This window comes from Streptomyces sp. JJ36, assembly GCF_021696945.1.
In the GTDB taxonomy this organism is placed as follows: Bacteria; Actinomycetota; Actinomycetes; order Streptomycetales; family Streptomycetaceae; genus Streptomyces.
Genome location: NZ_JACYHE010000030.1, coordinates 1 through 52,868, shown reverse-complemented (window position 1 = coordinate 52,868; position 52,868 = coordinate 1). Strand labels below are relative to the sequence as shown.

General features: G+C 74.3%; 57 protein-coding genes and 1 pseudogene (1 of these 58 running past the window's edge). 20 read left to right on the top strand and 38 right to left on the bottom strand.

The annotated features are described in order from the left end of the window. The 4 genes from HOY81_RS14175 to HOY81_RS14160 form a co-directional block, all read right to left on the bottom strand. Nucleotides 1-250, bottom strand: the 5' portion of a protein-coding gene (locus HOY81_RS14175; RefSeq protein WP_237320705.1) for a DUF397 domain-containing protein. Its footprint begins 56 nt before the window's first position; the window shows 250 of its 306 coding nt (coding positions 1-250); it begins with the start codon at nucleotides 248-250; the stop codon falls past the left edge of the window. Nucleotides 251-327: 77 nt separating this feature from the next. After that, nucleotides 328-1,197, bottom strand: a complete 870-nt coding sequence (locus tag HOY81_RS14170) for a maleylpyruvate isomerase family mycothiol-dependent enzyme (protein WP_237320704.1) — start codon at nucleotides 1,195-1,197, stop codon at nucleotides 328-330. A 123-nt stretch (nucleotides 1,198-1,320) separates the two neighbouring features. After that, nucleotides 1,321-1,971, bottom strand: coding sequence for an O-methyltransferase (locus tag HOY81_RS14165; protein ID WP_237320703.1), 651 nt, complete (start codon nucleotides 1,969-1,971; stop codon nucleotides 1,321-1,323). Nucleotides 1,972-2,378: 407 nt separating this feature from the next. Then, on the bottom strand, nucleotides 2,379-2,687 hold the full coding sequence (locus tag HOY81_RS14160) for a hypothetical protein (protein WP_237320716.1): 309 nt from the start codon (nucleotides 2,685-2,687) through the stop codon (nucleotides 2,379-2,381). A 133-nt stretch (nucleotides 2,688-2,820) separates the two neighbouring features. Here HOY81_RS14160 and HOY81_RS14155 point away from each other — a divergent pair, with 133 nt between their 5' ends. Both HOY81_RS14155 and HOY81_RS14150 read left to right on the top strand, forming a co-directional pair. After that, a complete protein-coding gene (locus tag HOY81_RS14155) occupies nucleotides 2,821-3,792 on the top strand; it encodes a bifunctional lytic transglycosylase/C40 family peptidase (RefSeq protein WP_308341028.1) in 972 nt (323 codons plus the stop codon). 264 nt (nucleotides 3,793-4,056) lie between these two features. Then, nucleotides 4,057-4,884 (top strand): phosphatase PAP2 family protein, encoded by an 828-nt coding sequence (locus HOY81_RS14150; RefSeq protein WP_237320701.1) that lies wholly within the window; start codon nucleotides 4,057-4,059, stop codon nucleotides 4,882-4,884. Between the two features lies 1 nt (nucleotide 4,885). On the opposite strand, the gene HOY81_RS14145 is transcribed toward HOY81_RS14150, so the two are convergent. Then, entirely contained in the window at nucleotides 4,886-5,080 is a 195-nt protein-coding gene (locus HOY81_RS14145; RefSeq protein WP_237320700.1) for a hypothetical protein, read from the bottom strand. A gap of 208 nt (nucleotides 5,081-5,288) precedes the next feature. On the opposite strand from HOY81_RS14145, the gene HOY81_RS14140 reads away from it, so the two are divergent. Then, nucleotides 5,289-6,191 (top strand): hypothetical protein, encoded by a 903-nt coding sequence (locus HOY81_RS14140; protein WP_237320699.1) that lies wholly within the window; start codon nucleotides 5,289-5,291, stop codon nucleotides 6,189-6,191. A 100-nt stretch (nucleotides 6,192-6,291) separates the two neighbouring features. Next, complete coding sequence (locus tag HOY81_RS14135) at nucleotides 6,292-6,561, top strand: hypothetical protein (protein WP_237320698.1); 270 nt, start codon at nucleotides 6,292-6,294, stop codon at nucleotides 6,559-6,561. Between the two features lie 198 nt (nucleotides 6,562-6,759). On the opposite strand, the gene HOY81_RS14130 is transcribed toward HOY81_RS14135, so the two are convergent. After that, entirely contained in the window at nucleotides 6,760-7,128 is a 369-nt protein-coding gene (locus tag HOY81_RS14130; RefSeq protein ID WP_237320697.1) for a metal-sensitive transcriptional regulator, read from the bottom strand. 205 nt (nucleotides 7,129-7,333) lie between these two features. Between HOY81_RS14130 and HOY81_RS14125 the strand changes: the two genes are divergently transcribed. Beyond that, nucleotides 7,334-7,954: a DUF47 domain-containing protein gene (locus HOY81_RS14125; protein WP_237320696.1), complete on the top strand. Its 621-nt coding sequence runs from the start codon at nucleotides 7,334-7,336 to the stop codon at nucleotides 7,952-7,954. Between the two features lie 6 nt (nucleotides 7,955-7,960). Next, nucleotides 7,961-8,953 (top strand): inorganic phosphate transporter, encoded by a 993-nt coding sequence (locus HOY81_RS14120; protein ID WP_237320695.1) that lies wholly within the window; start codon nucleotides 7,961-7,963, stop codon nucleotides 8,951-8,953. A 277-nt stretch (nucleotides 8,954-9,230) separates the two neighbouring features. On the opposite strand, the gene pstB is transcribed toward HOY81_RS14120, so the two are convergent. The 4 genes from pstB to pstS all read right to left on the bottom strand — a co-directional run bounded on the left by pstB (nucleotide 9,231) and on the right by pstS (nucleotide 13,489). Then, the gene (pstB, locus tag HOY81_RS14115; protein ID WP_237320694.1) at nucleotides 9,231-10,007 is read right to left on the bottom strand and encodes a phosphate ABC transporter ATP-binding protein PstB; all 777 of its coding nucleotides are present in this window, start codon (nucleotides 10,005-10,007) and stop codon (nucleotides 9,231-9,233) included. Nucleotides 10,008-10,072: 65 nt separating this feature from the next. Then, nucleotides 10,073-11,137 carry a phosphate ABC transporter permease PstA gene (pstA, locus tag HOY81_RS14110; RefSeq protein ID WP_237320715.1) on the bottom strand — a complete coding sequence of 355 codons (1,065 nt, stop codon included), beginning with the start codon at nucleotides 11,135-11,137 and terminating at the stop codon, nucleotides 10,073-10,075. An 11-nt stretch (nucleotides 11,138-11,148) separates the two neighbouring features. Next, on the bottom strand, nucleotides 11,149-12,207 hold the full coding sequence (gene pstC / locus HOY81_RS14105; RefSeq protein WP_237320693.1) for a phosphate ABC transporter permease subunit PstC: 1,059 nt from the start codon (nucleotides 12,205-12,207) through the stop codon (nucleotides 11,149-11,151). A gap of 157 nt (nucleotides 12,208-12,364) precedes the next feature. Beyond that, a complete protein-coding gene (gene pstS, locus HOY81_RS14100) occupies nucleotides 12,365-13,489 on the bottom strand; it encodes a phosphate ABC transporter substrate-binding protein PstS (RefSeq protein WP_237320692.1) in 1,125 nt (374 codons plus the stop codon). Between the two features lie 405 nt (nucleotides 13,490-13,894). Here pstS and HOY81_RS14095 point away from each other — a divergent pair, with 405 nt between their 5' ends. Both HOY81_RS14095 and HOY81_RS14090 read left to right on the top strand, forming a co-directional pair. Continuing rightward, nucleotides 13,895-15,250, top strand: coding sequence for a C40 family peptidase (locus HOY81_RS14095; protein WP_237320691.1), 1,356 nt, complete (start codon nucleotides 13,895-13,897; stop codon nucleotides 15,248-15,250). A gap of 142 nt (nucleotides 15,251-15,392) precedes the next feature. Then, on the top strand, nucleotides 15,393-16,733 hold the full coding sequence (locus tag HOY81_RS14090) for a PP2C family protein-serine/threonine phosphatase (protein ID WP_237320690.1): 1,341 nt from the start codon (nucleotides 15,393-15,395) through the stop codon (nucleotides 16,731-16,733). Nucleotides 16,734-16,804: 71 nt separating this feature from the next. On the opposite strand, the gene HOY81_RS14085 is transcribed toward HOY81_RS14090, so the two are convergent. The 3 genes from HOY81_RS14085 to HOY81_RS14075 all read right to left on the bottom strand — a co-directional run bounded on the left by HOY81_RS14085 (nucleotide 16,805) and on the right by HOY81_RS14075 (nucleotide 18,504). Beyond that, nucleotides 16,805-17,137 (bottom strand): DUF2516 family protein, encoded by a 333-nt coding sequence (locus HOY81_RS14085; protein WP_237320689.1) that lies wholly within the window; start codon nucleotides 17,135-17,137, stop codon nucleotides 16,805-16,807. A gap of 109 nt (nucleotides 17,138-17,246) precedes the next feature. Next, on the bottom strand, nucleotides 17,247-18,071 hold the full coding sequence (locus tag HOY81_RS14080) for a hypothetical protein (protein ID WP_306423476.1): 825 nt from the start codon (nucleotides 18,069-18,071) through the stop codon (nucleotides 17,247-17,249). Nucleotides 18,072-18,105: 34 nt separating this feature from the next. After that, entirely contained in the window at nucleotides 18,106-18,504 is a 399-nt protein-coding gene (locus tag HOY81_RS14075) for a helix-turn-helix domain-containing protein (protein ID WP_237320688.1), read from the bottom strand. A 206-nt stretch (nucleotides 18,505-18,710) separates the two neighbouring features. On the opposite strand from HOY81_RS14075, the gene HOY81_RS14070 reads away from it, so the two are divergent. Both HOY81_RS14070 and HOY81_RS14065 read left to right on the top strand, forming a co-directional pair. Beyond that, nucleotides 18,711-19,643, top strand: a complete 933-nt coding sequence (locus tag HOY81_RS14070; RefSeq protein WP_237320687.1) for an NAD(P)-dependent oxidoreductase — start codon at nucleotides 18,711-18,713, stop codon at nucleotides 19,641-19,643. A 20-nt stretch (nucleotides 19,644-19,663) separates the two neighbouring features. Then, entirely contained in the window at nucleotides 19,664-20,587 is a 924-nt protein-coding gene (locus HOY81_RS14065) for an RNA polymerase sigma-70 factor (RefSeq protein ID WP_237320714.1), read from the top strand. 53 nt (nucleotides 20,588-20,640) lie between these two features. On the opposite strand, the gene HOY81_RS14060 is transcribed toward HOY81_RS14065, so the two are convergent. After that, nucleotides 20,641-21,132: an FBP domain-containing protein gene (locus HOY81_RS14060; RefSeq protein WP_237320686.1), complete on the bottom strand. Its 492-nt coding sequence runs from the start codon at nucleotides 21,130-21,132 to the stop codon at nucleotides 20,641-20,643. Nucleotides 21,133-21,204: 72 nt separating this feature from the next. On the opposite strand from HOY81_RS14060, the gene HOY81_RS14055 reads away from it, so the two are divergent. Next, nucleotides 21,205-21,774, top strand: coding sequence for a TetR/AcrR family transcriptional regulator (locus HOY81_RS14055; RefSeq protein WP_237320685.1), 570 nt, complete (start codon nucleotides 21,205-21,207; stop codon nucleotides 21,772-21,774). Between the two features lie 143 nt (nucleotides 21,775-21,917). On the opposite strand, the gene HOY81_RS14050 is transcribed toward HOY81_RS14055, so the two are convergent. Then, nucleotides 21,918-22,343: a VOC family protein gene (locus HOY81_RS14050; protein WP_237320684.1), complete on the bottom strand. Its 426-nt coding sequence runs from the start codon at nucleotides 22,341-22,343 to the stop codon at nucleotides 21,918-21,920. Nucleotides 22,344-22,577: 234 nt separating this feature from the next. On the opposite strand from HOY81_RS14050, the gene HOY81_RS14045 reads away from it, so the two are divergent. Beyond that, nucleotides 22,578-23,276 (top strand): HAD-IA family hydrolase, encoded by a 699-nt coding sequence (locus HOY81_RS14045; RefSeq protein WP_237320683.1) that lies wholly within the window; start codon nucleotides 22,578-22,580, stop codon nucleotides 23,274-23,276. A 107-nt stretch (nucleotides 23,277-23,383) separates the two neighbouring features. Here HOY81_RS14045 and HOY81_RS14040 read toward each other — a convergent pair whose 3' ends face one another. From HOY81_RS14040 to HOY81_RS14030, 3 genes are all read right to left on the bottom strand, one after another. Next, nucleotides 23,384-23,767 carry an SH3 domain-containing protein gene (locus HOY81_RS14040; RefSeq protein WP_237320682.1) on the bottom strand — a complete coding sequence of 128 codons (384 nt, stop codon included), beginning with the start codon at nucleotides 23,765-23,767 and terminating at the stop codon, nucleotides 23,384-23,386. Nucleotides 23,768-23,978: 211 nt separating this feature from the next. Then, nucleotides 23,979-24,851 (bottom strand): GNAT family N-acetyltransferase, encoded by an 873-nt coding sequence (locus HOY81_RS14035; protein WP_237320713.1) that lies wholly within the window; start codon nucleotides 24,849-24,851, stop codon nucleotides 23,979-23,981. Nucleotides 24,852-25,232: 381 nt separating this feature from the next. After that, a complete protein-coding gene (locus HOY81_RS14030; protein ID WP_237320681.1) occupies nucleotides 25,233-25,649 on the bottom strand; it encodes an ankyrin repeat domain-containing protein in 417 nt (138 codons plus the stop codon). Nucleotides 25,650-25,808: 159 nt separating this feature from the next. Between HOY81_RS14030 and HOY81_RS14025 the strand changes: the two genes are divergently transcribed. The 3 genes from HOY81_RS14025 (at nucleotide 25,809) to HOY81_RS14015 (ending at nucleotide 30,381) form a co-directional block, all read left to right on the top strand. Next, the gene (locus tag HOY81_RS14025; RefSeq protein ID WP_237320680.1) at nucleotides 25,809-27,059 is read left to right on the top strand and encodes a sensor histidine kinase; all 1,251 of its coding nucleotides are present in this window, start codon (nucleotides 25,809-25,811) and stop codon (nucleotides 27,057-27,059) included. Continuing rightward, on the top strand, nucleotides 27,056-27,727 hold the full coding sequence (locus HOY81_RS14020; protein ID WP_237320679.1) for a response regulator transcription factor: 672 nt from the start codon (nucleotides 27,056-27,058) through the stop codon (nucleotides 27,725-27,727). Before HOY81_RS14025 ends, HOY81_RS14020 begins: the two co-directional genes overlap by 4 nt. 335 nt (nucleotides 27,728-28,062) lie before the next feature. After that, nucleotides 28,063-30,381 carry an MMPL family transporter gene (locus HOY81_RS14015; protein ID WP_237320678.1) on the top strand — a complete coding sequence of 773 codons (2,319 nt, stop codon included), beginning with the start codon at nucleotides 28,063-28,065 and terminating at the stop codon, nucleotides 30,379-30,381. Here HOY81_RS14015 and HOY81_RS14010 read toward each other — a convergent pair. From HOY81_RS14010 to HOY81_RS14000, 3 genes are all read right to left on the bottom strand, one after another. Continuing rightward, nucleotides 30,281-31,492, bottom strand: a complete 1,212-nt coding sequence (locus HOY81_RS14010) for an aminoglycoside phosphotransferase family protein (protein ID WP_237320677.1) — start codon at nucleotides 31,490-31,492, stop codon at nucleotides 30,281-30,283. The genes HOY81_RS14015 and HOY81_RS14010 overlap by 101 nt on opposite strands. A gap of 187 nt (nucleotides 31,493-31,679) precedes the next feature. Continuing rightward, the gene (locus HOY81_RS14005) at nucleotides 31,680-32,366 is read right to left on the bottom strand and encodes an HAD family hydrolase (protein WP_237320676.1); all 687 of its coding nucleotides are present in this window, start codon (nucleotides 32,364-32,366) and stop codon (nucleotides 31,680-31,682) included. Then, on the bottom strand, nucleotides 32,367-33,269 hold the full coding sequence (locus tag HOY81_RS14000; protein ID WP_237320675.1) for a winged helix-turn-helix domain-containing protein: 903 nt from the start codon (nucleotides 33,267-33,269) through the stop codon (nucleotides 32,367-32,369). Nucleotides 33,270-33,501: 232 nt separating this feature from the next. Here HOY81_RS14000 and HOY81_RS13995 point away from each other — a divergent pair, with 232 nt between their 5' ends. Beyond that, nucleotides 33,502-33,681 carry a hypothetical protein gene (locus HOY81_RS13995; protein WP_237320674.1) on the top strand — a complete coding sequence of 60 codons (180 nt, stop codon included), beginning with the start codon at nucleotides 33,502-33,504 and terminating at the stop codon, nucleotides 33,679-33,681. 75 nt (nucleotides 33,682-33,756) lie between these two features. On the opposite strand, the gene HOY81_RS13990 is transcribed toward HOY81_RS13995, so the two are convergent. The 3 genes from HOY81_RS13990 to HOY81_RS13980 all read right to left on the bottom strand — a co-directional run bounded on the left by HOY81_RS13990 (nucleotide 33,757) and on the right by HOY81_RS13980 (nucleotide 37,474). Beyond that, nucleotides 33,757-35,025, bottom strand: coding sequence for a GNAT family N-acetyltransferase (locus HOY81_RS13990; RefSeq protein WP_237320673.1), 1,269 nt, complete (start codon nucleotides 35,023-35,025; stop codon nucleotides 33,757-33,759). Nucleotides 35,026-35,108: 83 nt separating this feature from the next. Beyond that, a complete protein-coding gene (locus tag HOY81_RS13985; RefSeq protein ID WP_237320672.1) occupies nucleotides 35,109-36,137 on the bottom strand; it encodes an asparaginase in 1,029 nt (342 codons plus the stop codon). Nucleotides 36,138-36,865: 728 nt separating this feature from the next. Beyond that, on the bottom strand, nucleotides 36,866-37,474 hold the full coding sequence (locus tag HOY81_RS13980) for an ABC transporter substrate-binding protein (RefSeq protein ID WP_237320671.1): 609 nt from the start codon (nucleotides 37,472-37,474) through the stop codon (nucleotides 36,866-36,868). A gap of 229 nt (nucleotides 37,475-37,703) precedes the next feature. Between HOY81_RS13980 and dtd the strand changes: the two genes are divergently transcribed. Next, complete coding sequence (gene dtd / locus HOY81_RS13975; protein WP_237320670.1) at nucleotides 37,704-38,129, top strand: D-aminoacyl-tRNA deacylase; 426 nt, start codon at nucleotides 37,704-37,706, stop codon at nucleotides 38,127-38,129. A gap of 58 nt (nucleotides 38,130-38,187) precedes the next feature. Here the strand turns inward: dtd and HOY81_RS13970 are convergent, their stop codons facing one another. The 6 genes from HOY81_RS13970 to HOY81_RS13945 all read right to left on the bottom strand — a co-directional run bounded on the left by HOY81_RS13970 (nucleotide 38,188) and on the right by HOY81_RS13945 (nucleotide 43,252). After that, nucleotides 38,188-39,165, bottom strand: a complete 978-nt coding sequence (locus HOY81_RS13970) for a folate-binding protein YgfZ (RefSeq protein WP_237320669.1) — start codon at nucleotides 39,163-39,165, stop codon at nucleotides 38,188-38,190. Between the two features lie 33 nt (nucleotides 39,166-39,198). Next, entirely contained in the window at nucleotides 39,199-39,645 is a 447-nt protein-coding gene (locus tag HOY81_RS13965; RefSeq protein WP_237320668.1) for a Fur family transcriptional regulator, read from the bottom strand. Nucleotides 39,646-39,676: 31 nt separating this feature from the next. After that, the gene (locus tag HOY81_RS13960) at nucleotides 39,677-40,240 is read right to left on the bottom strand and encodes an FABP family protein (RefSeq protein WP_237320667.1); all 564 of its coding nucleotides are present in this window, start codon (nucleotides 40,238-40,240) and stop codon (nucleotides 39,677-39,679) included. 326 nt (nucleotides 40,241-40,566) lie between these two features. Next, on the bottom strand, nucleotides 40,567-41,511 hold the full coding sequence (locus HOY81_RS13955; RefSeq protein ID WP_237320666.1) for a hypothetical protein: 945 nt from the start codon (nucleotides 41,509-41,511) through the stop codon (nucleotides 40,567-40,569). Further along, a complete protein-coding gene (locus tag HOY81_RS13950) occupies nucleotides 41,508-42,236 on the bottom strand; it encodes a hypothetical protein (RefSeq protein WP_237320665.1) in 729 nt (242 codons plus the stop codon). Before HOY81_RS13950 ends, HOY81_RS13955 begins: the two co-directional genes overlap by 4 nt. Before the next feature lie 17 nt (nucleotides 42,237-42,253). Next, complete coding sequence (locus HOY81_RS13945; RefSeq protein WP_237320664.1) at nucleotides 42,254-43,252, bottom strand: hypothetical protein; 999 nt, start codon at nucleotides 43,250-43,252, stop codon at nucleotides 42,254-42,256. A gap of 130 nt (nucleotides 43,253-43,382) precedes the next feature. Here HOY81_RS13945 and HOY81_RS13940 point away from each other — a divergent pair, with 130 nt between their 5' ends. Continuing rightward, nucleotides 43,383-43,745, top strand: a complete 363-nt coding sequence (locus HOY81_RS13940) for a DsrE family protein (protein WP_237320663.1) — start codon at nucleotides 43,383-43,385, stop codon at nucleotides 43,743-43,745. Between the two features lie 254 nt (nucleotides 43,746-43,999). Here HOY81_RS13940 and HOY81_RS13935 read toward each other — a convergent pair whose 3' ends face one another. From HOY81_RS13935 to HOY81_RS13905, 7 genes and pseudogenes are all read right to left on the bottom strand, one after another. Next, nucleotides 44,000-44,287: a DUF1416 domain-containing protein gene (locus HOY81_RS13935; RefSeq protein WP_237320662.1), complete on the bottom strand. Its 288-nt coding sequence runs from the start codon at nucleotides 44,285-44,287 to the stop codon at nucleotides 44,000-44,002. 35 nt (nucleotides 44,288-44,322) lie between these two features. Beyond that, complete coding sequence (locus HOY81_RS13930; protein WP_237320661.1) at nucleotides 44,323-45,162, bottom strand: sulfurtransferase; 840 nt, start codon at nucleotides 45,160-45,162, stop codon at nucleotides 44,323-44,325. 144 nt (nucleotides 45,163-45,306) lie between these two features. Beyond that, nucleotides 45,307-45,390: a putative leader peptide gene (locus HOY81_RS27730; RefSeq protein ID WP_368857738.1), complete on the bottom strand. Its 84-nt coding sequence runs from the start codon at nucleotides 45,388-45,390 to the stop codon at nucleotides 45,307-45,309. Nucleotides 45,391-45,603: 213 nt separating this feature from the next. Continuing rightward, on the bottom strand, nucleotides 45,604-46,320 hold the full coding sequence (locus HOY81_RS13925; protein WP_237320660.1) for a DUF2993 domain-containing protein: 717 nt from the start codon (nucleotides 46,318-46,320) through the stop codon (nucleotides 45,604-45,606). Between the two features lie 673 nt (nucleotides 46,321-46,993). Beyond that, nucleotides 46,994-47,725, bottom strand: a pseudogene (locus HOY81_RS13915) (hypothetical protein); the annotation flags it as partial. 185 nt (nucleotides 47,726-47,910) lie between these two features. Further along, nucleotides 47,911-48,177, bottom strand: a complete 267-nt coding sequence (locus HOY81_RS13910) for a MoaD/ThiS family protein (RefSeq protein ID WP_237320659.1) — start codon at nucleotides 48,175-48,177, stop codon at nucleotides 47,911-47,913. 439 nt (nucleotides 48,178-48,616) lie between these two features. Continuing rightward, nucleotides 48,617-49,861 carry an alpha/beta fold hydrolase gene (locus HOY81_RS13905; protein ID WP_237320658.1) on the bottom strand — a complete coding sequence of 415 codons (1,245 nt, stop codon included), beginning with the start codon at nucleotides 49,859-49,861 and terminating at the stop codon, nucleotides 48,617-48,619. A gap of 229 nt (nucleotides 49,862-50,090) precedes the next feature. On the opposite strand from HOY81_RS13905, the gene HOY81_RS13900 reads away from it, so the two are divergent. Next, on the top strand, nucleotides 50,091-50,891 hold the full coding sequence (locus tag HOY81_RS13900) for a response regulator transcription factor (RefSeq protein ID WP_237320657.1): 801 nt from the start codon (nucleotides 50,091-50,093) through the stop codon (nucleotides 50,889-50,891). Between the two features lie 24 nt (nucleotides 50,892-50,915). Then, nucleotides 50,916-51,950, top strand: a complete 1,035-nt coding sequence (locus tag HOY81_RS13895; protein WP_237320656.1) for a LacI family DNA-binding transcriptional regulator — start codon at nucleotides 50,916-50,918, stop codon at nucleotides 51,948-51,950. Nucleotides 51,951-52,100: 150 nt separating this feature from the next. Here the strand turns inward: HOY81_RS13895 and HOY81_RS13890 are convergent, their stop codons facing one another. After that, on the bottom strand, nucleotides 52,101-52,529 hold the full coding sequence (locus tag HOY81_RS13890; RefSeq protein WP_237320655.1) for a pyridoxamine 5'-phosphate oxidase family protein: 429 nt from the start codon (nucleotides 52,527-52,529) through the stop codon (nucleotides 52,101-52,103). Nucleotides 52,530-52,868: the final 339 nt, after the last annotated feature.

Genomic DNA, 52,868 nt, shown 5'->3' with positions numbered 1-52,868 from the left:
GGCCCGGAACCTCTCCCGGGACGGCACCGGGGGCCGGGACGTCCTCCACGAAGTGGTCGAACTCGTTGTTCCGCACCCCCAGCACGAACGCGTCCCACTTGGCCCGGGTGGTGGTGACGACGTTCGCCGGGTCGGTGTTCTGCCGGAGATGGACGAGGTCGCCCTCGCCCTCGGCGATCTCGATGCACTCGGCCTCGGGGTCGGGGTCGTCGGTGGCCCGGACCCAGTCGAGGGCGTCCCAGTCGGTCATGGGCCCAGCCTAGGGCCGTCTCCGGGCGCGGGACCCTTCTCTCCGGGCCCCGGGCCCGTCTCCGGGCCCCGGCGTGGTCAGCCGCCGAAACTGGCCCGCCGCAGCCAGAAGTCCAGGAGTCCCGCGTCCCCCAGCACCTCCACACTCTCGTGGTCCGGCGGCAGACGGCGGTAGAAGACGCGCAGCACCTCCGTGAGGGGGCCGCGCAGGGCCACGGTGGCCTTGGCATGGGCACGGCTCCAGCGGATCTCCCCGCCGGCGCCGAGCTCGATCAGCCACTCGGCCTCCGGCCCTCCTGCGCCTCCGGCGTCCGTGGCGTGCAGGTGGAGGGTCTCCCCGGCCCGCTCGCCGAGTTCCCGGAGCTCCGGGTCGTAGGCCCTCACCTCCGGGCTCGCGAGGATCTCCAGCCACTCCTCCACGCAGTCCGCGGCCACCTCGGGCGCGACGGTGTAGTCACGTCCCGACGCCGCGCAGACGTCGGCGCGGTGGATCACCGTCTCGTGCGCCATCCTGCGGGCCCAGAAGCCGGTGTGCTGCCGCGCCGCGGACCAGCTCCAGACCGGCTCACCGGGCCCGGTCAGGTGAAGCGCCTCCGTCAGCAGCCCGGCGCCCTCGGCGAGCCAGGCGTCCAGGGCCGCCGTACCGGGGAGCGTGCCGTCCGGGCCCGGGGCGGGTCCCGCGAAGCCCGGCACCGACTCCGCCGGCACCTCCTCCCGGGCCCGGGTACGGACGATCTCGTGCACCCAGCGGTGTGCCCCGCCCAGATGCACCGCGAGCTCCCGCAGCGTCCAGTCCGGGCACGTCGGCACCCGTACGTCCGGGTCGGTGCCGGCCAGGGCCTGCCGGAACAGCCGGGTCTGCTCGGTGATCTCGGCGCAGTAGCGCTCATGGGCGAGGCGGGGCGCCGGGCTCGCGGGGCCCTCGGAGGCGTGCTCGTGGGTCTGCATGGCGCGCACCCTAGGCGCCGGCCGTGCCCCGGGCATCCGCATTTCCACCGGACGCGCAGCCCGCGCCGCCGGCACCGTCCGTACGGCCGTCGCGCAGCCCGCACTGTCCGTACGGTGCCGTGCCTAACGCTTCCGGATCACCGTGACGCCGTCCCGCACGGGCAGCAGCACCGACTCCACCCGCGCGTCGGCGACGACGGCGTCGTTGACCCGGCGGATCGCCACCACGCTCGGGTCGTCGTCCGCGGGATCGACGACGCGCCCGGCCTGGAGGGTGTTGTCCAGGGCGAGCACCCCGCCCGGCCGCAGCCGGGTGACCAGCTCCTCGTAGTACTCCGGGTAGCCGGTCTTGTCGGCGTCGATGAAGGCGAAGTCCACGGTCTCCTCGGCCGGCAGGGCGCGCAGGGTCTCCAGCGCGGGCGCGATGCGCAGGTCGATCCGGTCCGAGACCCCGGCACGCTCCCAGTAGCGGCGGGCGATCGCCGTCCACTCCTCGCTCACGTCACAGGCGAGCAGCCGCCCGCCGGCGGGGAGTGCGCGGGCGATGCACAGTGCGGAGTAGCCGGTGAAGGTGCCGACCTCGACGGCCTGCCGGGCACCGGTGAGCCGGACCAGCAGGGACAGGAACACGCCTTCGTCCTGGGAGATCTGCATGGTGGTGCCGGGGGCGACCCGCTGGGTCTCCTCCGCGAGCTCGCGCAGCAGGGCGTCGGCGGGGGTGCAGTGGGAGCTGAGGTACGCGTCCAGGGCGGGGTTGACGATGTCGAGGCTCATGAGCGGGAGCGTACGCGGCCGGGGCGCCCGGCGGCCGGGCGGCGCCCCGGGGCCGGGCGGCGGCGCGGAGCGCGCCGCGCCGAGCCCGTCGTGTCCGAAGCCGCCGCCTGGCGGCGTGCGTGGCGCTGTGCCGCCCGGGCAGGTGGTCCGGCGGGCGCCGGCCCGGCGGCGTGCCTCGCTGCGCCGTCCGTGCGCCGGGCGGTCCGCCTGTCGCGGGCGGCGCGAAGGGTGTCGTCGCGGTCGCCGGTTCCCTCTGCGGCGGTGCGCGCCGCCCGGCCGCAGTCCGCTGCCGGTTCCGCGGCCGTTCGCCGGGCCGGGGTGCCGGACGGGCCGGGAGGCCGGACAGCCCGGAACCGTCACCCGGCGCCGCCCGGTGACGGCGTGTCCGGTGAGGGTTCGTCCGGTCGTCAGACGGCCATGCCGTAGACGATCGTGAAGAGGGTGCCCAGGGAACCGATGATGAAGACGCCCGTCAGACCTGCGACGATCAGCCCCTTGCCCTGCTCGGCGCTGAAGGTGTCGCGCAGGGCCGTGGCGCCGATGCGCTGTTTGGCGGCACCCCAGACGGCGATGCCCAGGCAGAGGAGGATGGCGACGGCCATCACCACCTCGATCATCACCCGGGCCTCGTGGCCGAGGCTGCCGAACGGGCCCCAGTCCGGGGCGATTCCACCGATGATGGTGGTGATGTCACCCTTTTCGGCTGCCAGGAACATGTCGTAACTCACCGCCCCGCTCGCGAGGTTGGTCGGTCCGGGTGGCGCCCGGGCCCGGCACGGAGGAGACCGTGCTCCTCATGACTCTACCGCCGACTTGTGGCATTCCGGTGCCGCCATGGATGGTTGGGGGGTGCGGAAAGCGTGGTGGGGTCTCGCAGCGGGTACCGGCGTGTTCGCCGGGTTCATGGCGTTACTCGTCGTCGGCACGTTCACTGCGGCCGCCGGACTGCGCGGCGGCGTGCACCAGGCGGCGGGCCTGGCGAAGGGCGCCGTTCCGGCGGCGTACCGTCAGCTCGTCGACACCTGGGGGCGGCTCTGCCCGGAGATCAGCCCCGCCCTGCTGGCCGCGCAGCTCTACCAGGAGAGCGGCTGGCGGGAGAACGCGCAGAGCAGCGCGCAGGCGCAGGGCATCGCGCAGTTCATCCCCGGTACGTGGGCGACGCACGGCATCGACGGCGACGGCGACGGCGACCGCGACGTGTGGGACCCGCAGGACGCCATCCCCTCCGCCGCCACCTACGACTGCAAGCTGGCCGACTATGTCGCCGACGTGCCCGGCGACCGTACGGACAACATGCTGGCGGCGTACAACGCGGGCGCGTACCGGGTGATCCAGTACGGTGGCATACCGCCCTACCGCGAGACGCAGAACTACGTCGCCACCATCCGCAAGCTGGAGCAGAGCTTCGCCGCCCCGCAGAACCGCGTGGACCCCTCGCGGCAGGCCGCGGGGGCGATCCACTACGCGCAGCAGAAGCTGGGCACGCCGTACCTCTGGGGCGGCGACGGCACCCCCGAGGACGGCGGGCGGTTCGACTGCTCCGGCCTGACCAAGGCCGCGTACGCCTCCGTGGGGATCGAGCTGCCCCGGGTCGCCAACGATCAGTGGACGGCCGGCCCGCATCCGGATCGTGACGAACTCCTCCCCGGAGACCTGGTGTTCTTCGCGTACGATCTCTCCGACCCGCGTTCCATCCACCACGTGGGGATCTACGTCGGCGGGGGCTACATGATCGACGCGCCGTACACCGGGGCGAAGATCCGCTTCGATCCGGTGGACACGCCGGACTACTTCGGCGCCACCCGCCCCACCGCCGGCTGAGCACCGCGCAACGGCGCGCGGAGGCGTCCCGGGATTCCCGTCCGACAGGGTGACGCTGCGTAAGGCATAGGCCCTGAGCTGCGTCTTCCGGTCACCCTTCGATAACGTCGTGGTGATCTTTCGGTGGAGGGAGGAACGCGAGAGGGAGCACCGCGCGTTGTGTGGTGCGGAACGGGCATTCCGCTATCAGGACCATGCGAGCACGGGGACACGGGGTTACGGGGCGGCACGCAGTTCGACCGACCGAGTGAAGGGGCCGTACCGATGGCCGGATGGGACAACCCCGACGTCGACCTGCTCTACGACATCAACGGCCTGGCCAGGGACGCCCCCGGCTGGGCGGATCGCGTCATGGAGTACGTCGGGGAGTACGGCATTCTCCTCGCGCTGGCGCTGCTCGGCTGCTGGGCCTGGTGGTCCGTGCGGCGCCGCAGCCGGACCCGGGAGGCTGCGGCGGCCGGCTTCGCCGGACTGCTCTGGGCCCCGCTGGCCGCGGGGGTCGCGGTGCTGGTCAACATCCCCGTTCGCGGGCTGGTGGAGAGACCCCGGCCCTTCGTGGACCACACGGGCCTCGAGGTGCTCGTCGACGGCAAGCGCGACTACTCCTTCGTCAGCGACCATGCGGCGCTCGCCATGGCGCTCGCGGTCGGCCTCTTCATCGTGAACCGCCGCTTCGGCCTGATCGGCATCGCCCTCGCCGCGCTCGAGGGCTTCTGCCGCGTGTACATGGGTGTGCACTACCCGACGGACGTGCTCGGCGGGATCGCCCTGGGCACGGCCGTCGCCCTGCTGCTGGCGCCGGTGGCGCTCTGGCTGCTGACCCCGCTCGCGCAGTCCGTCGCGAGCTCGCCGCGGGCCGGCGCGCTCGTCTGGGCGGGCCCGCCCGGAGGCGTCGCACCGCGCCGCGGGGCCGCCGCCGGCGGTACGGACGGGGGCGGCGCGCAGGACGCCGGGACGGACGCCGCCGGTACGCGGGCCCGGGCGGACCGGGCGCGGAAGGCCACGGAGCCGTCGTACGCCACCGGTCCCGAGCACGATCCGGACCCGGACCGCGGCCCCGGCCGGGGGCGGGCCCGCGACCTGGCCGCCTGAGCTACTCCGGGAGGTGTGCGGCGCCGTCGGCGCGGGCGCGGTCGCGCGCCCGGCGCGCGGGCCCGCGCCACCCGCAACTGCACGAGGCGTGCGCGAACGCGCCCCGCTCGACGGTGGACAGCAGATGCGCCTCCTCCTCGGTGGCGGGGGCGGCCGTCCCGCCGCTGACATTGCTGCCGTCGTCCTCGTCGCGCACGCGACCACGCTAGCGGCGTCCGCCCGCCGGGTGAGCCCCCGTCCACCTCGCGGCGGCCGGCTCACCCGGTGGCGGTACCCGGAGCGGCCTCGTGTCCCGGGCGGCACCCCCCGGGGGGCATCCCGCGCGCGCGGCGTGACGGTCGCCGAGACCCCTCGTTAGCGGAAGCAGAACTGTTCCCAGGACCGGCCAGCCGGGGGGTCTGCAGATGAAGGCGCGACGGCGCGGGCGAGGGAGGACGGCCCTGTGCGCCGCGGTCGCGGCGGTGCAGACCGCGCTGGCCGGGACGGTGTCCGGCTGTGCCGAACGCGGCGCCGTGGCCGACGGCGGGCCGTCCTCCGGCGCACTGACGACGGTGCGGGAGGCGGCGGACGTGCTGGCCCGGGCCGGCTCCTCACGCACCCGCACCGCGGTCCGTACGGCCAGCGGGGGCACGCGGGTCACCGTGCACGGCCGGGGCGCCTTCGACTACGCCCGGCAGCGCGGCACGCTCCGCGTCACACTGCCCCGGGAGGCCCCTGGCGCGCCCCCCGGTGACCCGATCACCGAGCTGATCACCCCGAACGCCCTCTACCTCAAGAACCGCGGCGCGGGCGTGCCCGCGGGCAAGTGGGTACGCATGGACACCGGCCGGCTGCCGGACGGCAACCTGGTCAGCAGCGGCGCCACCGATCCGCTGCGCGCCGCCGAGCTGCTGCGCGGCGCGCGTACGGTCTCCTACGAGGGACGGAAGCGGATCGAGGGCGTGCGCGTACGGCACTTCAGGGGGACCGCGGACCTGGCCGCCGCCGCGCGGGCCGCCTCGGAGGGCTCCCGCGACGAGCTGGCCGCGGCGGCGGAGGGCTTCTCCGTGGGGGACGTGGTCTTCGACGCCTACTTCGACGTGCAGGGACGGCTGCGGAAGGTGCGGTACCGGTTCGTGGCGGCGGAGGACACCTCGCCGGGCCCCGGCCCGGTGCGCCGGGGAGCCGCGGCGGTGACGTCGACGACCACGCTGTACGACTTCGGGGTGCCGGTCCGCGTCGAGCTGCCGGATCCGGAGGACATCTACACCGGGACCATCGCCTCCCCGCCGCAGCCGCCGGAGCCCTCGGGGCCGCCGGCGCGGTAGGACCGGGAAATGGTTCGGAAGGGCCATGCGCGCTGGGTGGGCTCCTCCCTACTCTGGGAATCCGGGTGTTCCGCTCTCGGAGCACGAGGAGGTGGTGTGTGTGCCAGTATCCGTCTCCGGGCCTGCGCCCGGCGGTTCCCGCGGGCCGCGGGGCTCACTGGTCCACGACCACGTGGCGCTGGCCGAGATAGAGCTGTGCGGCGAGTTGATGATCGCCGCCTCGGCGGCGGCCGAGGCCGGTGAGGAGCGGCTGAGCCCGGCCCGTATCGACGAGGTGCTCCGGGTGATGGAGCCGGAGCGGGAGGCGGAAGCGGAATCCGCACCGCCGTCACCGCGGCATCGGTACGACCCCGCCCGCGGCAGGTGCTGAGCGCCGCCGACTGGCCCTTCCGGCAGCCCCGTTACCCGGGCCGCGACCTCACCTGGGAGGAGTGGCTCGCGCTGCCGCGCACCTGAGGACACGTACGCGGCGCTGCCGGGCGGGACTGTGGCAGTCCGGCTCCCGCGCCGGGCGAGGACTGTGGCAGTCCGGCTCCCCGCGCGGAGCCCGGACGCGTGGGCGATGCCGCTACGTGCGCAGCAGCCGGGCGATGGCCGCGGTGGCCTCCGCCACCTTGGCGTCCATCTCGGCTCCGCCCTCCTGGGCCGCGTGCGCCACACAGTGGCGCAGATGCTCCTCCAGGAGTTGCAGCGCGAAGGACTGCAGGGCCTTGGTGGAGGCGGAGACCTGGGTGAGGATGTCGATGCAGTAGACGTCCTCGTCGACCATCCGCTGCAGCCCGCGGATCTGTCCCTCGATCCGGCGCAGCCGCTTCAGGTGGGCCTCCTTCTCCTTGGTGTAGCCGTGCTCGCCGGTGGCGGCGTGCGCGGAGCAGGTTTCGGCCGCGTCCGCTCCGGCCTCGGAGGTGCCGGCGGCGGTGCTCTCGGCCGTGGTCATGGGGTCCTCCCGGTGCGGGTCGGAGGGGACACTCTGTGCGATGTAGGCACAAGTATACCCCTAGTGGGTATGGGGTCGCGGAATTTCCGGAGGCATCTGCCGAGGCGCGAGTCCGATGGGTGACACTGGTGGACGCCGCTTCGCCGTGGCCGGATGATGCGCCTAGCATCGTTCAGTCCCCGACCTTTCACCCCGAGGATCCCTTGTGCGCTTTCGTCTGACCCCCAGGGAGACGAGCTTCTACGACATGTTCGCCGCCTCCGCGGACAACATCGTCACGGGCTCCAAGCTCCTCATGGAACTGCTCGGGGCGGATGCCTCCGCACGCACCGAGATCGCGGAACGGATGCGGGCGGCGGAGCACGCCGGGGACGACGCGACGCACGCGATCTTCCATCAGCTCAACTCCTCCTTCATCACGCCCTTCGACCGCGAGGACATCTACAAGCTGGCGTCCTCCCTCGACGACATCATGGACTTCATGGAGGAGGCCGTCGACCTGGTCGTCCTCTACCAGATCGAGGAGCTGCCGAAGGGCGTCGAGCAGCAGATCGAGGTGCTGGCGCGGGCCGCGGAGCTGACCGCCGAGGCCATGCCGCACCTGCGCACCATGGACAACCTCACCGAGTACTGGATCGAGGTCAACCGCCTGGAGAACCAGTCGGACCAGATCCACCGCAGGCTGCTGGCGCACCTCTTCAACGGCAAGTACGACGCCATCGAGGTGATGAAGCTCAAGCAGGTCGTGGACGTCCTGGAGGAGGCGGCCGACGCCTTCGAGCACGTCGCCAACACCGTCGAGACGATCGCGGTCAAGGAGTCCTGACCGCCCGTGGACACGTTCGCGCTGGTCGTGACCATCGGCGTCGCGCTCTTCTTCACCTACACCAACGGCTTCCACGACTCGGCGAACGCGATCGCCACCTCCGTCTCCACCCGCGCCCTGACCCCGCGGGCGGCGCTGGTCATGGCCGCGGTGATGAACCTCGCGGGCGCCTTCCTGGGCAGCGGTGTGGCCAAGACGGTGAGCGAGGGCGTGATCGAGACACCCGCCGGGGACGGCGGCATGGCGATCCTCTTCGCCGGACTGGTGGGCGCGATCGTCTGGAACCTCGTCACCTGGTACTTCGGGCTGCCGTCCTCCTCCAGCCACGCCCTCTTCGGCGGCCTGGTGGGCGCGGCGCTGGCCGGGGGCATCACCGTCTTCTGGTCCGGGGTGCTGGAGAAGATCGTCGTGCCGATGTTCCTGTCCCCGCTGGTCGGGATGGGCCTCGGCTATCTGGTGATGGCGGCGATCATGTGGCTCTTCCGACGGGCCAACCCCGGCCGCGCGAAGCGGGGCTTCCGGATAGCGCAGACGGTCTCCGCGGCCGGCATGGCGCTGGGTCACGGTCTCCAGGACGCGCAGAAGACCATGGGCGTCGTGGTGATGGCGTTGACCATCGCGGACGTGCAGGAGAGCAACGAGATCCCGCTCTGGGTCAAGATCGCCAGTGCCGGCATGCTGTCGCTGGGCACCTACGCCGGCGGCTGGCGGATCATGCGGACGCTGGGCCGGCGCATCATCGAGCTGGACCCGCCGCAGGGCTTCGCCGCCGAGACCACGGCGGCCTCCGTGATGTACACCGCCTCGTTCCTCTTCAACGCGCCGATCTCCACCACCCATGTGATCACCTCCGCGATCATGGGCGTGGGGGCGACGAAACGGGTCTCGGCGGTGCGCTGGGGCGTCGCGAAGAACATCGTGCTCGGGTGGTTCATCACCATGCCCGCCGCGGCGGCGGTCGCCGGGCTCTGCTACGGGCTGGTCGTGCTGCTCTCCTGAGCCGCGCCCCGAACGTGCTGTGCCCGTGAACGGGCGCGCCCGAGTGAGCCGTATCCCGAGAGAGCCGCACACCGGACACACCGCAGCCACTCCGGAGCCCGCTCGCCGGGCCACCGTCCCGTCCCGTACGGGCCATGCGGAGGGCCCGTCCCCGGGAGCCGGGGACGGGCCGGTCGCCCTGCGGTGGCACCGCCATGCAGCACCGCGAGGCGGCTCACCGGCGGCCCGGGCCCCATGAGCACGGGCCGCCGGGAGGTGGGGGCGGCGGAGTCCGCCGTCAGCCGAAGCGGCCCGAGATGTAGTCCTCGGTCGCCTGCACCGACGGGTTGGAGAAGATCCGCTCGGTGTCGTCGATCTCGACGAGCCTGCCCGGCTCGCCGACCGCCGCCAGGTTGAAGAACGCGGTGCGGTCCGAGACCCGGGCGGCCTGCTGCATGTTGTGCGTCACGATGACGATCGTGTAGGTCGACTTGAGGTCCGCGATGAGGTCCTCGATCGCCAGCGTGGAGATCGGGTCCAGCGCCGAGCAGGGCTCGTCCATGAGCAGCACCTGCGGCTCGACCGCGATGGCGCGGGCGATGCACAGCCGCTGCTGCTGACCGCCGGAGAGGCCGGAGCCGGGCTTGTTCAGCCGGTCCTTGACCTCGTTCCAGAGGTTGGCGCCCTGGAGGGACTTCTCCACCACGGTGTCCAGCTCGGACTTCTTGTACCGGCCGTTCAGCTTGAGCCCGGCCGCGACGTTGTCGTAGATCGACATCGTCGGGAAGGGGTTGGGCCGCTGGAAGACCATGCCGATGGTCCGCCGCACGGACACCGGGTCCACGCTGGGCCCGTACAGGTCCTCGTTGTCCAGCATCACCTTGCCCTCGACGCGGCCGCCGGGGGTGACCTCGTGCATCCGGTTCAGGGTGCGGAGGAAGGTGGACTTGCCGCAGCCGGAGGGGCCGATGAAGGCGGTCACGGAGCGGGGCTCGACGCTCATCGAGATGTCGTCGATGGCACGGTGCGAGCCGTAGTACGCGGTGAGGCCGCTGACGTCGATGCGCTTGGCCATGTTCCATCACTCTCTTCGGGGTCCGGGGGCATGCCCCGGGAGGTCTTCGGGTCCGGGCGGGGCCGTCAGTGGCCGGTCTTCGGCGCCTTCCAGCGGGCGACGGCGCGGGCCACCAGGTTGAGGGCCATCACGATCGCGATGAGCAGCAGCGCGGCCGCCCAGGCGCGGTCGTAGGAGGCCTCGTTCCCGAGGGCCCACTGCTCGTAGACGTAGTACGGCAGCGAGGACTGCGCCCCGTCGAAGGGGTTGTTGTTGATCGACGGGGAGCCGAAGACCAGCAGCAGGATCGGTGCCGTCTCACCGGCGATGCGGGCGACCGCGAGCATGATGCCCGTGGTGATGCCGCCGATCGCGGTGGGGATGACGACCTTGAGGATCGTCAGCCACTTCGGTACGCCCAGGGCGAGGGAGGCCTCGCGGAGCTCGTTCGGCACGAGCTTGAGCATCTCCTCGGTGGACCGGACCACGATCGGCACCATCAGGATGGCCAGCGCCAGCGCGCCGGCGAAGCCGGAGTAGCCGAAGTCGAGGATCAGGATCCAGAAGGACAGGATGAAGAGGCCGGCGACGATCGACGGGATGCCCGTCATGACGTCGACGAAGAAGGTGACGGCCTTGGCCAGCTTGCCCCGGCCGTACTCGACGAGGTAGATCGCGGTGAGCAGCCCGATCGGCGCGGCCATCACGGTCGCCAGGCCGATCTGCTCCAGGGTGCCGATCAGCGCGTGGTACGCGCCGCCGCCCGGCCGCAGGGTGATGACGCCCTGCATGGAGTGGGTGAGGAAGTAGCCGTCCAGCACCCCGATGCCGCGCGCCAGGGTCTCCCAGATCAGGGAGGCCAGCGGGACCACGGCGATCAGGAAGCAGACCCATACCACGCTGGTGGCCAGCCGGTCCTTGGCCTGCCGCTTGCCCTCCACGGCCGTGGTGAGCACGTAGGTGACCAGCACGTAGAGGAGCGCGGCGATCAGGCCCCACTGGATGCGGCTCGCCAGCCCGGCGAGCAGCCCGATGCCGCAGCCGAGCCCGGCGGAGAGCAGGGCCAGCGCGAAGGGCGCCCAGCGGGGCAGCCGGGGGTGGTGCAGGGTGTCGTGCGGGAGTGGGGACTCGTCCACGGGGGTCTTGTGCATCGTCACGTCGGTCATGCGTTGGCCCCCGAGTACTCCTTGCGGCGAGCGATGATCAGCCGGGCGAGGCCGTTCACCAGCAGCGTGATGACGAAGAGCACCAGGCCGGAGGCGATCAGCGCCTCCCGTCCGATGCCGCCCGGGGAGGCCTCCTTGAACGAGGAGGCGATGTTCTGGGCGAAGGTGCCGCCGCCCGGGTTCAGCAGGCTGGCGTTGATGACGAAGCTCGGCGAGAGCACCGTGGCCACCGCCATCGTCTCGCCGAGCGCACGCCCGAGGCCGAGCATCGAGGCGCTGATCACGCCGGAGCGCCCGAAGGGCAGCACCGACATCCGGATGACCTCCCAGCGGGTGGCGCCCAGGGCCAGCGCGGCCTCCTCCTGCATCTTGGGCGACTGCCGGAAGACCTCGCGGGAGACGTTGGTCACGATCGGCAGGATCATGATGGCCAGCAGGATGCCGGCGGTGAACAGCGAGCGCGCGGCGCCGCCGTTGTACTCGAAGATGCCGGTCCAGCCGAAGTAGTCGTCGAGCCACTCGTAGAGGCCGGTCAGGTGCGGCACCAGGAAGAGGGCGCCCCACAGGCCGTAGACGATGGACGGCACGGCGGCGAGCAGGTCGATGATGTACGCCAGCGGCGAGGCGAGCTTGCGCGGGGCGTAGTGCGAGATGAAGAGGGCGATGCCGACGGCCACGGGCACCGCGAGCACCATGGCGATCACGGAGCTGACGAGGGTGCCGTAGGCGAGGACCGCGATGCCGAAGACCGGCGGGTCCGCGTTGACGTTCCATTCGAACGTGGTGAGGAAGTTGCCCTCGTTCTCGGCCAGCGCGGTGCTGGCCTGCCAGCTCAGGAAGACCGCGATGGAGGCCATGATGGCCAGCAGGGTGATCCCGGCACCGCGGGAGAGACCGCTGAAGATGCGGTCGCCGGGGCGTGTCTTTGCTTTGCCGGACGCGGCCTCGCCGGACGTGGCTTCGCCGGGCGCCGTGGTGCCGGTCGTGCCGGCCCGCAGCGTCTCCGGGGCGGACGGCTCTCCCGGCGTGCGGGTGGGAGTGGAGTCAGTAGGCATGGGGTTCTCCGGTCTGGAAGGGAGCCCGCGTCCTGCTGCGGGCGGGCCCCCGGGCGGCGGTGCACCGGATGGTGGGTGCGTGCCCCCGCGGCGCGGGGCCGCGGGAGGCACGCTCTTCTGCTGTCGTGTCGGGGCTGCCGAGCCCCTCGTCACCGGGTCAGGACAGGCCGTCGACGGTCTCCCGGACCTTGGTGATGATGTCGTCGGGCATCGGGGTGTAGTCGATCTCGCTGAGGGCCGCCTGGCCGTCCTCGCTGGCCGTGTAGGACAGGAAGGACTTCATGGCCTTGAGGGTGTCCTGCTTGTTGCCCTTGTCGCAGACGATCTCGTAGGTGACCAGGTTCATCGGGTACGCGCCCTCGATCTTGGGCGTGTAGTTCAGCTCGAGGGCCAGGTCCTTGCCCTCGCCGACGATCTTGGCCTCGCCGAGCGCCTTGGTGGCGTTCTCGGTGCCGGCCTCCACGGGCTCGCCCACACCGGTGTCGAGCTTGACCGTGTCCAGGTCGTTGCCGGTGGCGTAGGAGAGGTCGACGTAGCCGATGGCGCCGTCGTTCTGCTTCACGTTGGTGGCGATGCCGGAGGAGCCGTCCGCGGACTGGCCGCCCTTGCCGGCCCACTTCTTCGCCGGCTCGTACGGCCAGGCGTCCGGGGCGGCGGCGTTCAGGTACTTGGTGAAGTTGTCGGTGGTGCCGGAGTCGTCCGAGCGGTGGAAGGCCTGGATCCGGGTGGAGGGCAGGTCGGCGTCCGGGTTCAGCTTCTTGATCGCCGGGTCGTCCCACTTGGTGATCTTCGAGTCGAAGATCTTGGCGGCGGTGGCCGGGTCGAGGACCAGGTCCTCCACGCCGGAGACGTTGTAGACCATGGCGATCGTGCCGCCGACCATCGGCAGGTCGATGGCCTGCCCGCTCTCGCAGACCTTCTTGGAGGCCTGGACCTCCTTCGGCTCCAGGGCCGAGTCGGAGCCGGCGAAGGCGGTGTTGCCCTGCAGGAACTCCTGGATGCCCGCGCCGGAGCCGGTGGGCTTGTAGTTGATCTGGGTCTCGCCGCAGGCCGCCTGGTAGTTCTTCACCCAGACGTCCATGGCGTTCTTCTGCGCGCTGGAGCCGGAGGCGAGCAGGTTGCCCTCGCCCGCGCACGTGATGTTGCCGGCCGCCTTGCTCGCGTCACCGGAGCCGCCGCCGGTGTTGTCGTCCGTTCCGCAGGCGGTGAGGGCGAGGGCACCGGAGACCGCGACGGCGCCGGTGGCCAGGGCGCGAAGCCGAGTGGTGCGCTGAAGCTTCACTGTCGTTCCGTTCCTTCCTGTGGCCCCCGAACGGGTCGGCAGGCGCTGAGGTGAGGTTTTCGTCTGCTCTGTCAGCTCTGTCAGCTCTGTCGCGCGCTCCGCCGAAGTCCACGCGGCGCGCCGGTTGCAAGGCTGAAATTAGGCAGAAGAGGTGAAGCCGCCGACGGCCGAAGATGAACTGGCAGTGAACCTCACCCGTCAACGCGGTAGCCGTCGTGACCTGGCCGAGACCTGGGCGGCGCACCGGCGGTACCCGGTGACGACCGGTGACCCTCCGGTCCGCCTCCGTCACGCTGCCGGTGACGCGCCGCGACGGCCCGGAGCCGGTCTGTTCCTCCGCGCCCGCGCGTGGCACTATCCCAGGCAGTCGTGAACAGCGAGCCGACCAGGAGTCGAGGGGGGCCGGTGCAGGGGCAGGGGAAGCGCGCGAGGGCGGCGGTGCTCGGACGCCGCACGGTGCTCGCGGTGGCCTGTGTACTCGGGGTGCTGGCCGGCCCCGCCGTGGCCGGGGCGTATGCGGAGGAGCCGCGTCCGGCACCGTCGCCAGGGGTGCCGGCCCAGCCGCCGGAGGAGCGCGAGGCCGGTGACGGCGACGGCGGCACCGGTGAGGACCGGGCGCGGCGCGCCGGGCCGGGCGGCGAGCGGACCTCCACCCCGCGGCCGGCGCCGCAGGAGATACCGTCCGTCGCAGGGCGGCCCGACGCGGAGGCGCCCGGTGACGCCGGAGCGGACACCGCCGCCGGGCCGGGCGGCGACGCGGCGGCCCCCTCCGGGGACGGGGAGCCGGACGGGGAGCCCGGCGCGGCGGGCCCCGCGGCCGGGGAGGAGCCCGGTCTGGAGGAGATCCGCAAGCGGATCAAGACCCTGCACGACCGTGCCGGCTCCGCGACGGACGCGTACAACGCCGCCGAGGAACGGGCGAAGAAGCAGCGGCGGAAGATCGACGCACTCGCCCGGAAGATCGACGCCAACGAGGCCCGGCTGAAGAAGCTCCGGCAGCAGGCCGGCGCGATGGCCCGCGCCCAGTACCGTTCCGGCGCGTTGCCGGAGGCCGCCCGGCTGATGCTCTCCGACGACCCGGACGCCTTTCTCCGGGACGCGGGCCTGGTGCGGAAGGGACAGCAGGCGGCCCGGGGCGTGCTGACCCGGCTCACCAGCACCCGCGAGCGGCTGACGTCCTACGCCGCGGACGCCGAGCAGCGCGGCAAGGCCCTGGAGAAGGACCTGCGGCAGAAGGCGGCGGCGAAGAAGCGTGTCGAGGCGCAGCTCGAGAAGGCCGAGAAGCTGGAATCGAAGCTGGAGGCCGAGGAGCGGGCGCGGCTGCGCGAGCTGGAGCGGCAGGCGGCCTACGCGCGGCAGCTCCGCTGGCTCCGCACCGGCATCCTGGAGGAGATCGACGGCAAGGCCAGTGCCCCGGGCCGGAAGGCCCTGGCCTACGCCACCGCACAGATCGGCAAGGACTACGAGTGGGGCGCCGAGGGCCCGGAGACCTTCGACTGCTCCGGCCTGACGCTGCGTGCCTGGGAGGCCGCGGGCGTGACCATACCGCGTACCTCGCAGGAACAGTGGCGCCGGCTGCCGCGGGTGCCGGTCGAGGAGATGCGGCCCGGCGACCTGATCATCTACAAGGAGGACGCCAGCCACGTCGGCATGTACGTGGGTGACGGTGCCATGGTGCACGCGCCGCGCACCGGGCGGCAGATCACCGTCGAGGGCGCGGGCTCGCTGCCGATCCTGGGGGTGGTGCGGCCCGACGCATGACGCAGGCATGACGTGCGTCATATGACACGGGCATGTTGTTGGCCAGGCATTCCGTACCGGCGCACAGGGGCGCTATGGTCGCCTCCGGCGTCCGGCGGACGTGGGCGCCGCGCCCTCGGGGGGAGGGAAGAGGAACGAAGTCATGCCGGTACCCGTGCAGCGGGACGACACGACGGCGTCGCCGCTCACGGCGATACCGTCCCAGAGCGCTTCCAGGGCGGAAGGGGTGGGCGGCGCGGCACTCAACCTGCTGCTGATCGAGGACGACCCCACGGGCGCACTCAGCGTGCCGTCGCTGCAGGACGCCGACGGCAAGCCCATCCGTACCCGCACCGCACGGAACCTCACCGAGGCCGAACGGCTGCTCACCGACGACGTGCACTGCATCCTGCTCGACCTCGCGCTCTCCGGGCAGCCGGGCGACGGCGAGACCGAGCGCGGCGGCCCCCGGGACGCCGCGCACCTCGCGGACGTGACGAAGGGCGCTGCCGCGGGCGACACCCCCGACCGGGACGAACTGGACATGCTGCGCCGCGTCCTGCGGCTGGCGCCCCGGCACGCCGTGGTCGTCCTCACCGACGGCGCCGACGCGGAACGGGCGGCCGCCGCGGTGCGCGTGGGCGCCCAGGACTACCTCTTCCGGGACGAGCTGGACGGCCGGCTGCTCGGCCGCGCCATCCGCTACGCCGTCGAGCGCAAGCGCGCCGACCTCGCCCAGCGCCAGCTCACCGAGTCGCGGCTGCGTGCCCAGGAGAACTCCCGCCTGGAACGCGGACTACTGCCCACCCCGCTGCTGGAGGGCAGCGCCCTGCGGTTCGCCGCCCGCTACCGCCCCGGTCGCTCCCGGGCACTGCTCGGCGGCGACTTCTACGACACCGTGCGCACCGCCGACGGCACCGTGCACGCCATGATCGGCGACGTCTGCGGGCACGGTCCGGACGAGGCCGCGCTCGGCGTGGAACTCCGCATCGCCTGGCGCGCCCTGACCTTCGCCGGGCTCTGCGGCGACGAACTGCTCGGCACCCTGCAGAAGGTGCTGGAGCACGAGCGGCCCAGCGAGGAGGTCTTCGCCACACTGTGCACCGTCGACATCGCCCCCGACGGGCGGCGGGCCGGGGTGTGCCTCGCCGGGCACCCCTCACCGCTGATCGCGGGAGGCCGGGGCGGGAAGCCGCGGCTGCTGCCGTACGACGAGAGCGGGCCGGCGCTCGGCCTGCTGCCGAGCGCCCGCTGGCCGCGCCGCCAGGTGGAGCTCGGCGGCGCCTGGTCGCTGCTGATGTACACCGACGGACTGATCGAGGGGTACGTCGGGGAGGGCGGCCGCCGGCTGGGCCAGGAGGGCATGGTCGACATCGTGGCCGGGCTGCTGGCCACCGGGGTGCGGGGCGAGCCGCTGCTGGACGCGGCGATGGCCGAGGTGCACCGGCTCAACGGCGGCGATCTGACCGACGACGTGGCGGTGCTGCTGCTGGACCGCGGCTGAGCGGCGCTGCCGTGGCCGGCCGGCCCGGGGACGAGCCGCCGGGCCGCGGGCGCCGGGGGGCGCGTTCCGGGTCAGCGCCCGTTGTACGGCCCGTACGGACCGTCGCTGCTGCTGCCGCCCCGGCGCGGCCCGCCGCCCATGACGCCCTTGAGCGCCGGGCGGACGTCCACGATGTAGACGATGGTCGCGATGAGGCCGATGATCTGCAGGATGATCATGCCCAGGAAGATGTTCACCGCGACGGTGACCCCCAGGATGATCAGCCAGAAGGGCTTGGTCTGCTTGCCCGTGGCGCGATAGGCGTCCTCGCGGCGCAGCGCGGCGTCGATGAGTGCGAACACGGCCATGCCGAGCACCACGAGGCTGATCAGCCAGAGCAGTGTCCCGAAGCCCTGCATCAACATGGAGCTCACATCCTGGATCGCTGAGTACGCCGCCGGCGGTACCGGCCCGTCGCGGCCACCGTACCCCTACAACGGGCCGGGCACGCCTTCCGTGCCCGGCCCGGCAGGATCAGGACTCCGGCTTCTGCGGAGCGGACCGGCTCGCGCTGCCGGAGCCGCTGCCGCCGGACTTCTGCGACGTGCCGGAGCCGCCGGTGGAGCCGGCCGAGGACGCAGTGGACGCCGAGGACGCCGTGGACGCCGAGGACGCCGTGGACGCCGAGGACTTCGTCTCCGCGGCCTTCGCCGACTTCGCGGAGGTGGACTTGGCCGTGGCCGACTTGGCGGTGGCCGGCTTCGTGCCGGTGGACTTCGCGGCCGCCTTGGCGGCGCCGGACCGCGCCGTGCCGCCCTTGGGAGCGCCGCCGGGCTTGCCGCCCCCGGCCTTGGCGGTGCCGGACCGGGCGCTCTCGCTCCGGGTGCCCGAGGTCTTCGTGCCGGCCCGGGTCCCGTTGCGGGCACCGCCCTTGCCGGCGCCCTGCTCCGGCGGCTCGGCCACCCGCACGGGCTCCCGCTCGATGGTGACCTGCGGGGCCTCCTCCTCACTGCGCCAGTTCTGCACGGCTCCGCGGCCGCGCTCGGCGAGCTCGTCGTAGGTCTCCCGGGCCTTCACGGCGTACTCCGCGGCGATGCCCACGCTCTGCAGTGCCAGCGACTGGGCCTGCTCGCGCAGCTTCTTGATGTCGGCGTCCAGGTTGCCCAGCGCCTCGTTCATCCTGGCCTGGGTCTCCCGGGCGCGGTCGGTGACCCGGGTCTGCATCGTCTTCGGATCGGCCTCCCGCACCGCGGCGAAGCGGCCGGGCGCCTCCTCGCGGATCTTGTCGATGACGCCGGCGGCGAAGTAGAGCGGGGTGGGGTCGGTGAGGGTCTTGCGGATGTCGTTCGTCAGGGGCATGACGGAGATTCCTCCCGGAACTCTCGCGGGGCTGTCACTCGGGCCTCCGGCCGGCCTCCGCCTCCGCGGGCGGCTCGACGGGGTGTCCGTTCTCCTTGCGGAAGGAGGCGTAGATCTGGAGCAGCGCCTGCTTCTGCTGCTCGGTGATCGAGGCGTCGGCGAGGATCGCGGCGGCCACGGAGGGCCCGTCCCGGTCGGCCTCGCGCTCGTCGAGGATCCCGGCCTGCACGTACAGCGTCTCCGCCGAGATCCGCAGCGCCTTCGCGAGCTGCTGCAGGATCTCCGCGCTCGGCTTGCGCAGGCCGCGCTCGATCTGGCTCAGATACGGATTGGACACCCCTGCGGCGTCGGCGAGCTGCCGCAGCGAGAGCTGCGCGTTGCGCCGCTGCTCGCGCAGGAACTCGCCGAGTTCGCCCACCTTCAGGGAAGCCATGCCTCCACCCTGCCTCGCTGTGCTAACTATTGCAAGCAACACGCTTGCAAGTGTGTCGGCCACCCGGGTGAATCGCCCGGAGCCGGGCGCACCCGGTGCACCCGGCCGTCCTTCCCTCCTCCCCTGTCCGGCCTCTCGTGTCACAGCGGGCCGGGCTGTCTCGTCTCGGGTGGAGAGAGAGGCTCCGAGGCAGGAGAGTGAGAACCATGCGGGTATTCGTGGCAGGCGGGAGCGGGGCCATGGGGCGGCGGCTGGTGCCGCAGCTCGTGGCCCGGGGCCACCAGGTGACGGCGACGACGACCAGTGCGGCGAAGCTGGACATGCTGCGGCAGCTGGGCGCGGAGGCGGTCGTGATGGACGGGCTGGACGCGGCGTCGGTCGGCGAGGCGGTGGCGGCCGCGCGGCCGGACGCGCTGGTGCACCAGATGACGGCGCTCTCCTTCGCGCACGCCGGCAAGCCCGACTTCCGGCGCCCCGAGCGGTTCGGCGCGGCCACCATCCGGCTGCGTACCGAGGGGACGGACCACCTGCTGGCCGCCGCCGAGGCGGCCGGTGTGTCCCACGTCGTCGCGCAGAGCCTCGCCATCTGGCCCGCCCACCCCGAGCGCGGCCCGGTGACCGAGGAGGAGCCGCTGGCTCCCGAGGAGCTGCCGGCGTCGTTCCGCGTGATGGCGGAGCCGCTCCTCCGCCTGGAGGACGTGGTGGTCAAGGCGGGCGGTGCGGCACTGCGCTACGGCGGGTTCTACGGTCCCGGCGGTGGCATCGAGGACCAGATCGAACTCGTCCGCAAGCGGCGGATGCCGATCATCGGGGGCGGTACCGGCTACTTCTCGTGGATCCACCTCGACGACGCCGCACGGGCCACCGTGCTGGCCGTGGAGCAGCAGGTGACAGGCGTGTTCAACATCGTCGACGACGAACCGGCCCGGGTCAGCGAATGGCTCCCCCATCTGGCCGCCTGCGTGGGGGCCAAGCGGCCACTGCGGATCCCCAAGTGGCTGGCCCGGCTGGCGGCGGGCGAGATGGGGGTGGCGCTCATGACGGAGGGGCGCCCGTACGCCAATGCCAAGGCCAAGCGGGAACTCGGCTGGGAGCTGCAGTACCCCACCTGGCGCGAGGGCTTCAAGGACGAGGTATGACCGGAGGCACCACGAGGGGCATGACCCGGGCCGAGGAGTTCGAGGAACTGCGGCCGCTGCTGTTCGCCATCGCCTACCGCATCCTCGGCAGCGTGAGCGAGGCCGAGGACGCGGTCCAGGAGACCTGGCTGCGCTATCAGGCCTCCCCGACGACGCCGGTGTCCGTCAAGGCCTTCCTCTCCGCGGCGGTGACCCGGATCTCCGTCGACGTGCTGCGCTCGGCCCGCCACCGGCGGGAGACCTACGTCGGGCAGTGGTTCCCCGAGCCGCTGCTCACCGACCCGTACGAGGACCCGGCGCGGTCGGTGGAGCTGGCCGACTCGGTGTCGACGGCGGCGCTGCTGCTGCTCGAGCGGCTCAGTCCGCTGGAGCGGGCGGTCTTCGTGCTGCGGGAGGTGTTCGGGTTCGGTTTCCCCGAGGTGGCGTCGGCGGTGGGGAGGTCCCAGGCGGCGTGCCGCCAGCTCGCGGCGCGGGCGCGGCGCCACATGAACGCGGGCCGCCCGCGGTTCGAGGCGGACCGCCGGGAGCGGGAGAGGCTGGCGGCACGCTTCTTCGACGCGCTCCGGGAGGGGGACGTCGACGGTCTGCGGGAGCTGCTCGCCGCCGACGTGCGCCTGGTCGGGGACGGCGGCGGCAAGGCACCGCAGTTCGCGCACGGCGTCGTCGGTGCCGACCGGGTGGCCCGGGTGCTCGCCTCGAACGTCCCCTGGCTGACCCGGGTCGACGTGACGGTCGAGCCGCACGACGTGAACGGTCAGCCGGGCGCGATCCTCCGCGACCGGGAGGGGAGGGTGCTCGCCACCTGGGACCTGGAGGTGCTCGGCGGGCGGATCCAGGCGATCCGCTCCGTGCTCAACCCCGACAAGCTCGGTCATCTGGGGCCGGTGGCGGACGCCTGGGCGGTCGCCCGCGAGGTGAAGCGGGTGCGCCGGCCCGCGGAGTGACGGCCGGAGCGGTGGTCCGGGGGAGTGGAGGGAGGAGGGCCGGCGGAACGGGGTCAGGCGGTCACCTTGGCGAGGAACGCGGCGAGGTTGGTCACGGTCCGCTGGATCTTCTCCTCGAGGGTGAGCGACTCGTGCAGCCGGGCGCCGGGTCCCGGATCCCGCTTGTCCCGCACATAGAGGGAGCAGGCCAGGTCGCTGCAGAGGTAGGCGCCCACCGAGTCGCCCTGCCGGCCGGCCTTCCCGGCCTTCGGCGCCACCATCAGGGAGACGCCGGCGAGGGGCGCGGTCACGCAGACCGAGCAGATGCTGCGCCGGGCCTGCGCCGGCGCGCCCGCGGAGCAGCGCAGGACCAGGCCCTGGATGCGGCCGTCCAGCTCGGTGACGAGACAGGCGCGGGCCGGGTTCTGCGGGTCGCGCCAGCCGAGGTAGTCCAGGTCGTCCCAGGGGCGTTCGGCCAGGTCGCGCGGGACGGAGAGGCGCTTCGCCGCGCCCCGGGAGCAGTTCACGAACGCGGTGCGGATCTCTTGTTCGGTCAGCGGCCTCATGACTCCGCAGGCTAATTTGCCTAAAGGTATTAGGCAAATGCAATAATGGCTTCCCCGGAGGAGAGGCAGCACATGGCACGGGTGGGACTGACGACGGAACGCCTGACGCAGGCGGGCGCCGAGCTGGCCGACGAGGCAGGCTTTGATCAGGTCACCGTCTCGGCGCTGGCCAGACGGTTCGGCGTCAAGGTCGCGAGCCTCTACTCGCACGTCAAGAACTCTCAGGACCTCCGGACCCGGATCGCCCTGCTCGCCCTGGAGGAACTCGCCGACCGGGCCGCCGACGCCGTGGCCGGGCGCGCCGGCCGGGACGCCCTGACCGCCTTCGCGCACGTCTACCGCGACTACGCCCGGGAGCACCCCGGCCGCTACGCCGCCGCCCGGACGCGCCTCGACCCGGAGACGGCGGCCGCCAGTGCCGGCCCCCGGCACGCCCAGCTCACCCGGGCCATCCTGCGCGGCTACGACCTGCCGGAGCGGGAGCAGACCCACGCCGTCCGGCTGCTGGGCAGCGTCTTCCACGGCTACGTCAGCCTGGAGTTGGGCGGTGGGTTCGCCCACAGCGCCCCCGACCCCGAGGAGTCCTGGTCCCGGGTGCTGGACGCCCTCGACTCCCTGTTGCGGAACTGGCCCACGCCCTGAGCCGTCGCGTGCCCTGGGCTCTCGTGCCGTGGCCCGGGAACCCCGTGCCGCAGGCCGGGTGTGCTCCCCGAGCGCCCCCGGACCCGCCGCGAGCCCCACCGGCCGTACGGGGACCGGAAGGGCCGGCTCGGCCCGCCGGCCGCTCAGTACACCGGCTGCCCGACGCCCAGCATGTTCCCCTCGCTGTCCCGGAACCAGAAGCCGCGCTCGCCCCGCGCCCCCTTGCTCGGATAGTTCCCCTCGACCTCGGCGATCCCGTCGCTGGTCCGGAGTCCCGGCAGATCGACCTCCTCGAACTCCACGCCCCGCCGCCGGAGGTCCGCCACCACCGCGTCGAGGTCGTCGACCTCCCACCCCATCTGGGTGAACGTGCCGGGCGACGCCCCCGCCGACCGGAACAGCGCGAACTCCACGCCGCCACAGCGGTACAGCAGACCGCCGGGCCGCTCGTCGACGGGTTCCAGGCCGAGCCGCTCCGCGTAGAAGCGCCGTGCCCGCTCCAGGTCCTGGGCGGGGAGCCGGGTGGCCACGCGCCCGCGGGCCAGGGGGGTCCGGTCGTCTGCGTCCATGCGGCCACTCTGCCCCCTGCGAGGGCCGGACGCCCGGAGACACACAGAAGACACTGGGGCACGACGGGAAGGGCACCGGGCCGGCGGCGCACCCCGGGCATCACTCCGGCGCTCCGGGGGCGTGGGCGTGTGGCGCGGTCGGAGCCGGGTAGGGCGCCGTTGCGCGCCCGTGAGCGGTCGGGGGAGAGGGCGCGTACGGGTGGGGCCGCGAGGCCACGGAGGCGAGGAGACGTCATGGAGAGCACCGGGAGTGCGGAAGGCGCGGCGAGCACCGGGAGAGCCGAGGGCGCCGCGAGCGCCGGTGGCACCGGCAGCCCCGGGAGCGCCGCGTTCGAGGCCGTGCTGTGCGACCTGGACAACGTGATCCGCTTCTACGACACCGGCGAACTGGCCAGGCTGGAACGCGCCGCCGGCCTCCCCGCGGGCGCCACCGCCGCGGTGGCCTTCGCGCCCGAGCGGGGCGAAGCGCTGATGCTGGGGCGGATCGGCCGGGAGGAGTGGGTGGACGCCATCGCGGCCGGACTCACCGGGCAGGTCCCCGCGGTACGTGCCCGGGCGCTGGGCATGGCGCTGGCCGCTGCGCCGTTCCGGGCCGACGCCGAGGTGCTGGGGCTCCTGCGCGCGGCGCGCGACCGCATGCCCGTGCTCCTGGTGACCAACGCGGCATCGGATCTCGACGAGGACCTCCTCTCCCTCGGCATGGCGGACTTCCTGCCCGGCGTCGTCAACAGCGCCCGTGTGGGCGTCGCCAAGCCCGGCCGCCGCATCTACGAGATCGCCGCCGCACAGGCCGGGGTGTCGCCGGAGCGCTGCCTCTTCGTCGACGACAAGCCCGAGAACGTGGCGGCCGCCGTCGCACTGGGAATGCAGGGCCTGCACTTCCGCGGCGTCGGGGACCTGCGGGAGGTGCTCGCCGCTGCGGCGGCCGGGTGACAGCGGCCCGGGCGGCGGACCCGTACGGGCCCGGGCGCAGGACCGGTACGGGCCCGGCCGCGGCCCGGCTCCGGGGCCGGGCCGCGCGAGGTGGAGCTCCGCGGGCGTCAGCAGCGGTTGGGCACCCCGCCGGTGCTGTCCCCGCTCAGGGCGATCGCCGTCACATAGCCGTTCGGCTTCGGCCAGGTGCGGTCCAGCAGCACCCACTTGCTGCTGGTGTAGCCCTTGTACGTGATCTTCTGGCCGTAGGTCCAGCAGATGGCCGCGTAGGTGTAGCCGTTGTCGACGTGGCTGATGGCTCTGCTGTGCGTGTTCGGCTGCTCCCGGACCTTGGCGTAGGTCCAGGCGTGGACCTGGGTGTTGGCGACGCCGGCCGGTGCCGCGTCGCTCGCCGGCGTCCCCGCCGACGAGTGTGCGGAGCTCGCCCCCGTGCCCAGCGCCAGAGCCCCCGCCGCGACGGCGGCCAGCGCCGCCTTGCGTACCTTGCGCATGTTCCGACTCCTTGTGTCGTACCGCATCGCTCCGGTGGTCGGCCGGAGCGGCATCCGGGAGGTGCCGGCGCGACGCGGGGACACGGCGTGAGCCCCCGTCGCGGTCGACACCGCCCTTCACGCTGCGTAGCAGATCGTAGGCACCAGAATCCGGTGCGTGACATTCCCGGAAGGAGTGAGGTTCAGCGGGGCCCGCCCGGGGAAGCGCCGGTCAACGCAGGTCCAGCCGGTAATGGGCGGCGCGGTGCGTCGGGCGGTAGCCCAGGGCGTCGTTGACGCGGCGCATGGGGGCGTTCTCGTCGGCGGTGTCGGTGCACAGCCCCTCCAGACGGGGGTGCCGCTCCCGGGCCCGCAGGATCACCGCGGCCTTCATCCAGCGCGCCAGCCCGCGGCCCCGGTGCCCGGGCAGCACCGCGGTGCCGTGGTGCAGGCCGTCGCCCCGCCCGTCACCGGGGACGACGAGTTCGCTGAAGCCCGCGACCGTACCGTCCGTGGCGTCCAGGGCGACCACGGTCGAGAGCAGGTCGCCGCGCCGGGCGACGGCCTCGGCGGCCGCACGCACCCGCTCCACGTCCCAGGCGGGCGGGTTCAGCCCCGTCCCACCCATGGGCATGTCGTCCATGGCGCGCCGGGAGGCGGCGAAGGAGGCGGCGAGCGGGGCCGGCACCGTGCCGTCCCAGTACGCCAGCCGGTAGCCCGGGCACGGCTGGGCGGCGAGCCGGGTCAGCGCCGCGGTGTCGGCCTCGGCCAGCGGCAGCCGCGCGTACGTCAGGCCGAGCGCCCGGCGGAAGCCGCGTGCGGCCAGGAAGGCCGCGGCGTCCGACCCGTCCGGGGCCTCTGCGAGCAGGCCGCACCGGCCGTCGGCACGGGCGGCGGCCACCGCCGCGCCGAGCAGCCGGGAGCCGACGCCGCGGCGCCGTTCGGCGGGGTGGACGCGCAGGTCGAGCTCGGCGAGCCGGGACCGCCCGGGGTCGGAGAAGAGCCGGAGAGAGGCCGTGCCGACGGGGTTCCGGGACGGGTCGGTGGCCAGCCAGACCGACCGGCGGGCGGTGGCCGACGGGGCCGGATCGGTGAGCGGCACCAGAGCGACCGGCGCCGCGTCCGTGAGGGCCTCCGGGCCCGCGGACGCGGTGGTCCGCGCCTCCGGTCCGGGTTCCGGGTGCGAAGGTCTCAGCGCCCGGACGCCCTCCGGGGCGGGGCCGTCCGGTGTGGGCTCGGGAAGAGTGTGCGCGGGGGACAAGGGAGCTCCGTAGGGCCGAGGCGTGCTGATGTGCGTCCGGGAACGAGCCCCGCTGCGAGCGTACGCATCCGCTCCACACCCCCTCCGTCCGTACGGCCCCGCCGCCACCGCGTGCGCGGCACGGCGCGACCCGCAGAAGCTAACCGTGGCCCCGCGCCCGCCGCAACGGTTTTCCCCGGACCGCTCCGGCGCCTCCGTGCGCCGCGTCGTGCGCCGCCGCACCGGTCAGGCGGTGAGCCGCCGCACCAGCTCCTCCTTGCCGAACATCTGCGCGGTCTCCACCGCCGAGGGTGTCCCCGCCCGCGGGTCGGCGCCGGCGCCGAGCAGCGCCTCCACCACCTCGTCCTCCCCCTTGAACACCGCTCCCGCCAGCGGCGACTGGCCGCGGTCGTTGGTGCGGTCCGGGTCCGCGCCGCGCTCCAGCAGCGCCCGTACGGCGCCGGGGTGCCCGTGGTACGCGGCGAGCATGAGGAGCGAGTCGCCCTTGTCATTGGTGAGGTTCGCCGGCACCCCCGCGTCGACGTAGGCGGCGAGTGTGTCGGTCTCCCCGTGCCGGGCCAGGTCGAAGACCTTCTGGGCGAGCTCCAGCACCTCCGGGTCGTGCGCGGGCTCGCTGCTCTCGGGCTGCGGGGCGTCGGTCATCGCGTCTCTCCTCCTCGTGCGCTGCTGCGCGGTGCGCGCGCCGGCCGGGCGCCGCCGGTACGGGGCTCGCGGGTTCCCGTACGGGCGCGCGGTGCCCTCACGGGCTCCCCGGGGGCCGGCGCACTGCCCGTGCCGCCCACCTTACGTACGCTTCCAGACATGCCCCTGCGGACGAAGCGGATCCAGGCCGGCGTGGCCGCGGCGCTGCTCGCCGGGCTGGTCGCCTGGGACGTGACGCGCGGCGGCGACAGCACCCCGGAACGCACGCTGCTCGGCTGGGGACTGACCCTGCTCGGGCTCGGTGCGCTGTGGTGGCGCCGGCGCCACCCGGTGCCGGTCGCCGTGCTGGTGCTGGTCTGCACCGCCGTCTACTACCCCTTCGTGACCCGCGACTGGCCGGTGCTCATGGTCGCGTTCGCGTTCATGCTCTTCACCCTGGCCGCCGAGGGCCGGCTCGCGGCGGCCGTGACGCTGGCCGCGGCGGCCATGCTGGGCGTGGTGTACGGCGAGTACGGCCCAGGCGTCGGCGACCGGCACATCGGCAACGTCGCGCTGTTCCTGCTGACGGGCTGGTTCGTGGGGCTGGTCGCCATCGGGCACGCGCAGCGCACCCGGCAGGCGTATCTCCGGGAGACCGAACAGCGCGCGCTCGCCGCCGAACGGGAGAAGGCCGCGGCCGAACGGGAGAAGGCCGCCGCCGAACGGGAGAGGGCCGCCGCCGAACGGGAGCAGGAGGTCCGCGCCCGGCAGGCCGCCACCGAGGAGCGGCTGCGCATCGCCCGCGAACTGCACGACGTGCTCGGGCACCACATCTCGCTCATCAACGTGCAGTCCGCCGCGGCCCTGCACCGGCACGCCCGGCGCGGCAGCACCGCCGGCATGGTGCCCGCCCTGGAGGCCGTGCGGGACACCAGCCGGGAGGCGCTGCGGGAACTGCGCGCCACGCTGGGCGTGCTGCGCCAGGTGGACGAGGCGGCGCCGACGACCCCCGCCGACCTGGGCCTGCACCGGCTGGGCGAGCTCACCGACCGGGCGGGCGCCGGCGGGTTGCGGGTGCGGACGCGGGTGGACGTGCCGGAGCAGCCGCCGCTGCCGCCCGAGGTCTCCCTCGCGGCCTACCGCATCGTGCAGGAGTCGCTGACGAACATCGTGCGGCACGCGGAGGCCCGGGCCGCCACGGTCACCGTGACGCGGGCGGCGGACGGGGAGCTGCGGGTGCGGGTCGAGGACGACGGTGCGGGCATGCCCGTACCGTCGCCCGGGCCCGGCAGCGGGCTGCACGGCATGGCCGAGCGCGCCCGCTCCCTCGGCGGCTCGCTCGCCTGGGGCAACATCACGGACGACGCCGGCGCCGTGCGGGGCTTCCGGGTGGAGGCCCGGCTGCCGGCCAGGGAGGGAGACGCACGATGAGCACGATCCGGGTGGTGCTGGCCGACGACCAGACCCTGGTGCGGGCCGGGTTCCGCTCGATCCTCGAGGACGAGGAGGACATCGAGATCGTCGGGGAGGCCGCCGACGGGGCGGAGGCGGTGCGGCTCGCCCGCGAACTCCGCCCGGACATCGTGCTGATGGACATCCGCATGCCGGACCGGGACGGTCTGGAGGCCACCCGCGAGATCGCCGGGGACGGGCGGCTGGAGGGAGTGCGGGTGGTCATCCTGACCACCTTCGACGTCGACGACTACGTGTACGGGGCGCTGCGCGCCGGCGCCTCCGGCTTCCTGGTCAAGGACACCGAGCCGACGGAGCTGCTGCACGGCATCCGGGTGGTCGCACGCGGCGACGCGTTGATCGCGCCCGCGGTGACCCGGCGGCTGATCGCGGAGTTCGCCGGGCGGGTCCGGCGGCCCGAGCCCGGCCCGCAGCTCAACGCCCTCACCGAGCGGGAGCGTGAGGTGATGCGCCTGGTGGGCACGGGCCTGTCCAACGACGAGATCGCCCAGCGGCTGGTGCTGAGCCCCGCGACGGCGAAGACGCACGTCAGCCGGGTGATGACGAAGCTCGGGGTGCGGGACCGCGCCCAGCTCGTGGTGCTGGCCTACGAGTCGGGGATGATCACGCCCGGCTGGCTGGGGTAGCGCTGCGCGCGCCCGCGCGCAGCGGCACGGAGAGGCGGTCGGCCGGCCCCCGCCTCGGCCCGCGGTCCGTGTACGGGCCACCGCTCCCGGCCCCTAAGGGCCGCCGCAACCCCGGGAGTACGGCGCCCGGCGGCGCGTCGACCCCGGGCGTAGGCGCGCTGTCGCCCCCGGGGCGATGTGCGGGGCGGCGCCCTCCGGCGACCGTTGCGCGGTGGAGCCGTACGCGCCCTCGCGCCGTACGCCGTGCGCGCCCCCGCGCCGTATGTCCCGTGCGCCGCCCGGCGCCGTGCGGCTCCGTGCACCGCCGACGTCCGACCAGCCACGAGGAGCGCACGATGTCCAGCACGTCCACCGGGGCCCGATCCGCGCCGGGCGCCGGCCGGGGCCCCACCGGGGACTCCACCGGAGGCTCCGCCGGGGGCGGCACCCCCGGCCCCGGGATCCTCGAGAGGATCGCCGCCTTCGCCTACCGCCACAAGTGGCGCGCCCTCGTGCTGTGGGCGGCGGTGCTGATCGGGGTGCAGGCCGCCTCCGGCGTGGCCGGCAGCGCCTACCACAACGACTTCTCGCTCCCCGGCACCGAGTCCCAGCAGGCCCTGGAGGTCATGGAGCGGCACGGCGCCGCGCAGGCCGGGGACAGCGTGCAGATCGTCCTCCAGGACCCGGACGGCCTGCGCGACCCGGACACCCGGCAGCAGGTCCGCGGCATGCTCGGCGAGGTCGCGGGGCTCGACTCCGTGGCGCAGGTCCGCAGCCCGTACGAGGACCGCGGCGCCGTCGCGGAGGGCGGGGCCATCGGCTACGCCACCGTCACGCTGGACGGCAAGGCCGAGGAGATCCCCACCGAGGACACCCGCCGGATCATCGACACCGCGCAGCAGGCGTCCGGCGACGGCCTGCGGGTCGAGGTGGGCGGCGAGGCCGTACGGGCCGCCGAGGAGGGCGGCGGCGGGGGCGCCGAGGGCGCCGGGATCCTGGGCGCACTGGTGATCCTGGTCTTCCTCTTCGGTTCGCTGGTCGCCGCCGCGCTGCCGGTGGTCACGGCGCTCTTCGCGGTCGGCAGCACGCTGGGCCTGATCGTGCTGGCCTCGCACGTGGTGACGCTGGCCGACTTCACCCCGCCGCTGATGATGCTGGTCGGGCTGGGCGTCGGCATCGACTACGCGCTGCTGGTCTTCTCCCGCTACCGCGGCGAGCTGCTCGCCGGCGACCCGCGCGTGCCGGGCGACCGGACCGGTGCCCCACACGGGGCCGCCGCCTCCGGTGCCCCGGCCGGTCCCGACGCGCCCGGCGCCGCCGCGCTCCGGGAACGCGCCGCCCGTATCGCCATGGACGCCGCCGGGCGGACCGTCTTCTTCGCCGGCTGCACGGTGATCATCGCGCTGCTCGGCCTCTTCGCGCTGGGGCTCGGCTCGCTCCAGGGCGTGGCGCTGGCGATGGCGCTCACGGTGCTGGTCACCATGGTCGCCTCGCTGACCCTGCTGCCCGCGCTGCTCGCCGTCTTCGGACGCCGGCTGCACCGGGGCGTCGCCCGGCAAGCGGCACGGCGCGCGGCCCGTGGCGGCGACCGGGCGGAGGGTGCCGCCTGGCGCCGCTGGGGTCACGCCGTGCAGCGCCGGCCGTGGGCCGCGCTGCTGGTGGCGGTGGCCGCCGTGGGCGCCCTGGCCGTCCCCGCCGCCGACCTGCGCCTCGGTTTCGCCGACGCGGGCAACGACGCCCCCTCCAGCACCGCCCGCCAGGCGTACGACCTGCTGGCGGAGGGCTTCGGGCCCGGCTTCAACGGACCGCTGGTGGTGGTCGCGGACGGCTCCGGCGAACCCGTCGGCCAGGCCGCGGAGCGCCTCCGTACGACCCTGCTGGACACCCCGGGGGTTGCCGAGGCCTCGCCACCGCTCCCGGCCCGGGACGACGGCGCCGCAACCGTGATCGCCTACCCGGACTCCGCCCCGCAGGCCGAAGCCACCTCCGACCTCGTCGAGCGGCTCCGGGACGACGTGCTGCCGCCGCTGGAGCGGGACACCGGCACGGAGTTCCTGGTCGGCGGGTCCACGGCCGCCGCGCAGGACTTCTCCGCGACGGTCGCCGACCGGATGCCGCTCTTCGTGGCCATCGTGGTCGGGCTCTCCGCACTGCTGCTGATGGCGGTCTTCCGCTCCCTGCTCATCCCGCTGAAGGCCGCGGTGCTGAACCTGCTCAGCATCGGCGCGTCCCTCGGCGTGATCACGCTGGTCTTCCAGCACGGCTGGTTCGGAGGCACGCCGGGGCCGATCGAGGCGTTCATCCCGGTGATGATCTTCGCGATCGTCTTCGGACTCTCCATGGACTACGAGGTCTTCCTGCTCTCCCGCATCCACGAGGAATGGGAACGCACCCGGGACCCCGCCGCGGCCGTCCGCGAGGGCCTGGCGCACACCGGCCGGGTCATCACCGCGGCGGCGGCCATCATGATCGTGGTGTTCGCGGCCTTCATGCTGAGCCCGGAGCGGATGCTCCAGCAGTTCGGCCTGGGCCTGGCCGCGGCGATCCTGCTGGACGCGGTGGTGATCCGCTGCCTCATCGTGCCCGCGGTGATGCAGCTCCTCGGGCGTCGCGCCTGGTGGCTGCCGGGTCCGCTGGCCCGGGTGCTGCCCCGGGTCCGCCTGGAGCACCGCTGAACCCGGGCCCGCCCGGCCCGCCGGCCCCGGGTTCGCCGGGTTCGCCGCGGGCCGCGGGGCCGCCCGGGTCTCCGCCGAGCTCGCCGGCCGCCCACGCCGCGTAGACGGCCGTCACCTCCCCGGCGCCGGGCACCGCGGCCATCCCCAGGGGGCCGGCGGCCCGCGTCAGCAGCCGCGCGACCGTCTCCCCGGTCGCGCGGAGCTGTGCGGTCCGCTCGCCCGGGGAGGCGGTGTCCAGCTTCTGCGCCTCCCGGACCACGTCGGTGAAGACCGACTGGGCGCGCTTGTAGTCGCGGTAACGGGGGAGGTCGGCGGCGATCCCGGCGTCCGCGCCGGGCAGCGCCGGGGCCACCGCCGCCCGCCAGCCCTCGATCGCCTCCCGTTCCTGCCCGGGCGGGTACTCCATCAGATGCAGGTGGGTGGCGAGGTCGTAGAGCGGGTCGCCGATCATGGCCAGCTCCCAGTCGATGGTCCACAGCCGGTGGGCGGGGTCGACGATCAGGTTGGCCCGGTGCAGGTCGCCGTGGAGCAGGCAGAAGGGGCGCGGGGTCAGCGCCTTCGCCTCGTTGTCGAGCCAGGAGCCGGGGGCGAGGGCGGCGTGCGGCACCCCGAGGGCGTCGAACAGGGCGCCGTGACCCGCGCGGCGCCCGAGATAGCACCGGCGGTGCGTGAAGCCGATCAGCGTACGGAAGAAGCTGCTGCTCTGCCCGTCCCCGGCGCGCTCTTCCGGCGCACAGCAGCGTGGGGTGCGGATCCGGTCCGGACGGAGGGCGGCGAGCCGGCGGAACCGGTCGAGCACGGCGTCCAGGCACCAGGCCGGGACGGGCGTGCCCGGAGGCGCGAGTTCCAGGAGCGGGCGCCCCTCGATGAAGTCCTGCAGCAGCAGCGGCTTCCCGGACGCGTCGTCCCGGAGCACCCGGACCGAGGGGACACGGCGGTCGCCCAGCGCGGCCAGCTCCCGCAGCAGCGGCTCCTCCGCCGTGAAGCAGCGCCGGTCGAACCAGAGCACGTCCTCCCGCGGCTCGCTGAACTTGGTGAGCCCCCGTCCGTCCCGGTCCGCCAGCACATGCCAGATGCGGTGATGCCCCTGATACGTGAACTGCTCGGTCATCGGCGGGATCTCGGGTGGGTGGGACGAGCCGGACGCTGGTGATCAAGACGGGTGGAGAAGAGCACGGTATCCCGGGGCCCGGAGGCGCCGCAGGGACAACGCGCAGGTTTGTCACCTGAAGGAGCAGCCCACGCGCCGGGGCCTCGCGGGGCGGGCCCGGCCCGGCGGCGTGCTCCGGCCCCGTCGTTCAGCGGAAGGACGGGGCGGCGGTGACCGCCGTCAGCACCTCCTCCAGTGAGCTGACGACATGCCGGGCACCGGCCGCCCGTAAGGCCTCGCGCCGGACCGGTCCGTGGGCGAAGCCGAGGAACGGTACGCCCGCCGCGGCCGCGGCCTCCAGGTCGGCCACCGTGTCGCCGATCATCACCGCCCGCTCCGGGCGCGTACGGGTCGCCGTCAGGGCGCGTCGCAGGCAGTCCGGATGCGGCTTGAGCAGGCTGACGTCGTGCAGCCGGCCGTGCACCCGGCCGGCGAAGTGGTGGGCGAGGCCGCGCCCGTGGAGGTAGCTCTCCACCGCCTCCTGGGCGTTGTTCGTGGTGACCGCCACCCGGCGGCCGGTGGCCGCCAGGGTGTGCACCAGCCGGTCGGCGTAGGCGGTGGGCAGCGCGGTCCGGGCGGCCACCAGTTCCTCGTCCGCCAGGGCCCGTTCGAGCAGCACGGCGAGTTCGCCGCCCGGCTCCAGCGCGCGGAGGACGACCAGCGGGTCGCCGGACTGCCGCGCTTCGGGGCCGAGCGCGGCCGGCTCGCCGTGCGCGGTGATGAGGTCCCGCATGCGCTGGGCTATGGCCGGCGCCGGATGCCCGGCGAAGAGCCGGCACAGCGGGCCGTCGAAGTCGAACAGCACCGTCTGTGCGGCTCGGAGGAGGTCGTCCATTCAATCGAGTGTGAAGGGGCGGGCGAGGGTTGACCAGAGCGACTCGAACCAGAGCAGCGACTCGTCCACGAAGGCCGCGTCCTGGTCGTCGCGGCGGTCCGGGCCGCTGGAGGAGCGGAAGAGTTTGGTCCGGAAGCCGAACGAGTCGTAGATGTCCACCTCCTCCTGGCCGAACTCCACCGAGTGCTCGACGAGCTGGTAGTAGCCGATCAGCGACTCCCGGCCGTTGAGCAGGTAGAGCTTGTGCACCGGCGTGATGGGGACGGTCCGGATGTCGACGGAGACCTCCGGCACGAGCCCGAGGTCCCGCAGAGCGTGCACCTGGTCCCGCAGGGTGGTGGCGTAGAGCCGTACCTTGCCGTGCGCGCGCTCCAGCGCGGGGTCGGTCCCGGCAGGGTCCCCGGCTCCGGAGACCACCCGGGGGAAGGCCAGCCGGGCCTCCGGGCTGGGCAGCAGCACTCGCACCGAGACCGAGGACGGGGAGAGCGAGCCGCTGGTGATCTGCGGCATGGCGGCGGAGAGCGCCGAGTGCAGGGTCTCCGCGGTCATGGAGAACACGTCGAGGGTGACGTGCTCGGCGGTCAGCGCGGCCCGCACCCGGTCGACGAGCAGCACACCGGCCGGACGGGGCCCCTCCGCTCCCGGCCCCGGGACGGCGGGGGCGGAGACCGTGGCCGGGGCGCCGCGGCCCATGGTGACCAGGCCCTCCTCCTGGAGGATGCCGAGTGCCTGGCGCACCACCGTGCGCTTCACGCCGAACTCGTGCTCCAGGTCCTGCTGGGTGGGGAGGCGGGCGCCGGGGCGGAGTTCTCCGCTGCGGATGCGCCGGCGCAGCGCGTCGGCCACCCGCTCCCGGGGCGGGGTGGTGCGGCCGCCGGTCACGGAAGTCGTCTCAGGGCTCACGACATGACAGTACAACTTCGCGACTTGTCGCGGGAGTTGTCGGTCAGGTGTTTTCAAGTTTGCGCCAACCGGGAATAAGTTCGGTGGAGTTGGCGGCCAACTTCACGAGGGGGGATGGAGTTGGCCGCCACGTGGCACTGGTTTCCCGCCCGTCCGACGGCGTACGGGCGCCCCCCGCACCGCTCGGGGTGCAGGCCCGTCCGCCTGCGCCGGAAGGAAGGAGGGAAACGCCATGCCCGCCCTCGCGATCGTCTTCGCCGTCTTCGTGGTCGGCTTCGAGCAGCTCGTCGAGTCGCACTTCGGGGTGCTCGGGGTCCTCGGCCTCGCGTTCCTCACCGTCGGGTGGCACGCGAAGAACGTCACCTGCAGCTGTGTCGGCGCCGCGGTGCTGACCATGCTTTTCGTACAGTGACCGCCGCGCGGTGACCGCCCTCCCCGGGGTGCCGGCCGGTGGCCCGGTGACCGCCGCGCCGGTCCGCGGTCCCGGTCAGAAGACGTCCGGGCACCAGGGGCGCCGGGCGGTCCGGAACAGGGCGTCGGCCGTCCCGGCGGCGCCCGTACGGTCCTCCGCGACGCGGCCCAGCTCCGCCAGTCGCTGCGCCGACTCGTCACCCAGGAAGAGCGTCCCCAGATCGCCGGCCGTCAGTGTGAGGCCGGCGGCTTCCCCCTGACGGCCGGTGCGCGTGCACGTCGCCCCGTCCGGGCCCGCCTCCAGCCGGTACCGGCCGTCGGCCGGGCCGCCCGGGTCCCGTACGTCGAGCACCAGGGTGCCGGGCACCGGATACGTACGGGCCTCCAGCATCCGCGGCACGTCCAGCGGCCGCAGCCAGAGGAAGTCCGCCACCGCCGTCGGCCGGGCCGCCCGCGGGTCCGGCAGCAGCAGCGGCAGCAGGTCGTCCGGCGGCCGCAGCCCGGACCGGACGGTGGTGACCCAGTCGACGGAGAGCAGGTAGTGCCAGAGCGCCCGCTCGGCCTCGGGCGTGACGGCGATCAGGGAGCGCACGGTCAGGGTGTGGTGCGGGCGCTTCCCGTGCCAGACGTCGTCCGACGTGTAGGCGGCCATCCCCTGCGGCACGCCCGCCGCGTCCCGGTGCACGACGAAGAACGGGAGCCGGAAGCCGTCCTCCGGGAAGCGGAGCCCGCCCGTCTCCCGCAGCCACCAGCGCGCGTCCCGGTCGATGGCGCCCTGCCGGTGCGCCCCGGCGCGGAAACGGTCGTGCAGCTCCGGGCCGATCCGCCGCACCTCGGCGGCGTCGGCCAGTGTGACCCGCCCGGCGGCCGGGTCCGGGCCGGCGTAGCGCGGGTCCAGGCCGGAGCGGGGGACGTCCACCTCGTACTCGGCGGTCCAGGCGGCCGGGCCGAAGCCGTACCGGCCGTAGATCGGGTACTCGGCGGCGATCAGGGTGGAGACCGCGTCCCCGCGCTCCACGGCGGCGTCCAGGGCGCGCGCCGTCATCCGGGAGAGCAGCCCGCGCCGCCGGTGGGTGGGCGAGACCGTGACGTTGGTGACCGCGCAGGAGGGCAGCGCGGCACCACCGGGCACCGTGAGCTGCTGCGGCGTGGTGCGGAAGGTGGCGACGCACCGGCCCTCGTCGAAGACGCCCTGGGTGCGGTCCGGGTCGATCGCGCCGGTCCGCGCCTCGACCTCCTCCGGCGACACCTCGGGGCCGCGGAGGAAGCCGGTGGAGACCGCGCGGAACCAGGCGGGCAGGTCGTCGGGGGTGAGAGTGCGCGGGGCGAGCGGGTCGGACGTCATGAGCCCCACGCTAGGTCGGTGCTGACAGGGGCCGCATCTCCTTTTACGGGACGGCCCAACCCGGCCCCGGCGGCTCCCGCGGCTCAGAACGCCGCGCGGACCGTCCCCACCGGGCGGCCGCCGCCGAGCAGCGGCGCGTCCGCCAGCCGTCCGAGCACCGGGCCGGAGACGCCCAGCGTGGTCAGCGCGCGGGCCAGCACGGGCGCCAGTGCCCGCGCCGCGCCGTCCTCCAGCTTGAACGCCAGCGCGCGCCCGTCCGGCAGCGCCACCGCCTGCACGGCCTCCGCGCCCATCTTGGAGAGGCTGCCCGGCACCTCCCGCATCAGCCAGGTGTCGTGCCGCCGGGTGCCCGCCACGTACTCCGGGTGGGCGCGCATGGCCTCCGCGACCCGTCCCTCCGGGGTGCCGGCGCCGGCCAGCGCGAACGCACGGAAGGTGCGGGCCAGGCCGGTCAGCGAGACGGCCATCAGCGGGGCGCCGCAGCCGTCCACGCCGGTGTGCGCGACCGGCTCGCCGGAGAGCCCGGTCAGGGTGCCGGCCACGAGGCGCTGGAGCGGGTGACCGGCGGAGAGGTAGCTCTCCAGGGGCCAGCCGTTGGCGCGGCAGGCGGCGAGCATCGCGGCGTGCTTGCCCGAGCAGTTCATCACCAGCCGGCGGCGAGTGCCGCCCGCCGCCAGCAGGGCCTCGGCCTCCTCGCGGTCCAGCGGCAGGTCGGGCGGGCACCGCAGGTCGTCCTCGGTCAGCCCGTGCTCGGCCAGCATCTTCTCCACCAGCTCCAGGTGGAAGTCCTCGCCGGAGTGGCTGGCGGCCGCCAGGGCGAGCCGCTCGCCACGCAGCTCCAGCCCGGCGTGGAGCACGGCGGCCGCCTGCACCGGCTTGTTCGCCGAGCGTGGGAAGACGGGGGAGGAGACGTCGCCGAGCGCGCGTTCCACGCCGCCGTCGGCGCCGAGCACCACCAGGGAGCCCCGGTGGGCCCCCTCCACGAAGCCCGACCGCACCACCTCGGCGAGCACGGGCGGCGCCGCGGCCGGCCCGGCGGGCGGTACGTCCGGCGTGGCTATGGCGGGGTCGGCGGCGCCCTGCGGGGCGGCTTCCGGGCGGTGCGAGGACATGGCGGCCTTCCGTGCGGCCCGCGCCACGTCGCGGGTCCGGTGTCCGGAGCGGGTCCGGGCGTCCGGTGCGGTGGCGCGGGGAGGTGCGTCGTACGGGAGCGGGTCCCGCGGGGTACGGGAGCGTGCTCCGGCAACGGTCCTTACCGTAGCCGCCCGGCGGGCCAGGTCTCCAGCCGACGGGTCCGCTGCCGGGTCCGCTGCCCGGCCGGGCCCGGGGCTCCCGGAGGCGGTGGCCCTCGCCGCCCGGCGCCCGGGGCGGCCCCGACGAAGGTGGTGAACCCCTCCGGGCCGGGACCGGGGTGTTCCGGGGCGGTGGTCCGCGCCGCCGCTCGCAGCGGGGCGCCGCACCGCATCCGGGGCGGCCCCGCGGAGGCGGTGAACCGCGCCGGGGCGGAATGGAGCCCCGGCGCAGTCCGCAACGGCCCGGGCCCTGCCGCTGCGGAGGTCAGGAGCTCCGCCGGGCCGGGGCCCGGAGTGGTGTGGCCCTCCCCGCACCGCTGTGCGGAGGCCGCCGGCACGGTGCGCGGGGCGCGCCCGCGGAGGCGGTGGACCCCTCCCGGCCGGGTCGCGGCGCCCGCCGTGGCCCGGCGCGGGGGCACCACAGCGCGTCGGGCCGGGCCGGCGCGGGGCGGCCCTCGGGGAGCCGGCGACCCCACCGCGCCGGGTGCCGGTGCGCTCCCCGTGGTCCTCGCTGCGGTGGCGGGTACGGCGCGCCTGCGGCCCGCCGCCTACGGCAGCAGGTCCGCCACCTGTGCCTCGCCGTCGCGGTAGCGCCGGGCGATCTCCGCGCTGCAGTCGTCCGCGGTGTTCTGCAGCGCCTGGCGGCGCTCCGAGGCCTGCTGTTCGTACCGCTTCAGCCGGCCCATGGCGCCCTGCAGCTCCTCGTCCGTGCGCGCGGTGAGGTCGGAGAGGCCGACCTCACCGAGCATCTCCTCCGCCAGCTCGCGGTACTCCTCGCCCTGTGGCGTGGAGAGGGTCACATGCCGGGCCGAGCGCTGCCGGGACGGCCCGTCCGCGAGGATCTGCGGCAGCAGGTCCAGCAGCGGCGACCCGGGCTCCGCCCGCCGGGTCAGCTCGGCCCGGAGGATGTCGATGCGGCCCTGCAACAGCCGCCGCACATAGCTGAGGTCCGCCTCCTCCTGGTGGGCCGAGCGCCGCAGCTCGCGAAGCTCCGGCAGACTCAGGCCCGCCAGGTCCGGCGGCACGGTCCGCTCCCGCAGCAGCGTGCGGCGCGTCTCCCGCACGCCGCGCTGCCGGGGCGGACGGGACCGCGGCCCCGGCGCTGCGGCAGCATCGCGCGCGCCGCCGGACGCCCGCCCGGATCCGGCTGTGTTCATGGGTTTACGTCCCCTCGTACCCTTTGCCCGCGGTGGCCATGGTACGCACCGCGTGTGCGCACCGTGTAACCGCATCGTGCCACCGCGTCGACCGTCTCCGCAGAGCGTGCGCACCCGTACGGCCGCACCCCGGGACCCGTACGGCCCCCCTCGTCCCCCCACGGCGGCCAGCCCCGGGCCCCTGCGGGGCGGTGTGCCGGACACCCGGCGTGCCCGGCATGATGGCCGCATGCGAGCCGTGGTGCAGAGAGTCGACGGCGCGAGCGTCGTCGTGGACGGGGAGACCGTCGGGGAGATCCTGGGGCCGGGCCTGTGCGCGCTGGTCGGCGTGACGCACGACGACACCCCCGAGAAGGCCGCGCAACTCGCGCGGAAGCTGTGGTCGCTGCGCATCCTGGAGGGCGAGAAGTCCTGCTCCGACCTGGGGGCACCGCTCCTCGTGGTCAGTCAGTTCACCCTCTACGGTGACGCCCGCAAGGGCCGCCGCCCTACCTGGAACGCCGCCGCACCGGGGCCCGTGGCCGAGTCCCTGGTGGACGAGGTCGTCGCCCGGCTGCGGGAGCTGGGCGCGGAGGTGGCGACGGGCCGCTTCGGCGCGAGCATGAAGGTCTCGCTGACGAACGACGGCCCGTTCACCGTGCTACTGGAGATCTGAGACCCCGGGGTGGCCCGGGCCCCGGCCCGCGCCGCCCCGGAGGCGGCTCACGGGCCGCTCAGGGCGCGACGACGACCTCCTGCGCCGCCGCGGTGGCGTCCTCGCCCGCGATCAGCTCGGCCTCCGCGGGCACGTTCCGCTTGACCAGGGCCAGTGCGACGGGGCCCAGCTCGTGGTGGCGTGCCGAGGTGGTGATGAAGCCGAGCTGCCGGCCCTCCACGCCGTCCGCCGCCAGCCGCACCGGATCGCCGTGCACCGGGATGCGCACCTCACTGCCGTCCAGGTGCAGGAAGACCAGCCGCCGCGGCGGCTTCCCCAGGTTGTGGACGCGCGCGACGGTCTCCTGCCCGCGGTAGCAGCCCTTCTGCAGATGGACGGCGGAGCCGATCCACCCCACCTCGTGCGGGATCGTCCGGTGATCCGTCTCCATGCCGAGCCGGGGCCGCCGGGCCTCGACCCGCAGCGCCTCGTGCGCCAGGACTCCGAGGGGCGGCCCGGCCGTCCCCCGTTCGGCGAACGCCTCCAGCCCGCCCCGGGGCAGGAACAGGTCCCGGCCGTGCGCGGTCTCCCGTACGACCGCGCCCTCCGGGGCGGGCGCGATGGAGCCGGCCGGCAGGTGCACGACCGCGTACTCCTCCGTCCGGTCGCGCAGCTCGACCCGGTAGAAGAACTTCATGCTCTCCAGATACGCCAGCAGATCACCCTGCCGGCCGGGCTCGGTGTGCATCCAGACCGTCTCCCCGTCGTCGACGAGGGAGACCGCATGCTCGATGTGGCCGTGCGCGGAGAGGATGAGCGCCTCCGTGGCCCGGAACGGGGGCAGCTCGCTCACATGCTGGGTGAGCAGGAGATGGAGCCAGGACAGCCGGTCCTCGCCGGAGACGGTGACCACACCGCGGTGCGAGAGATCGACAAAGCCGGCGCCGTCGGCGAGTGCGCGCTGCTCGCGGAAGAGGTCGCCGTAGTGGGCGGCGACGCCTTCGTCCGGGCCCTCCGCGGGCACCGCGCCGGGGAGTGAGAGGAGCGGACTCTTCATACCGCCCAGCCTACGGCGCCCCGCCGCGGTCCCTCAGTCCCGCCCGGCCGCCGCGTCGCCGGCGCGCGCCCCGCACTCCCGGCACCGGCCGAAGATCGCGAAGTGCTTCATGTCGGTCTCGAAGCCGAAGGTCTCCCGGAGCTGCGCGGTGAACGGCTCCGCGACCGCCAGATCCGCCTCGATCACCTCGGTGCAGTCCCGGCAGACCAGATGCATGTGGTGGTGCCGGTCGGCCAGGTGATAGGTCGGTGCGCCGTGCCCCAGGTGGGCGTGGGAGACGAGCCCGAGCTCCTCCAGCAGCTCCAGGGTGCGGTAGACCGTGGAGATGTTCACGCCGCCCGCGGTGCGCCGCACCTCGGCCAGGATCTCGTCCGGCGTGGAGTGCTCCAGCTTGTCCACGGCCTCCAGCACGAGCTGGCGCTGCGGGGTCAGCCGGTACCCGCGCGCTCTCAGATCGCTCTGCCAGTCGGTGGTCGCCACAGGGCAAGTGTAGGAGGTGTGCCGGGGCGGCCTACGTGAAGAAGGCGATGCCGTCGTCCGGCAGGTCCTTCACGTCCTTGGCCCACTCCCGCGGGTCGACGGCCTTCTTCAGGTGCGCCGACATGTACGGCCGCAGCGGCACCTCGGGGGTGGACTTCTCGCCCACCCACATCAGGTCGCCCTTCACGTACCCGTAGAGCCGCTTGCCGCCGCTGTACGGGCCGGCCGAGCCGGTGCGCGCGACGGCGTCCGTGGCCAGGTCGATCTGCGGCTTCTGGTCGGCCAGCTCGCCGTACCAGACCTCCGCGACGCCCTGGTCGCGGATCATCACGGCCTCGACCTGCCGTGCGGAGTCGATGCGCCAGTAGCCGGTCTCGGTCTCCAGCGGGTCCGTCTTCCTCCCCTCGGCGTCCAGCACCCAGCTGTGCGAGACGTACTCCAGGAAGTCCCGGCCGTCGTGGCTGAAGGTCACCTCCTGCCCGAAGTTGCACTTCTCCGTGCCCGGGAACTCGGCGACGCCCGCGCCCGTCCAGTTGCCGAGCAGGAAGGCGAGGGGCACGAGGTCCGGATGCAGGTCGGACGGGATCTCGATCATGGGGAACTCAGACGATCTGTGGAAGCGGACGGTTACCGGCGGTCGGCGCTCCGGAGCAGGGCCCCGCGGTCAGCGCTGGCCCTGGTAGAGCTTCTTGACGGTGAGGGCGGCGAAGGCCAGGGTCCCGACGGCCACCAGGACCATCAGGGCGGTGAAGAAGGCGTGCAGCACGTCGGGCTCTCCTCGGGCGTACGGATCTCGGCGGTGGGCCGCCCCCGAGTCTAGTCGGCATCGGCAGGGGGCGGCGTGTGAGGTCCGCCGCGGCGGAGGCGGGGCCGGGGGCCGTGGTGGGCCTGGGCCCCGCCCCCGCCTGGCGGGTCCGCACCTCACCCCAGGAGCTGGGACTGGAGGATCACCGTCTGCTGGAACGGCACCTCGTGCGCCTTCCCCTCCCGGGACTGCACGACCAGTGCCACCGTGTCCCCGGCGATCAGCCAGGCCTGCCGCACATGTTCCTCGCCGCGCGGCTTCAGTTCGTCGTAGGAGTAGCGCTCGACGTTCGGCACCTGGGCCTTCTCGGGCCACACGTCGTCGAGCGTGGCGCTCGGGGCTGAGGAGAGCAACAGTTCGGGGGAGAGGCCCGAGGCGACCACGTCCGCGTGGTACTCCCCGGCGGTGGCGCCGGTGGGGAACCGGAGCAGGTAGACGCTCGTCCGGGTGCCGTCGGGCATGGACCAGCCCCGCCCCGCGATGTGCCGCACCCCGGCGGAGTCGAGCGTCTCCACGACGGTGCCCCGGTCCGCCTCGCGGAACCGGGCGGCGAAGTCCTCCAGCGACACCCAGTCGCCGTCGACGCCCGGCAGCGGCTTCTCCGCCGCTCTGGCGCCCGCCGGGGGCGGCAGCAGCAGGTCGCGGACGTCCGCATGGTGCACCTCGGCCTCGTTCCCCTCGGCGAAGGGGCGGGGCGAGCCGGACGGCAGCGCGGGCAGCTCGAGCTCGGGGTAGTCCCAGCGGCCGTCGCTCCGGGTGCCGAGCCCCGGCACGTCGGTCCGCTCGGGCACCGTGATCCCGTAGGCGATCCCGCCGCCCAGCGTGCCGAAGAGGGTGACCGCCGCCGTCCAGCGCCCGACGGCCCGCAGCACCCGCCGCCTCCGCGGGGCCTCGGGTACCTCGGCGGCCCCGGGAGTCCCTGTGGCCTCGTCGGCCCCGGGAGCGTTCGGGGACCCGGCGGCCTCGCCGGTTCCGGGAGCCTCCGGCGCCGGTGTGCTCTCCGGCGGCGCGGGCGCCCCCGCCGCCACCACTCCGGGGTCGTCCTGGTACGACTCGCTCATACGTACTGCCCCCCGCCCTTCGCCAGCCGGTCGAGCTGCTTCTTCAGCAGGTCCGCCACGTCGTCCTCCCGGAAGGGCTTCGTCCCGGACGCCGTGAGGGTCACGAGCATGTCGTCCTGGTGAGCGGTGCACAGCATCAGTTCCAGATCGCTCTCCTCGTCCTTCGGCGGCAGCAGGCATGCGGCGTCCCGATATCCCTTGATCCCGGGCCCGTCGCGGAGGATCGACAGCTCCTTCACCAGTTGCTTCCGCCCGGTGGCCAGCTCTCGCACGGCCTTCCGGTTCTTCATGTGGGCGAGCTGGATCTCGACGGCGAGGTCGTTGCTGTAGAGCACGTACGAACGCATGGCCAGGCCCTGGACGTCGAGGTTCCGTACGAACTTCCGGTGCTCCCGGCGTTGTGCGGGCGGCAGGTCGGCGCCGCCCTGTTCCATCAGAGCCGTCGCCTGCGCGCCGGTGAGGTGCACGTCGTTGCCGAACTCGTCGATGTCCGGGCCGAGCCGGTAGTTGGCCGGTACGGGCAGGAGCTGCCGGCTCAGCGGGTTGTCCTGGCGGCCCTTGGCGGCGTTCGGTGCCGGATCGTCCTCGGAGGGGGTCTTCTCCGGCTTCTCCCACACGGTGGTGGGCGCCGTGCGGTCCGCGCCGGTCACGGTGACCGCGGTCCAGGCGACACCGCCGCCCGCGGCGGCGAACACCAGCAGGCCGGTCAGGAGGGTGCGCAGCATGCCGCTGCCGCTCTTCTTCACAGCCGCCCCCACTGCCGTTCGGCCACCTTCCGGATCTCCTTCTCGGAGATGCGGGAGGAGCCCGTGATCCAGATGTCCATGGCCACGTCGCCCTGCGAGGCGACGGCGCGCGCAAGATACCGGTACGGCCCCAGCTCGCCCGGGGGCACCGGCTCGTCGAAGGCGTAGTAGCGGCCGTCCGCGGAGCCCTCGATGGCGCGGCCGTCGTAGTCGGCGTACCCCTCCCGGGTGAGGTAGAAGTGCTCGTTGTCGACGAACGCCCGCGCGGAGCGTTCCTGGATCTGCTGGTACTGGACCAGGCGGACGACCACGAACCGGTCACCGTCTTCCCACGCGGTCACGGCGATGCGGCGCAGGTCGCGTTCGAGGATCTTCTCGAACTCGTGGCCTTCACCGCTGTGCCCATAGGGCGTCATCCAGCCGTCCGGGGCGATCCGCTCCGTGACCTCCTGGGCGCCCTCGGGCTTGCGCACCAGCAGGTCGCGCAGGTCGCCGTCCGTCTTCACGCGGCGGTCGTGCTCCGCCGGGACCGGCTCCACGGCGTCGGCCGGGAGCGGCTTGTCCGGGTACGCCAGCGCGTCCTGGGAGAGCGGCGCCAGCGGCGTCGGCTTCCGGCCGGCCTGGACGGTGTAGCCGGTGGCCACCCCGGCGACGACGCCGAGCAGCGCCGCGGCGGCCAGGATCAGCGTCGTACGGCCGCGGGGGTGTCGCCGTCCCGCGGTGCCGCCGGGCGCGCCCGGGCCGGGCGCCTCCGGCGGTGCTCCGGGAGCCGCAGGCGTGCCGGCGGTTCCGGCGGTGTCGGCTGTCCCGGCGGTCTCCGGGGTGCCGGCGGTCGTCTCCGGCACGGCGTGCGCGGCCTCCGGTGCCGCCGCGACATCCGTGCCCGGTGCGGTTTCTGCGGCCTTCGGTGCCTCCGCGGCCACCGGAGCCTCCGGTGCCGCGGCGATCTGCGCGGGCTCCGGGGGTGGCTGCGTCGGGGGAACGGCCTTCTCCATGCATGTCCTCCACTGTTCTTGTCCATGCGCAGACAAGGCGCGGAGGGCCATGGTTGCCCCTTCTCCTGATCACGATCGGGTTGCGGCAGGCCCGCCCGGGGAACCTCCGGCCGCCGCATACCGTGGGGGCATGGCGAAGAAGCTGGTGATCAAGGTGACGGCGGGGGCGGACGCCCCCGAGCGGTGCTCGCAGGCGTTCACGGTGGCCGCGGTCGCGGCGGCCAGCGGCGTCGAGGTGTCGCTGTGGCTGACCGGCGAGTCGGCGTGGTTCGCGCTGCCGGGGCGCGCGGCGGAGTTCGAGCTGCCGCACGCCGCGCCGCTGCCGGAGCTGATCGAAGGTGTCCAGGCCAACGGCCGCATCACGCTCTGCGCCCAGTGCGCCAAGCGGCGCGGCATCGAGGAGCCGGACCTGCTGGAGGGCGTCCGCATCGCCGGGGCGCAGGTCTTCGTGGGTGAGGCGATGGCGGACGAGACGCAGGCCCTCGTCTACTGACGTCCGCCGAGCGCACGGTCGGAATCGCACGGCCGGGCCGCGCCCCGGCCGCGCGCCCCGGAGTGCCGGACCCGGGCCGGGCCGTCCGGTACACGTCCCGGACCGGGCCGGTGCGGACCCGTCCCGGTCCGGACCGGCGTGTCCGGCCTTGCACGCGCGAGGGCCGCACCCAGGCGTCCAACCCGCGGGTGCGGCCCTCGGCCGGGAACCGGGCACGCGGCCCGGCGCGCGTCGGCGCGCGCGCCCGGGCGCGCTCAGACGGCGATCGCGACCTCCGCGAGCCCGCCCTGCTGGGCGACGACCGTACGGTCCGCGGTGCCGCCCGGCACCAGCGCCCGCACCGTCCAGGTGCCCTCGGCCGCGTAGAAGCGGAACTGGCCGGTGGCGGAGGTCGGGACCTCCGCGGTGAACTCGCCGGTGCTGTCCAGCAGCCGCACGTAGCCGGTGACGGGCTCGCCGTCACGCGTCACACTGCCCTGGATGGTGGTCTCGCCGGGCTTGATGGTGGAGGCGTCCGGGCCGCCTGCCTGTGCTCCGCACATGGGGTTTCCTTCCCTTCGGTGAGGCCGGTCGGCCGTCAGTCGTCGGCGCCGAGCTCGACCGGCACACCGACCAGCGAGCCGTACTCGGTCCAGGAGCCGTCGTAGTTCTTCACGTTCTGCTGGCCGAGCAGCTCGTGCAGCACGAACCAGGTGTGGGCGGACCGCTCACCGATGCGGCAGTAGGCGATGGTGTCCTTGCCCAGGTCCACGCCTTCCTGCTCGTAGAGGTCCTTCAGCTCGTCGTCCGACTTGAAGGTGCCGTCGTCGTTGGCCGACTTCGACCACGGGATGTTGCGCGCGCTCGGCACGTGGCCCGGGCGCTGCGACTGCTCCTGCGGCAGGTGGGCCGGGGCGAGCAGCTTCCCGCTGAACTCGTCGGGGGACCGCACGTCCACCAGGTTCTTGGTGCCGATCGCGTCGACGACCTCGTCGCGGAAGGCGCGGATGGAGGTGTCCTGCGGCTGCGCCGTGTACGTGGTCTTCGGGCGCTCCGGCACCTCGGCGACCAGGTCGCGGGAGTCCAGCTCCCACTTCTTGCGGCCGCCGTCCAGGAGCTTCACGTCCTGGTGGCCGTAGAGCTTGAAGTACCAGTAGGCGTAGGCGGCGAACCAGTTGTTGTTGCCGCCGTAGAGGACGACCGTGTCGTCGTTGGCGATGCCCTTCTCCGAGAGCAGCTTCTCGAAGCCGGCCTGGTCGACGAAGTCGCGGCGCACCGGGTCCTGGAGGTCCTGCTTCCAGTCGATGCGGACGGCGTTGCGGATGTGGTTCTTGTCGTAGGCCGAGGTGTCCTCGTCCACCTCGACGATGACCGTCTTCGGGTCGTCGATACGGGCCTCGACCCAGTCGGCGTCCACCAGGACGTCACTGCGGCTCATGGTTCTCCTCCGGAGGGCGGTGGGTGCGTACGCGGGCGTACGGGCACGCGGCACGGCGGGACGCGCCGGTGCGGAAACGGTGCGGTGGTGCGGCGGTGCGAACGGCCGGGCGTCGGGCCGGTGCGCCACACCGGGAGACGGCCGTCAGACGGCGGTGCGACAGAGCATGGCGGCGACGCGGCAGAGGTCGACCGCCCGTCGCTTGGTGAGATCCGCCTGTCGCTTCATGCGACCGATCGTAAGGAGCCGCAGGGGTCCGTGTCACCGTGAATCCGCATGATGAGACAAAAGCGTCTGTGATGCGGGATGACATGCTCCCGCCGCTCCGGGCCGCGGCCGCCCCCGTACGCCCGCTCCGCGCGGTGATCTGCCTTGCGGACGCGCTCGTCTCGCCCTGTGGGACGCGCGGTCTGCCGAGGGCCGGGCGCGCCCGGAAACGCCTCACCCCGCGAGGCGCACGTCCTGCCCCTCCAGCGCGAAGGTCACGCCCTCCTTCGTCACCTCCGCCTCGGCCAGATCCAGCCCCTCGGGCAGCCCGTGGACGGTCGAGCCGAAGTCCACCAGCCCCCGGACACGGTCCTCGGCGCCCGGGATGCCCCCCAGGGGAATCTCCTCGGCCCGCAGCTTCACCCGGTCGCCGCCCTCCAGCCGGACGCTGCTGTAGAAGGGGCGCGGGATCTTCACCGTCTGCCCGAGGAGCTGCACGCTGGCGGTGAGCCGCACCTGGTTCCGGGCGGCCCGGTCCGCGCCGGCGTAGGAGACCTTGACGCCCGTGGGGGCGCTGGCGGTCAGGTCCTCGTAGGAGATCCGGGCGGTGCCGGTGGCCTGCTCGGCCGTGGCGGAGGAGAAGTTCTCCCCGATCCGGACGTGCGAGAGCTGCGCGTCCACCTCCGTGACCGTGATCCGGCGGCCCCGCGCCTCCGCGGTCATGCCGGTCAGCTCGACGTCCACCTCGTCCAGCTCCCTGCCCAGAGCCTGGGTCAGGAACGGGAAACCGTTGATGGAGACGGAGACGGACTCGGTGCCGGTCAGCCCCTCGGACTCCGCGACCTGCTCGGCGGCCCGCTCCTCGGCGAGGTGCACGGCGATCCGGTCCGCCGCGACGAAGAGACCCGCCAGGACGGCGAGGACGACAAGACTTATGCGAAGTGCACGCATCGCGGAAATTCCCCCAGGCGCTCGACTCCCGCGAGCCTAACCCGCGGGTACGTCCCCGGTGCGGGGCGCTGCACGCCGCCGGGCCGAGCCGTTGCAGCGCCGGGACAGGGCGGGGACCGGGCCGGAACAGGGCGGGGGTGGGCCGCGCCGCATCGGAACGGGGCCCGGCCGGCCCCCTGCGGGGCCCACCGGCGCAGGGTGGTCCGGTGCGCCGCCGCCGCGCCGCGGTCGGGCACCTCCCGGGCCCGGCGCGGACCCGCCACGGGGACCGCCGGGACCGCGCCCGCAGGGGGCCTGCCGGTGGCCGGACGCCCCGGTCGCCGCCGACCGGGGCGCCCGGTGCGGGGCGGCCGGGTCCGGTGTGTTCGGGGGTGTGCCCGCCGCGTGTCCGGTGCGGGCCGTCTGGGCTCGGGGGTGCCCGGTATGTGGCAGGAGTGTGGCCGGTGTGTCCGGTGCGGGGCGGATGGGTCTGGTGCGTGCGGGGGTGCGCCCGGTGCGGGCCGTCTGGGCTCGGGTGGGTCCGGTGTGTGGCCGGTGGGCGGCCGGGTGCGCCCGAGGTGTGCCCGGTGGGAGATCGGTACGCCGGCTGCGCTCGCCCGGGGCGGCGGGAGCAGCCGGGCCCGGGCCCGGTACAGGCCTGGCCGCCCCGGGCCGCGGTAGGTACGGCGGCTGCTCAGGACAGGGCGCGGCCCAGCACGTACACCGCGGGCGCGGCCAGGGTCAGGGGCAGCGCCACCCCGGCGGTCAGGTGCACGAAGCGGGAGGGACGGTCGTAGCTCGCCACCCGCAGCCCGAGCAGCGCGCACGCGCCTGCGGCCAGCCCGGTCAGGGCGCCCTCGTCGCCCGCCGACCCGGCCGGCAGCCCCGTCGCGTAGCCCGCGCCCGCCGCCGCGAGCAGGGCGGCGGCCGGTCCCGCGAAGGGCGGCAGCGGCAGCGCCCGTACCAGCGTCGCCGCGGCGACCGCCGCGGCGCCCACGGTGAGCGTGGCGGCGGACCAGGGGACGGCCGCGAGGTGGCCGGCGGCGAGCACGGTGAGCGCGGAGGCGGCGAGCGCCGCGGTGAGCGCGTAGAGGCGTTCGTCGGGGCTCGCGTGGTTGCGGAGCTGGAGCGCCGGCACCAGCACGCACCAGACGCCGAGCGTGGCCAGCATCACGGTCGGGGCCTGCCCGCGATCGGTCGCCAGCAGCGCGGCGTCGGTGGCGACCCCGGACAGGAACGCCAGTGCGATGCCCTGCCGGGCGGGCCACATGCCGTTCAGCCGGTACCAGCCGGCCGCGGTCAGCGCCTGGAGCAGGACGACGGCGCAGGCCGTCACCGGGCGGGGGAGCGGGGCGGTCAGCGCGAGCAGCCCCGCGAGCCCGGCGGTCAGCGCGGCCGGGAGCAGGCCGGGGGCGATCAGCGGGCTCTCGCGGCGGCGCCGGCCGCCTCCGGGAGACGGGCGCGCCGCGGGGCGATCCGCCCGGCCGGTCCCCGCGTCGCCCGTGCCGGGGGCCGGGGCGGTGCCGCCCGCCTGCGGGGGCGCGGCCGGGCGCTCCGGGGGGAGCGGGCCGGGGGAGGGGTGTGCCGGGGCTCTGCCCGGCCGGGTGTCGCTCACCGGGCACCCCCGGCGAACGGCGGGAGCACCTCGACCGTGCCGCCCTCGGTCAACGGGACCTCCTGATGCGCGCGCGAACCCACCTGGGCGCCGTCCACCAGGAACGAGCAGCGTCGCAGGACCCGGGCGAACTCCGGGCGCTCCGTGTGCCGGGCGCGGGCGGCGTCCAGCGCCTCGGCGAGCGTACCGGCCTCGTACGTCTCCTCCGCGAGCCCGGCGGCGGATTTGGCCGCCGCCCAGTAGCGGATCGTCCCGCTCGCCATGCTGGTCCTCTCGCCGTGTGCCGTTGCGGGTTCCATGATGGCGCGCCGCCCGGGGTGCGGACGGCGCCGGGGCCCGGTACGGACGGGGCGCGCGCCTTGCCGCGGGGGCGCGCGTCCTCCGCCGGGCGCCGGTGCGGGTGATCGACGCGTCCCGGTGGCGGGCGCTCTCCGCAGTGCCCGCCGCCGCGGGGGCCGGACCCGCCCGGACGCCGGACCGGCCGGGCGATGGTCACCGGCGGGGCCGGGGGAAGCCCGCGCGGCACGGGCCACCGTGCCGGACGGCAGCCGCGTTCCCCGCGAGGGCCCGGAGGCCCCCGGGGGCAGCCCGGGTGCGGGGCGCCGGGCGGTCGTGCCGGGCCGGGCCGTGGCCGGCTCGTGCTTCGGCGCGGCACCCCGCCCGGTGCCTACCGGGACCTGCCGGTGGGCGTCCCGGAGGTGTTCAGCCGGCCTCCGTGGCACGGCGGGCCGCCCAGGCGGCGATGCGGTTGAGCAGCTCCGGCTCCGCCGCGTTCTCCGCGTGGCCGAAACCGTGTTCCAGCCAGAGCTCGGTGTGCTCCGGGTCGGCGGCCCGCGCCAGGGCGAGCGGGTGGTCGACGGGGAAGTAGGCGTCCTGGTCGCCGTGCACGACCAGCAGCGGGGTCGGGCTGAGCAGCGGTGCAGCCGCCGTGGGCGAGAGCGGCACGGGGTCCCAGCCCTCCGGGTGGACACGCGTCCGCAGTCCCCAGCGGGAGACCAGCCGCCCGACCGGCTGCTCGATCACCCAGTGCAGCCGCCGCATGGGTGCGGTGCCCCGGTAGTACCAGCGGGCGGGCGCGCTCACCGCCACCACCGCGTCGGCGTGCGCGTCCACTGCCCCGGCGTCCTCCACTGCCCCGGCGTTCTCCACCGCCCCCGCGTCCGCCGCCCCCGTGCTGTTCGCCGCACCGTCGCCGTCCGCCGTACCCGCGCCGTCCGGGGCCTTCGCCCGGCGGGCGTCGGCTGCCGCGAGGGCGTCGGAGGGCCCGGACGGGTCTGCGCCGGCCTGTTCCTCCGCCTCCGTATGGGCCCGCGCCAGCGCGCGTGCCCCCTCGTACGCCACCGTGCGCCCCTCGCGCGCCACGTCGCCCTCCGGCCGGCCGGGCGGCCACACCGTGTCACCGTCCCCGGCGTCCCGCGGCCGGTAGAGCGCGCCGTGCCGTACGGTCACCGAGCCGCCCATCGAGAACCCGAGGGTGGCCACCCGCGGGTGCCCGAGTGACCGGGCCCAGCGGACCGCCGCCGCGAGGTCGAGCACCTCGCGGTCGCCCACCGTGGAGCGCCCGCCCGAGCCGCCGTGACCGCGGAACGAGAAGGTCACCACCGCGGCGTGCCGGGCGCACACCTGCGCGGCCCGCCGGAGCGCGGGCCGTTCGAGCGACCCCGTGAAGCCGTGCGCCAGCACGATCACCGGTACGCCCGCGGGGTCCGTACCGGCCCCGGCGGTGTTGCCCGCACGCGCGCCCGGACCGTCCCCGGAGCCTTCGTCCCGCCGGCCGCCCGGACCGTCCCGCGGCCCGCTCCCGGGCCCCGCGCCCGGCGGTGCATACGGCAGGTATGCGGCCTCGATCGGCACTCCGTCCGCCGCCGTCAGGGACGCCCGGCGGACACGCTCCGTGACCGCCTCGCGACCTACGCGGGCGAACTCACACTTCCCTGTGCTGCTCATTCGGCTATTCTGCTGGGAGAAGGATCCGGGCAGAGTCGCCCCCGGGTCCTTTCGTGCTTTCGGCAGCCCTCCTCCGGAGCGGCCGGTCGCCGGGAGCCGCCGGGTACGACGCTGTGCCGCCATTCGCCTCGCAGGGACCGAGGAAGGGACCCGACGTCATGGGTACGCGTAAAGGCAACGGAGACCATACGAACGCGGCGCAGCCCGCACCGGCGGGGGGTGCGTCCGCATGAGTTCGCTGCTGCTGCTCACCAACGCCCTCCAGCCGTCCGCGGAGGTCCTGCCCGCGCTCGGCCTGCTGCTGCACAACGTCCGGGTGGCGCCCGCCGAGGGGCCCGCCCTGGTGAACACTCCCGGCGCCGACGTCATACTGATCGACGGCCGACGGGACCTGCCGCAGGTCCGCTCCCTGTGCCAGTTGCTGCGCTCGACGGGCCCGGGGTGCCCGCTGGTGCTGATCGTGACCGAGGGCGGGCTGGCCGCGGTCACCGCCGAATGGGGCGTCGACGACGTCATCCTGGACACCGCCGGTCCCGCCGAGGTGGAGGCCCGGCTGCGACTGGCCACCGGACGGCTCCAGATCGGCGCGGACGCCAGCCCGATGGAGATCCGCAACGGCGACCTCTCCGTGGACGAGGCCACCTACAGCGCCAAGCTCAAGGGCCGGGTGCTGGACCTCACCTTCAAGGAGTTCGAGCTCCTCAAGTACCTCGCGCAGCACCCGGGCCGGGTCTTCACCCGGGCACAGCTCCTGCAGGAGGTCTGGGGCTACGACTACTTCGGCGGCACCCGCACCGTCGACGTCCACGTGCGGCGGCTCCGCGCCAAGCTGGGCCCGGAGCACGAGTCGCTCATCGGCACCGTGCGGAACGTCGGCTACCGCTTCGTCTCCCCCGAGAAGGGCGACAAGTCCGCGGAGGGGAAGAAGGCGAAGGCGGAGGCCCGTGCCGTGGCCGACGCCGCCGAGGAGGTCACCCGGCAGGCGGCGGACGGCGCGGAGCCCTCCCGTACGGGCCGGGCCGAGGGGTGACCCGTCGCGCGTAGACTGACCGCCGTGGCCAAGGTGACGCGGGACGATGTGGCAAGACTGGCGGGTACCTCGACCGCGGTGGTCAGCTATGTGATCAACAACGGGCCGCGCCCGGTCGCCCCCGCCACCCGGGAGCGCGTCCTCGCGGCCATCAAGGAGCTGGGGTACCGGCCGGACCGGGTGGCGCAGGCGATGGCCTCGCGGCGCACGGACCTGATAGGCCTCATCGTCCCGGACGCCCGGCAACCCTTCTTCGCGGAGATGGCGCACGCGGTGGAACAGGCCGCGGCGGACCGCGGCAAGATGGTCCTGGTCGGGAACTCCGACTATCTCGACGAGCGCGAGGTGCACTATCTGCGCGCCTTCCTCGGCATGCGCGTCTCCGGTCTCATCCTGATCAGCCAGGGTCCCAGCGAGCGGTCCGCCGTCGAGATCGACGCCTGGGACGCCCGGGTGGTGCTGCTGCACCGGCGGCCCGAGGCGATCGACGACGTCGCCGTCGTGCTGGACGACGTCAACGGCGCGCAGCTCGCCACCCGGCACCTGCTGGAGCACGGGCACGACTACGTGGCCTGCCTGGGCGGTCTCGAGTCCACGCCGGAGAACGGCGATCCGGTCACCGACCACGTCGAGGGCTGGAGCCGGGCCATGCGGGAGGCCGGGCGCCCGGTGGAGGGGCGCCTCTTCAAGGCCCCGTACAACCGCTACGACACCTACAAGGTCGCGCTCGACCTGCTCGGCGGACCGGACCGCCCCCCGGCGGTGTTCTGCTCGACGGACGACCAGGCCATCGGGGTGCTCCGGGCGGCCCGCGAGCTCGGACTCGACGTGCCCGGCGAGCTGGCCGTGGCGGGCTTTGACGACGTCAAGGAGGCGGCGCTCACCGACCCGCCGCTCACCACGGTGGCCTCCGACCGGGAGGCGATGGCGCGCGCCGCCGTCGACCTGGTGCTGGACGACGGCCTCCGGGTGGCCGGCTCCCGGCGCGAGCGGGTCCGGCTCTTCCCCTCCGGCCTGGTGGTCCGCGCCTCCTGCGGCTGCGCGCCGCCCGCCGGCTGACCCACCGGCCCCCGTCCCGCCGCGCGGGCGGCCTGCCGGGTCCCGCCGCACACCGGCCGTACACCGGCGACCGGGAGCGCCGACGCGACGGCCCTCGGACGGCGGCCCGCAGACGGCGGCCCTCGGACGGCGGTCCTCGGACGACGCTCCTCAGACGGCGCCGAGGTCCGCGGACAGCCAGTGCTCCGGCCGCAGATACAGGATCACCTGCTCGCCGTGGTCCTTCAGGGCGAACTCCACATACCCCTGCACCTTCTCCGGCGGCAGATAGCGCGCGGCCAGCTCCTCCAGCGCCTCCCGGGTGCCCGGCCCGGTCCGTACGACCGGGCCCTCCACCGACACGTAGGCGACCGTCGGCTCCAGCCGCTGCACCAGCAGCGTGCAGCGGCCCGCCCGGGCGACGAGCCGGTGCTTGCGGGAGTCCCTGCCGGTCAGTACCCAGACCTCGCCGCCCGGCGCGTACTGGTACCAGACGGGCACCGTCAGCGGGCCGCGCGACTCCTCCCCGGAGTCGACGGACAGGGCGGCGACATGCGGCTCGGCCAGAAACCGCTCACGTTCTGCACGGGACAGGGCCACCCGGGCCTCCTTCGGCGCGCTCCGTCGTACCGGCTGCGGGTCAGCGTACGCGAGCGGGCGCCCCCGCTCGGGGAACTCCGCGCGAACCGCCCCGGTGTGAAGGGACGACTCACGCCGTCCTCAGCCGATTCTCATCAGCGCCGCCCACGCTGGGCGGCATGCACACCCACGACGCACCTTCCGCAGCCACCTCTCCGCCGCCCCCGGCCGGCCCGCCGGGAGCCTCGCCCGAGCCGGCGCCCCCGCACGCCGCCACCACCCCGCACGGGCTGCCGCCCGCGCCGCCCGCCCCACCCCCACCCCGCCGGCCCCCCCCCCGCCCGCGGCCCCCCCCCCGCC

What these genes read in the sequence shown, in the direction of transcription:
- HOY81_RS14170 (WP_237320704.1), bottom strand. Translation starts at nt 1,197, where the DNA reads ATGCAGACCCACGAGCACGCCTCCGAGGGCCCCGCGAGCCCGGCGCCC.
- HOY81_RS14165 (WP_237320703.1), bottom strand. Translation starts at nt 1,971, where the DNA reads ATGAGCCTCGACATCGTCAACCCCGCCCTGGACGCGTACCTCAGCTCC.
- HOY81_RS14160 (WP_237320716.1), bottom strand. Translation starts at nt 2,687, where the DNA reads ATGTTCCTGGCAGCCGAAAAGGGTGACATCACCACCATCATCGGTGGA.
- HOY81_RS14150 (WP_237320701.1), top strand. Translation starts at nt 4,057, where the DNA reads ATGGCCGGATGGGACAACCCCGACGTCGACCTGCTCTACGACATCAAC.
- HOY81_RS14140 (WP_237320699.1), top strand. Translation starts at nt 5,289, where the DNA reads ATGAAGGCGCGACGGCGCGGGCGAGGGAGGACGGCCCTGTGCGCCGCG.
- HOY81_RS14130 (WP_237320697.1), bottom strand. Translation starts at nt 7,128, where the DNA reads ATGACCACGGCCGAGAGCACCGCCGCCGGCACCTCCGAGGCCGGAGCG.
- pstB (WP_237320694.1), bottom strand. Translation starts at nt 10,007, where the DNA reads ATGGCCAAGCGCATCGACGTCAGCGGCCTCACCGCGTACTACGGCTCG.
- pstA (WP_237320715.1), bottom strand. Translation starts at nt 11,137, where the DNA reads ATGCACAAGACCCCCGTGGACGAGTCCCCACTCCCGCACGACACCCTG.
- pstC (WP_237320693.1), bottom strand. Translation starts at nt 12,207, where the DNA reads ATGCCTACTGACTCCACTCCCACCCGCACGCCGGGAGAGCCGTCCGCC.
- HOY81_RS14090 (WP_237320690.1), top strand. Translation starts at nt 15,393, where the DNA reads ATGCCGGTACCCGTGCAGCGGGACGACACGACGGCGTCGCCGCTCACG.
- HOY81_RS14085 (WP_237320689.1), bottom strand. Translation starts at nt 17,137, where the DNA reads ATGTTGATGCAGGGCTTCGGGACACTGCTCTGGCTGATCAGCCTCGTG.
- HOY81_RS14080 (WP_306423476.1), bottom strand. Translation starts at nt 18,071, where the DNA reads ATGCCCCTGACGAACGACATCCGCAAGACCCTCACCGACCCCACCCCG.
- HOY81_RS14075 (WP_237320688.1), bottom strand. Translation starts at nt 18,504, where the DNA reads ATGGCTTCCCTGAAGGTGGGCGAACTCGGCGAGTTCCTGCGCGAGCAG.
- HOY81_RS14070 (WP_237320687.1), top strand. Translation starts at nt 18,711, where the DNA reads ATGCGGGTATTCGTGGCAGGCGGGAGCGGGGCCATGGGGCGGCGGCTG.
- HOY81_RS14065 (WP_237320714.1), top strand. Translation starts at nt 19,664, where the DNA reads ATGACCCGGGCCGAGGAGTTCGAGGAACTGCGGCCGCTGCTGTTCGCC.
- HOY81_RS14060 (WP_237320686.1), bottom strand. Translation starts at nt 21,132, where the DNA reads ATGAGGCCGCTGACCGAACAAGAGATCCGCACCGCGTTCGTGAACTGC.
- HOY81_RS14055 (WP_237320685.1), top strand. Translation starts at nt 21,205, where the DNA reads ATGGCACGGGTGGGACTGACGACGGAACGCCTGACGCAGGCGGGCGCC.
- HOY81_RS14050 (WP_237320684.1), bottom strand. Translation starts at nt 22,343, where the DNA reads ATGGACGCAGACGACCGGACCCCCCTGGCCCGCGGGCGCGTGGCCACC.
- HOY81_RS14045 (WP_237320683.1), top strand. Translation starts at nt 22,578, where the DNA reads ATGGAGAGCACCGGGAGTGCGGAAGGCGCGGCGAGCACCGGGAGAGCC.
- HOY81_RS14040 (WP_237320682.1), bottom strand. Translation starts at nt 23,767, where the DNA reads ATGCGCAAGGTACGCAAGGCGGCGCTGGCCGCCGTCGCGGCGGGGGCT.
- HOY81_RS14030 (WP_237320681.1), bottom strand. Translation starts at nt 25,649, where the DNA reads ATGACCGACGCCCCGCAGCCCGAGAGCAGCGAGCCCGCGCACGACCCG.
- HOY81_RS14025 (WP_237320680.1), top strand. Translation starts at nt 25,809, where the DNA reads ATGCCCCTGCGGACGAAGCGGATCCAGGCCGGCGTGGCCGCGGCGCTG.
- HOY81_RS14020 (WP_237320679.1), top strand. Translation starts at nt 27,056, where the DNA reads ATGAGCACGATCCGGGTGGTGCTGGCCGACGACCAGACCCTGGTGCGG.
- HOY81_RS14015 (WP_237320678.1), top strand. Translation starts at nt 28,063, where the DNA reads ATGTCCAGCACGTCCACCGGGGCCCGATCCGCGCCGGGCGCCGGCCGG.
- HOY81_RS14010 (WP_237320677.1), bottom strand. Translation starts at nt 31,492, where the DNA reads ATGACCGAGCAGTTCACGTATCAGGGGCATCACCGCATCTGGCATGTG.
- HOY81_RS14005 (WP_237320676.1), bottom strand. Translation starts at nt 32,366, where the DNA reads ATGGACGACCTCCTCCGAGCCGCACAGACGGTGCTGTTCGACTTCGAC.
- HOY81_RS13995 (WP_237320674.1), top strand. Translation starts at nt 33,502, where the DNA reads ATGCCCGCCCTCGCGATCGTCTTCGCCGTCTTCGTGGTCGGCTTCGAG.
- HOY81_RS13990 (WP_237320673.1), bottom strand. Translation starts at nt 35,025, where the DNA reads ATGACGTCCGACCCGCTCGCCCCGCGCACTCTCACCCCCGACGACCTG.
- HOY81_RS13985 (WP_237320672.1), bottom strand. Translation starts at nt 36,137, where the DNA reads ATGTCCTCGCACCGCCCGGAAGCCGCCCCGCAGGGCGCCGCCGACCCC.
- HOY81_RS13980 (WP_237320671.1), bottom strand. Translation starts at nt 37,474, where the DNA reads ATGAACACAGCCGGATCCGGGCGGGCGTCCGGCGGCGCGCGCGATGCT.
- dtd (WP_237320670.1), top strand. Translation starts at nt 37,704, where the DNA reads ATGCGAGCCGTGGTGCAGAGAGTCGACGGCGCGAGCGTCGTCGTGGAC.
- HOY81_RS13970 (WP_237320669.1), bottom strand. Translation starts at nt 39,165, where the DNA reads ATGAAGAGTCCGCTCCTCTCACTCCCCGGCGCGGTGCCCGCGGAGGGC.
- HOY81_RS13960 (WP_237320667.1), bottom strand. Translation starts at nt 40,240, where the DNA reads ATGATCGAGATCCCGTCCGACCTGCATCCGGACCTCGTGCCCCTCGCC.
- HOY81_RS13955 (WP_237320666.1), bottom strand. Translation starts at nt 41,511, where the DNA reads ATGAGCGAGTCGTACCAGGACGACCCCGGAGTGGTGGCGGCGGGGGCG.
- HOY81_RS13950 (WP_237320665.1), bottom strand. Translation starts at nt 42,236, where the DNA reads ATGCTGCGCACCCTCCTGACCGGCCTGCTGGTGTTCGCCGCCGCGGGC.
- HOY81_RS13945 (WP_237320664.1), bottom strand. Translation starts at nt 43,252, where the DNA reads ATGGAGAAGGCCGTTCCCCCGACGCAGCCACCCCCGGAGCCCGCGCAG.
- HOY81_RS13940 (WP_237320663.1), top strand. Translation starts at nt 43,383, where the DNA reads ATGGCGAAGAAGCTGGTGATCAAGGTGACGGCGGGGGCGGACGCCCCC.
- HOY81_RS13935 (WP_237320662.1), bottom strand. Translation starts at nt 44,287, where the DNA reads ATGTGCGGAGCACAGGCAGGCGGCCCGGACGCCTCCACCATCAAGCCC.
- HOY81_RS13930 (WP_237320661.1), bottom strand. Translation starts at nt 45,162, where the DNA reads ATGAGCCGCAGTGACGTCCTGGTGGACGCCGACTGGGTCGAGGCCCGT.
- HOY81_RS27730 (WP_368857738.1), bottom strand. Translation starts at nt 45,390, where the DNA reads ATGAAGCGACAGGCGGATCTCACCAAGCGACGGGCGGTCGACCTCTGC.
- HOY81_RS13925 (WP_237320660.1), bottom strand. Translation starts at nt 46,320, where the DNA reads ATGCGTGCACTTCGCATAAGTCTTGTCGTCCTCGCCGTCCTGGCGGGT.
- HOY81_RS13910 (WP_237320659.1), bottom strand. Translation starts at nt 48,177, where the DNA reads ATGGCGAGCGGGACGATCCGCTACTGGGCGGCGGCCAAATCCGCCGCC.
- HOY81_RS13905 (WP_237320658.1), bottom strand. Translation starts at nt 49,861, where the DNA reads ATGAGCAGCACAGGGAAGTGTGAGTTCGCCCGCGTAGGTCGCGAGGCG.
- HOY81_RS13900 (WP_237320657.1), top strand. Translation starts at nt 50,091, where the DNA reads ATGAGTTCGCTGCTGCTGCTCACCAACGCCCTCCAGCCGTCCGCGGAG.